Source organism: Photorhabdus tasmaniensis, assembly GCF_011189505.1.
In the GTDB taxonomy this organism is placed as follows: Bacteria; Pseudomonadota; Gammaproteobacteria; order Enterobacterales; family Enterobacteriaceae; genus Photorhabdus; species Photorhabdus tasmaniensis.
Genome location: NZ_PUJU01000009.1, coordinates 57,672 through 115,342 on the forward strand (window position 1 = coordinate 57,672; position 57,671 = coordinate 115,342).

The window sequence follows — 57,671 nt, forward strand, 5'->3', positions numbered from 1 at the left end:
CTGGCTGAGGATGCCGTACTAAACAAAATTGTGGATGACCGTTTAAAAGATGCTGAATTTGTCAGTGTGAATCTAGATGATCTATAGTCTGCAATTTGAAAAGCGGGCCTTAAAAGAGTGGAAGAAGCTAGGTCATCCCGTCAAGGAGCAGCTAAAGAAAAAACTGGTTGAACGCTTAGAAAACCCTCATGTGCCGTCAGCAAGATTAAGTGGACGCGCTAACCGATATAAAATTAAATTGCGGTCTTCTGGCTACCGTTTGGTTTATGAAGTGAATGACAATAAGATTATCTTGCTGGTAATTGCTATTGGTAAATGAGCCGGAGATGTGGTTTATACCCTTGCCAATGAACGGTAAAAGACACAACATGTGCCCGCGTTGCATATCAACGCCGGGAAGTCTTCCTCATATGGAACCCGCTACGGTTAGAATAATAGGCAGCAGAACTTGCTGCCTGTTTATTTCAGTGGCGGCAATATCAGACATAAAGAGAAAATATCTGTTCCCAAGGTAGGTAGTAAATATTGGCAATCACCATCAATACCATGGAGAGATAGGTTGCTACCATGCCGGAACGCCGCCAGCGGAACTCTCGGTGGTGCAGACCATAATAATGTAACAACCTGCCGGTGAGCAGGATCAAACCACAGACATGTATCATCCAGACATTTGAGCCATTCATTTCCATCATCACCAGTAATAACATGGCGATAGGAATATATTCCACGGCATTGCCATGAACCCGAATAGCAGTTTGTAATTCGTAGAAACCGCCATCTCCATATGAAACACGATATTGTGTTCTTAATTTAACCACATCAAAAGACAGCTTAATCAATAATAGTGCGCCCAACACAACATAAAGCGAGCTAACCATTTTTAACTCCATTGCCTAACCGAAATTGGCCAATTAAGTAATGATAAACCTCAAAAATAAAACTGTCGCTATAAATAAACAGCAATTGAAAATAAATTGTCTGATTAAAGGCAATAGTATAATCAAGAGGATTGCCTGCTCTTATCTCTGAACAGAATTTCTATTATAATGATGGCCTTTTTTGACAGTTCTGAACTTTTCTGAACCTTTTCATGTTCAAAAAAGTTCAGAAATGAAGCCAAAATTTCCGCAGCAAAAGCACAACAGCCGAGTAAAAGGATATTGTATGCGTACTGATTATTGTGGGCAGTTGAATCTGACCCATGAAGGCCAGAAAGTGACTCTTTGTGGTTGGGTAAACCGCCGCCGTGATCTGGGTGGCCTGATTTTTATTGATATGCGTGATCGTGAAGGTATCGTTCAGGTGTTTTTCGACCCGGATCAGCAAGCCGCGTTTTCTCTGGCTTCTGAGCTGCGTAATGAATTCTGTATTCAAATCACCGGTTCTGTACGCGCGCGTCCTGACAGTCAAATCAATAAAGATATGGCTACCGGTGAAATCGAGGTTTTTGCGGAAAGCCTGAATATTATCAATCGTTCCGAACCTCTGCCTTTGGATAGCAACCAGACGAACAGTGAAGAGCAGCGGCTGAAATATCGCTATCTTGATCTGCGCCGTCCTGAAATGGCAAATCGCCTGAAAACACGCGCCAAGATTACCAGCTTTGTCCGCCGTTTTATGGATAGTCAGGATTTCCTGGATATTGAAACGCCGATGCTGACTAAAGCGACACCAGAAGGCGCTCGTGATTATTTAGTACCGAGCCGTGTTCATAAAGGCAAATTTTATGCGTTGCCTCAGTCCCCGCAGTTATTTAAGCAATTGCTGATGATGTCTGGCTTTGATCGTTATTATCAGATTGTCAAATGCTTCCGTGATGAAGATTTGCGTGCAGACCGCCAGCCGGAATTTACTCAGATCGACGTGGAAACTTCCTTTATGACTGCTGAGCAGGTAAGGGGGATGATGGAACAAATGATCCGCGAATTGTGGCTTGAAATTAAAGGTGTTGATCTCGGGCATTTCCCGGTCATGACTTTTGCTGAGGCCATGCGCCGTTTCGGTTCTGATAAACCCGATTTGCGTAACCCACTGGAATTGGTCGATGTTGCTGACCTGGTCAAAAATGTGGAGTTCAGCGTTTTTGCTGAACCGGCGAATGACAGTAAAGGCCGCGTAGCTGTTATCCGCGTTCCGGCTGGGGCTGAACTGAGCCGTAAACAAATTGATGAATATGGCAAATTTGTTGGCATTTACGGCGCTAAAGGGTTGGCGTGGATGAAAGTCAATGATCGTGGTGCAGGTCTGGAAGGGGTACAAAGCCCGGTGGCGAAGTTCCTGAATGCCGAAGTGATTGAAGGTCTGCTTTCCCGTACCGATGCGCAGGATGGTGATATTCTGTTCTTCGGTGCCGGCAGTACAAAGGTGGTCACTGATGCCTTGGGAGCACTGCGCCTAAAATTGGGCCGCGATTTGAATTTGACGCAACTGGATAGCTGGCAACCGCTGTGGGTTATCGATTTCCCAATGTTCGAAGATGATGACCAAGGCGGCCTGAGTGCAATGCACCATCCGTTTACTTCACCGCGTGATATGTCAGCGGAAGCGTTGGTGCAAAACCCGCTTTCAGCCATTGCCAATGCTTACGATATGGTGATTAATGGTTATGAAGTGGGTGGTGGTTCAGTGCGTATTCACCGTAACGACATGCAACAAGCGGTGTTCCGTATTCTGGGGATTAATGAGCAGGAACAGCAGGAAAAATTTGGTTTCTTGCTGGATGCGCTAAAGTTTGGGACTCCACCCCATGCAGGCCTGGCATTCGGTCTTGACCGTCTGGTGATGTTGCTGACCGGGACTGACAATATCCGTGATGTTATCGCGTTCCCTAAAACCACCGCTGCCGCTTGTCTGATGACTGAGGCACCAAGTTATACAAATCTGGCCGCGCTTGACGATCTGGCAATCTCGGTTGTGGCCCGGAAAGAGAGTGAATAATGGCTTATAAGCGCCCTGAATCTGTTCTGGTTGTTATTTATGCGTTTTCCAGCGGACGGGTGCTGATGCTACAGCGGCGGGACGATCCTGATTTCTGGCAATCTGTGACAGGTAGCCTTGACGGGGATGAAACGCCGCGTGAGACAGCATTGCGTGAAGTGCAAGAAGAAGTCGGTATTGATATCATCGGTGAAAATCTTGAATTGATAGATTGCCGGCGCGCGCTTTATTATGAAATTTTTACCCACTTGCGCCATCGATATGCACCGGGAGTCACCCGTAATAAAGAGAACTGGTTCTGTCTGGCATTGCCTGAAGAGCGAGAATTCTTGTTGACTGAACACCAGGCTTACCGGTGGCTGGAGGCGGATAAAGCGGCAAAGCTCACCAAGTCATGGAGCAATCGGCAGGCAATTGAAGAGTTTGTGATTAATTAAGCTTATTAGATGTTTTATCGGAGAATCTTATGGCAGGTCATAGTAAATGGGCCAATACCAAGCACCGCAAAGCTGCACAGGATGCGAAACGCGGTAAAGTTTTCACCAAAATTATTCGGGAACTGGTAACGGCAGCCCGTCTGGGTGGTGGTGATCCGGCAGCTAACCCACGTCTGCGGGCGGCGGTTGATAAAGCGCTGTCCAACAACATGACCCGTGATACCTTGAACCGGGCTATCGCCCGTGGTGTCGGCAACGATGACGCTGACAACATGGAAACCATCATTTATGAAGGTTATGGTCCGGGTGGGACCGCAGTGATGGTTGAGTGTCTGAGTGATAACCGTAACCGTACGGTTTCTGATGTTCGCCATGCTTTTACTAAAACCGGCGGTAATCTGGGAACGGATGGTTCTGTTGCTTATCTGTTCACCAAAAAAGGCGTGATCTCTTATGCGCCGGGATTGGATGAAGACGCGGTGATGGAAGCGGCGCTGGAAGCAGGGGCCGATGATGTGGAAACCTATGATGATGGCGCTATTGATGTTTACACCACACCAGAAACGTTTGGTGAGGTGAAAGACGCGTTGGATGCCGCCGGTTTTGTGGCCGAATCAGCAGAAGTTTCGATGATCCCTTCCACTAAAGCTGAATTGGATGCGGAAACGGCACCTAAGTTACTGCGCCTGATCGACATGTTGGAAGATTCAGACGACGTACAAGAGGTTTACCATAACGGTGAAATCTCTGATGAAGTTGCTGCTCTACTGTAATTTCAATCGGGTTGTACAGCGTAGAGAAAGTGCACTGGGGGCTCAGGGCACTTTCTCTAACGTTTTTATCCCTCCCTTATTTGAAGATGATCGTAAAGGCGAATAAACAGATATGGCGATTATCTTAGGTATCGACCCCGGTTCCCGTGTCACCGGTTATGGTGTGATCCGCCAGCAGGGGCGCCATTTGATCTACCTTGGCAGCGGTTGTATCCGGACAAAAGTTGATGATTTGCCTAACCGGTTACAGCGCATTTATGCTGGTATCCTTGAAATTATTACGCAATTCCAACCGGATGCCTTTGCTATTGAGCAGGTATTTATGGCGAAAAACCCAGATTCAGCGCTGAAATTAGGGCAAGCGCGTGGCGTGGCTATTCTGGCTGCGGTAAATCAATCTGTACCGGTTTTTGAATATGCCGCCCGGCAGGTTAAACAGACTGTTGTCGGCACCGGGGCGGCTGAAAAAAGTCAGGTTCAGCATATGGTGCGTTCTATGCTGAAATTGTCTGCCAATCCGCAATCTGATGCGGCTGATGCGTTGGCAATTGCGATAACCCATTGTCACTTTAATCAGAATCTTTTGCGTGTCGGTGATCCCAGATTAATACTGGCGCGTGGACGTTTAAAATAACGGCTGGATATGCATCCAGCTTTTTTTATGTTATAAGCATTAGCAGAATAATCAGTTTTATTGGTAGGGGGTAAACAAGTGATAGGGCGTCTCAGAGGAATTGTGCTGGAAAAACAACCACCCTTGGTTTTGCTGGAAACGAATGGCGTGGGTTATGAAGTTCATATGCCAATGACCTGTTTTTATGAATTGCCTGATACCGGGCAGGAAACTGTTCTGTTTACTCACTTCGTGGTGCGTGAAGATGCGCAATTACTTTATGGTTTTAATGATAAGCAGGAGCGGGCGCTGTTTCGTGAACTGATTAAAGTGAATGGCGTCGGCCCTAAACTGGCGCTGGCTATTCTTTCGGGTATGTCTGCGCAACAATTTGTTTCTGCGATTGAGAAAGAGGCGATTGCTTCTCTGGTTAAATTGCCCGGTGTGGGTAAAAAAACCGCTGAACGGCTGGTGGTTGAAATGAAAGATCGCTTTAAAGGGCTTAATGGCGATCTGTTCAATCAGAGCAGTGATATTAATCTGCCGGCAACCACCAAACAGACAACTTCTGATGCGGATATCGAAGCGGAAGCCGCTGCTGCGTTAGTCTCTCTGGGCTATAAGCCGCAGGAGGCCAGTCGAATGATCAGTAAAGTCGCTAAACCGGGAGCTGACTGTGAAACACTTATCCGCGAAGCACTTCGCGCCGCTCTTTAATCACAGGGGTATACCATGATTGAGGCTGACCGGCTGGTTTCTGCGGAAGTTTTGCAAGACGATGAAGTTATTGACCGTGCAATCAGGCCCAAACTGCTATCTGAATATGTCGGGCAGCCGCAAGTCTGTGAGCAGATGGAGATTTTTATTCAGGCTGCCCGACAGCGTGGTGATGCCCTTGACCATCTGCTGATTTTTGGCCCGCCCGGGTTGGGGAAAACTACGTTGGCGAATATTGTCGCTAATGAAATGGGAGTCAATCTTCGCACAACGTCTGGCCCGGTTCTGGAAAAGGCGGGGGATTTAGCAGCAATGCTGACAAACCTTGAACCGCACGATGTCTTATTTATCGACGAAATTCACCGTTTATCGCCGGTGGTGGAGGAGATCCTCTATCCGGCAATGGAAGACTATCAACTGGATATTATGATTGGCGAGGGGCCGGCAGCTCGTTCGATCAAAATTGATTTGCCGCCTTTTACCCTGATTGGTGCTACCACGCGTGCAGGCTCCCTGACTTCTCCACTGCGTGATCGTTTCGGTATTGTGCAGCGCCTTGAATTTTATAACGTAGATGATTTGCAAAGTATCGTTTCTCGCAGTGCCCGTTATATGGGGGTGGATATTACTGATGATGGTGCGCGGCAGATTGCCATGCGTTCCCGTGGAACGCCGCGTATTACCAACCGGTTATTGCGTCGGGTGCGTGATTTTGCTCAGGTGAAAGGCAATGGTGGGATTGATAGTGAAATTGCGACCAAGGCGCTGGATATGCTGAGTGTCGATTCTGCCGGTTTTGATTATCTGGATCGTAAATTATTGATTGCCATCATTGATAAATTTATGGGCGGGCCTGTGGGGGTGGATAACCTTGCCGCTGCTATTGGTGAGGAGAGGGAAACGATTGAGGATGTGTTGGAACCGTTCCTGATCCAGCAAGGTTTTATTCAACGGACTTCTCGTGGACGGATCGCCACCGATCATGCTTATCGCCATTTTGGCATGGTCAAAGATTAGGCGTAATCAGTGGGCAATCTGAGCTAATCGGGATGGGACTCCGTCAAGGGAACCCTATCCCGCGCGCGCTTCCGGGTAAATGAGTGTAGCAACTCAGTGAATCAACTTCTGGCCTTACTGAGCAGGCTGATAATAAATAGCACCGCAGCGCACAGAACAACAGAAGGCCCGGCTGGCGTGTCGTAAAAGGCGGAAAAAGCTAATCCGCCGGTGACTGCGAGCATACCAACCACAATAGCCAGAGCGGCCATTTGCTCTGGTGTGCGGGCGAAACGGCGAGCGGCAGCAGCGGGAATAATCAGCAGAGAAGTGATAATCAGAGCGCCGACAAACTTCATTGCCAGGCCAATGGTCAAGGCTGTGACCAGCATTAACAGTACTCTCAACCGCTGTGTTTTAATGCCATCTACAAAAGCCATTTCCTGGCTAACGGTCATAGAAAGCAGGGCGTTCCATTGCCAGAACAGCAGTGTGGTGACAATAGCGACACCGATTGCAATCAGCCAGATATCTTCATAAGTGACTGACAGTAAGTCACCAAACAGATAAGCCATTAAATCAACCCGCACATTGGACATTAAACTGACAACCACCAAGCCTAATGATAATGCGCTGTGAGCCATAATCCCCAATAAAGTATCAATGGCCAGTTGCGGGCGTTTCTCCAGCCAGACCAGCATGATTGCCAATATCAAAGTGACCGCGATAACCGCGTAAAACGGGCTGATATTTAGCAATAATCCGAAAGCAACGCCCAATAATGACGCATGAGCCAGAGTATCGCCAAAATAGGACATTCTGCGCCAGACAACAAATGATCCTAATGGCCCGGCCGCAATTGCCAACAATATGCCGGCTAACCAACCGGGGAGTAATAATTCAATCATCAATGGCATTCTCTGTTATTTTTCAAGATAATTTTCCCTTTCAGATCATGGTGGTGATTATGTTGATGCCGATATACTGCCAATTGCTCGGCACCATGATGACCAAACATGGCGATAAATTCAGGGTGAGTTGAAACAACTTCCGGTGTACCGGAACAGCAAATATGTTGATTAAGGCATAAAACTTCGTCTGTTTTCGCCATCACCAGATGCAAATCATGGGATACCATCAGTACCGCACAATGTAATTCGGTTCTGATTTGATTGATTAAATCATAGAGTGCTAACTGACCATTAACATCAACGCCTTGTGTCGGTTCATCAAGCACCAGTAATTGAGGTTGATTTAATAGCGCTCTGGCTAATAAAACCCGTTGGTTTTCTCCGCCGGATAATTTTTGCATCGGTTGCTGTAATAGATGAGCCGCGTTAACTCGCTCAAGCGCTGGCAATATATCGGCGGATTTCACGCCGGGTTTCAGCATCATAAAGCGTTTAACCGTCAGTGGCAGGGTAGGATCAAGATGCAACTTCTGTGGAACATAGCCGATTTTCAATCCATCGGTATGCTCAATCGTGCCGGATGACGGTTCAATAAGCCCCAAAACAACCCGGACTAATGTTGATTTACCGGCACCATTGGGACCCAGCAGCGTCAGGATATTTCCTTGTTGCAAGCCAAGAGAAATATTGTTTAATACCTGACGGCTGCCAAAGGTGACTGCAACATTTTTTAAAGTGATGAGTGTTGACATGCTAAATATATCTTGCGTGAACATTGAGATGTTATAATATAACAATTCTTGCTTCTGTCCACGAGATATTTACATTATGTTGCACAAATCATATAAACTAGCGCACAAATTTTTCTGCAAAGCCGCAATTGCCACTGCTTTAATGTCAGGAACGATACAATCAGCTAATGCTGATGTTGTGACATCAATTCGTCCGCTGGGTTTTATTGCTGCGGCAATAACTGATGGCGTTACTGATACACAGGTATTGTTGCCTGATGGCGCTTCACCGCATGATTATGCATTGAAACCGTCTGATCTTAAGAAGATTAATCAGGCAGATTTAGTTGTGTGGGTTGGCCCTGATATGGAAATCTTTTTGTCTAAACCGTTAACCAAAGTGCCACAAGATAAACAGCTAGTATTAGCCAAATTGCCGGAGATTAAACCGTTATTGTTAAAGAATGATGAAGATTTACAGGAATCAAATCATCATAACCATCAAGAGGACCATGAACATCATTCTCATGGTGAATATAATATGCACATTTGGTTGTCGCCAGAAATAGCGAAACAGGCGGCTCAGGGCATCCATGACCAATTATTAGCGCGTTATCCGCAGAAAAAAGCAGCGCTGGACGTAAACCTACGTAAATTCAACGTTCATCTTGCGCAAACTGACAAAAATATTGCTAATATTCTTAAGCTGGTGCGTGGTAAGGGGTATTTTGTTTTTCACGATGCTTATGGCTATTTCGAACAACATTATGGTTTGACGCCGTTAGGGCATTTTACGATTAACCCTGAAATACAGCCCGGTGCACAAAAATTACATCATATACGAACACAATTGGTTGAGCAGAAGGCAACCTGCATTTTTGCTGAACCGCAATTCAGGCCGACCGTTATTAATGCGGTAGCTAAGGATACGGGGGTGCGTATGGGCACTTTAGACCCGTTAGGAGGCCGCATCGTATTGGATAAGGACAGCTATATGAAATTTATAACTCAGTTGTCGGAACAATACGCGAGTTGCCTGAATTAAAGTAATAAGGAATTCGATTAGTGCAGCAGATAGTTAAAACTATCGTTCTGGTGTATAGGGAGTTACCGCGACCGCATAAGATTATGCTGGGTTCGCTGACTTTGGCGACATTGGTTGTCACGATGTGGCAGCCAATTGCTTATCATCATGAACAGGAAGAAATAAGCACCGACAGTATTGCTATCAATGTCCCGGCAAATACTGATGAGATTATTGCGGATAGCAGTGAGCAGTTACCGGATGAGGGCATTCCCGATGAAGAGACGAATTCGGAAACGACGGCTCAAACTCCGCATGAATATATTGTCTCTGACGGTGATACCCTCAGTAGCATTTTGACGCAATTTGGTATTGATGCTTCTGACGTGGCGTTACTGGCGAGTCAGCACAAAGTGTTACGGGGGCTGAACATTGGTCAGCCATTATCATGGACGGTAAATGAAGCGGGTGACTTACAAAGTCTGACTTGGGGTGTTTCTCGTCGTGAAAGCCGTATTTATACCCGTGAAGGTGATGTCTTTAAAGAAACGAAATCATTTCAGAAAGGTGAGTGGAAAAACAGTGCAATCATTGGTGTGGTTGATAGTAACTTTACCAGCAGTGCCTTAAATGCGGGTTTAACCAGCAGTGAAGCGCGTGAAGTCACCAAGGCACTGCAATGGCAAATTGATTTGCGCAGATTACATAAAGGTGATCGCTTCTCTGTATTACTTTCCCGTGAAATGTTGGATGGTCGCAGTGAACAGAGCCAATTACTGGGGGTTCGCCTGAACAGTGGTGGTAAAGATTATTATGCTATCCGTGCGGAAGATGGACGTTTTTATGATCGTGAAGGTTCCGGTCTTGAGCGCGGCTTTTTGCGTTTTCCAACAACCAAACAATTCCGGGTATCTTCTCACTTTAATCCCCGGCGTGTGAACCCGGTAACCGGGCGTGTCGCACCGCACAAAGGGGTGGATTTTGCCATGCCGGTGGGAACTCCTGTTTTGGCGGTAGGTGACGGTGAGGTTATTGTCTCCAAATATAATGGGGCGGCGGGGAACTTTATCGCTGTTCGTCATGGTCGCCAATATACCACCCGTTATATGCACCTGAGAAAACTGTTGGTGAAACCGGGGCAGAAGGTAAAACGTGGTGATCGTATCGCGTTGTCCGGCAGTACCGGTCGTTCTACGGGGCCTCATTTGCACTATGAATTTTGGATTAATCAGCAGGCGGTAAACCCATTAACGGCGAAATTACCGCGTTCTGGTGGTCTGAGTGGTAAAGATCGCACAGAATTCCTGGCAACGGTAAAAGAGGTAACCCCTCAACTTTTGCTGGATTAGCTTAATTGAACATTAATGACAGACTTTAAAGTGGATGATTGATATCATCCGCTGTCATTTTGTCTATGCCAGAAAAAGATGGGTTGATATCCACTGATATAAATCTCTGTACTAAAATGGCAGATCATCGTTTTGTTCTAAAGAGTTAGCTCATGCATAAAGAGACAGATACAGACAGTAAAGTGGGTTATGTGCCGACATTTCATAAATCCTACCTGCATCCTCGTTACTGGGGATTATGGCTGGGAGTAGGTGTATTGGCTGGGCTGACTTACTTCCCGGTTAAAATGCGTGATCCTTTATTGGCTAAAATAGGGTGGTTGGCTGGCAGGCTTGCGAAAGGGGCGCGCCGCCGAGCGAGGATCAATCTGTGCTACTGTATGCCGGAACTGACAGAGCAGCAGCGTGAGGCATTAATTGATGAGATGTTTTCTACTGCGCCTCAACCTTTTGTTATGCTGGCTGAGATTTGTTTACGTGGTACAAAATCAGCGTTAAGCCGGACACATTGGCATGGTGAAGAGATTACCCGCCAACTGAAAGCCCAGGGGAAAAACATTATTTTCATGGTTCCTCATGGTTGGGCTGTGGATATTCCGGCGATATTACTGACAGCTACTGGACAGAAAGCAGCGGCGATGTTTCATCATCAGAAGAACCCTGTAGCAGATTATCTGTGGAATAAAGTCCGGGGTCGCTTTGGTGGACGCTTACATTCCCGTGATGCCGGGATTAAACCTTTTATTGCTACGGTTCGCCAGGGTTACTGGGGATATTACCTTCCTGATCAAGATCATGGTGAGGAACACAGTGAATTTGTTGATTTCTTCGCAACATATAAGGCGACATTACCGGCCATCGGGAGGCTGATGAAGATTTGCCGTGCGGCGATTGTGCCGCTGTTTCCGGTTTATAATTACCGTACTCATCGGCTTGATATTTATATTCGCCCGCCAATGGATGATATTGAGGGCAAAGATGATACTTTTATTGCCCGCCGGATGAATGAAGAGTTGGAACAATTGGTACGGCCAAATCCTGAGCAATACACCTGGATCCTTAAATTACTTAAAACCCGGAAAAAAGGGGATATTGAGCCGTATAATAGGGAAGATCTGTGATTTTCATATATATGAAGTAATGATCACAGTTTGAACTTAACCCCTAATATTGGACATCATATCCAATGATTAGGGGTTGTTATGATGAAACATTTTACTTGCACTTGAAATATCAGGATAGCATTTACGCCGCTATGGTTTGTTTTATTATCTCCAACAAACCGCCGGTTCCACAACATGAACCATCATAGTTTGGATTGTGCTTCCTGTTGGTTACTTGATTAAGCATTAATAAAGCCAGTGCTTTCTCTCATTTTTCACTGATGGATTTATAATGGACAGGTTTTAAACTGTTATTAAAATCCATTTTTTAATCTCTGGTTTTAACTTGTATAATAAAGTTTTAACCGTTGTTTTCACTGCTTTTAATCCTTGTTTTTTATTAAGTTTAATCATCATATTATATTGTGTTTTACATTTAATCAACGTTAATCATATTCGCTTTTATCTTTTTATCTTTTTATCTTTTTATCTTTTTATCTTTTTATCTTTACTGGTTCTTTTTTCGCTGATTTATTTTAAGTTTTTTGTTAATGGTTAATGTCATTTAAAAAACTGCACTTATAGTTAAATCCGTCTTTTATATAAAAGCTTTAATCCATCTGTTTTCGTGCTTTTAAATGGTTATAACAGGGAAGGTAAATGTTAAATAAACGAAGGATAACATCGTTGATAAATACATTAAACATGATAGGGAATAAGCCGTTTTAGTTACTCTGTACCTTTTCAAAATCTGGTATTAATGGATACTTGTTTTTTATCCTCAGTTAACGGATCACCGAAAAAAAACCGCTTACCGATCGACATCTATTTAAATGGCGTTTAAATAAATGGTTTTTAATATTGTTAAATACGATTATTCTTTTCTTATTATACGGTTAACCCTGTTAAATATTTTAATATAATCTCATATTTTTGTTATTTGGCTGATCTTGTTAATCAAGTTAAAACCTGTTTTTTATGATTAAAACAGAATGACGGATAAAAAACAGCATTTTGTCAACAATCTGAGACGGTAAAAACTTTTTTACCGTCGGTTGTGTTGGATGAGTAAAGCGCGCCAGTCTTCCCGATTTAACCTGTGTCCCCCCGAAAGCCCGACGCTAAAATGTAATGAGTTTTTATTCCACTTCAAGAATACGGCAGGTGTTAGTACTGCCAATGGTTCCCATCTGGTCGCCCTGAGTCACCAGAACAAGGTCGCCGGAAATCAGATAACCTTTATCTCGCAGGCGGTTAACGGCTTCACTGGCTGCGGTGATGCCGTCAGTATGACTGCTGCAATAAACCGGTGTAACGCCACGGTAAAGGGCTGTTTGGTTCAGGGTTTTCTCATGGCGGGACATAGAGAAAATGGGCAGACCCGAACTGATGCGGGACATTATTCGTGTCGTGCGGCCTGATTCGGTCATGGCGATAATCGCTTTAACACCGTTTAGATGGTTTGCCGCGTACATGGTGGACATGGCAATCGCCTCTTCGGTACTGTCGAAAGTCGTGTCTAGCCGATGTTTGGATACACTGAGCCCGGGCATTTTTTCCGCTCCCAGACAGACCCGTGCCATCGCGGCAACGGTTTCGGCAGGGTATTGGCCCGCTGCGGTTTCAGCGGAGAGCATCACCGCGTCAGTGCCGTCAAGAACCGCATTTGCCACATCCATAACTTCTGCCCGGGTCGGCATTGGGTTGGTGATCATGGATTCCATCATTTGTGTCGCGGTAATCACTACACGATTGAGCTGGCGGGCGCGGCGGATCAGTTTTTTCTGCACACCAACCAGTTCCGGATCACCGATTTCTACGCCGAGGTCACCACGGGCAACCATCACGACATCGGCAGCCAGAATGATTTCATCAATGATTTCATCACTACTAACGGCTTCTGCACGTTCAACTTTTGCCACGATCTGGGTTTCGCAACCGGCATCCCGCGCCAGACGGCGGGCGTAATTGAGATCTTCACCGGTGCGGGGAAAAGAGACAGCCAGGTAATCAACACCGATTCTGGCGGCGGTGATAATGTCTTCTTTATCTTTTTCAGTCAGGGCATCAGCGGATAAACCCCCGCCCAGTTTGTTGATACCCTTATTGTTGGATAGCGGGCCACCCACTGTCACTTTTGTGAATACTTTCATTCCCTGAACTTCTAATACTTTCAGTTGAACACGGCCATCATCCAGCAGCAGAATATCACCCGGGACAACATCAGCAGGTAAGCCTTTGTAATCAATACCGACTTTCTCCTTATCGCCTTCGCCTTTACCAAGGTTGGCATCAAGCAGAAATTTATCTCCGATATTCAGGAAAATTTTGCCCTCTTTAAATGTTGATACGCGGATTTTAGGTCCCTGAAGATCGCCAAGGATAGCGACATGGCACCCCAGGCGGGCGGCGATCTCGCGGACTTTATTGGCACGCTGGATGTGATCTTCTGCGGTGCCGTGGGAAAAGTTGAGGCGGACTACGTTTGCACCCGCAGTAATAATCTTTTCAAGGTTATTATCGCGGTCGGTAGCCGGACCAAGTGTAGTAACAATCTTAGTTCTTCTGAGCCGTCTAGACATGCATTACTCCGTTGACCTGTTAGTATGCCCACCGCAAAGTCGCAAGCGACTATCGTAGGGCTTGTTGTAACCTGTATCAGCTTATACTGATACTGTTCGCTATATAGTGCTTGTGCAAACAGTTGTCTCTGTAGGGGAACTACAGGGGGAACGTTTTACACAATCACTATGCCCTGGCGAATCAGCTAACCCTTTTATGACGGATATTTATTGCCGCGTTTCTATCCTATCATGATTTGTTCCCGGTTTATCAATAATCTAATAGTCTTAGCGGGTTTTGGTGTTGAACGATAAAGTTGGATGAGTCAGCAGGGCAACGACTTATTTACCGCGCTCAATGAGCAATAAGTGGCTACTGGCTACGCAATCGAAAACTGAATGTGTTGAGAATCGGTTCAACAGTGATAGGGCTTTTCAGATTGGCGGAAAGTCAATTTTATCAAAACGTGAATTTCGCAGCGCCTCTTTAACTCTTTTCAAGTTATCTCTGAACTTTGCGCCACGTCGCAGGGTAAATCCGGTAGCCAGAACATCTATGACGGTTAATTGAGCAATTCTTGATACCATTGGCATGTAAATATCCGTATCTTCCGGTACATCCATAAGTATCGCCAGGGTTGCTTCGCGGGCGAGAGGGGAATCGTGAGAGGTAATGGCGATGACTGCCGCATCATTTTCACGTGCAAGCTGCGCCGCCTCAACCAGACTTTTGGTTCTGCCGGTATGGGATATCAGCACGACTACATCACCTTCGGCACTGTTAATACAGCTCATTCGTTGCATCACGATATCGTCAAAATAGATAACCGGAATGTTGAACCGGAAGAATTTATTCATCGCGTCATGAGCAACGGCGGCAGAAGCCCCTAAACCAAAAAATGAAATTTTCCGCGCCTGAGTCAGTAAATCGACAGCCCGGTTAACGGCTGCGATATCCAAATTGTTTTTTACCGTGTCCAGCGTCGCCATGACCGATTCAAAGATCTTATTGGTATAAGCACTGACTGTATCGCTCTCTTCAACATTACGGTTTACATAAGGCGTGCCATTGGCAAGGCTTTGGGCCAGATGGAGTTTGAAGTCAGGAAAACCTTTGGTATCCAGACGACGGCAAAAACGGTTAACCGTGGGTTCACTGACTTCCGCCATTTTTGCCAGCGTTGCGATACTGGAATGAATGGCCGTTTGTGGTGCCGCCAGGATTATCTGCGCCACTTTTTTTTCTGACTTACTCAAGTATTCAATACTGTTTTGAACTCGTTCCAGTGTATTCATAAAACGCAGCGACCTGTGGTTTTAGCGATTTCATTCAGAGGCGAAATCTATGTAAGTTTTATGAAAATATACTACTAGTAATAAATTGAAGCTGGCAGCGGGAAGTCACAATAATCCAATATTTTTCATAAAAGTATGACAAGTGTCTAACTTTCATATTGGTAATTATATTTCATGGAAGTTGGAGAATTACATAAAACTATCACTATTTTAGCCGCAGTGGTATATGCCGCTGATATGAAGGCGGGGGTTATTTGTTATAGCTGTTTACGCGATATAGCCAAAAGGGTACATTACCGGTTAAGGCTGTAACAAAATTACAATATTCCGCAATGAGGAGATACATATGGCGGTTACTTCTACGGCTCAGGCTTGTGATTTAGTTATTTTTGGCGCTAAAGGGGATTTGGCTCGCCGGAAATTATTACCTTCCCTTTATCAGCTTGAAAAAGCGGGGTATATCCACCCGGAAACCCGGATTATCGGTGTTGGCCGGGCGGATTGGGATAAAAAAGCGTATACCCAGGTTGTTGAAGAAGCTCTGAATACATTTTTGCCGGAAAAACCAGATCCAGAATTATGGAAGGCATTGAGCGCGCGTCTGAATTTCTGCAATCTGGATGTTAACCAACAGGAAGATTTCACCCGACTGAAAAAAATTCTTAAGCAAGATAACCGGCCTGCAATCCACTATTTTGCCATGCCACCGAGTACTTTTGGTGCTGTTTGCCACGGATTGGGGTTGGCGGGGCTGAATAAAGAGCCAAACCGGGTTGTCATGGAAAAGCCTTTAGGTACCGATCTTGACTCATCCAGGGCCATCAATGATGAAGTTGCCAAGTATTTTAATGAGTGTCAGGTCTATCGTATTGACCATTATCTGGGTAAAGAAACCGTATTGAATTTGCTGGCGCTGCGTTTTGCCAATTCATTGTTTGTGAATAATTGGGATAACCGGACGATTGATCATGTGCAAATTACGGTAGCAGAAGAAGTCGGTATTGAAGGCCGTTGGGGGTATTTTGACCAAGCCGGGCAGATGCGCGATATGATTCAGAATCATCTGTTGCAAATCCTGACGATGATTGCCATGTCTCCTCCGGCAGATCTGACAACGGACCATATCCGTGATGAAAAAGTGAAAGTATTGCGTTCTTTGCGCCGTATTGATCACACCAACGTGCGGGAGAAAACGGTACGTGGTCAATATACTGCTGGTTTTGTTCAGGGGAATAAGGTGCCGGGTTATCTGGAGGAAGAGGGAGCGAACCAATCCAGCAGGACGGAAACTTTTGTCTCTATCCGGGTCGATATTGATGATTGGCGCTGGGCTGGGGTGCCTTTCTATCTGAGAACCGGCAAACGTTTGCCAACCAAATGTTCTGAAGTGGTGGTTTATTTCAAAAAACCAGCGTTGAACCTGTTCTCTGAATCCTATCAGCAACTGCCGCAGAACAAACTGACGATTCGCCTGCAACCGGATGAAGGTATTGATATTGAAGTGCTGAACAAAGCGCCGGGGCTTGAGCATAAACATCGTTTGCAAACAACCAAGCTGGATCTGAGTTTTTCTGAAACGTTCAACCATATTCCGCTGGCGGATGCTTATGAGAGATTGTTGCTGGAAGCAATGCGCGGTATTCAGGCGCTGTTTGTGCGTCGTGATGAGGTAGAAGAAGCCTGGAAGTGGGTTGATTCCATTATGAATGCATGGGCTGCGGATAATGATGCGCCTAAGCCTTATCAGGCGGGAACATGGGGGCCAGTTGCTTCTGTTGCCATGATCACCCGTGATGGCCGCTCGTGGAATGAGTTTGAATAACGGGTAATAAGCGTGGGATTGTAAGAGTCTTTAATATTGAGGCCCAAGCTGCGTTGTGAGCGGCTTGGGTTGGTGTCATCAAGATATCGGATATCCCAATTTCTTCGCTTATTTGTGTCTTTAGTCAAGAAAAGAATAAAATTGAGCAATTGCTTTCTATTTTTCTATATGGTAGAAGTAATAGGCTAACTTACACTATAACTATGAGGGTTCTTAATATATCGCGCGGAATATCAGTGCGATGAAAGAATGAAATATCATGAACAGCGCCAAAAGCGTCCGGTTTCAAAGATCCACCCACATGCTTTTCCTTTCTGCCATTTTATCCAGTGAGCACTACTGGTGCGGTGCATTATAGCGTCTTACTCCTGTTAACCGGTTTTCAGCCGGTATTTCTATTTCGTCAAAACGTCAGGTTATTTATTTCTCATCTTATTTGCAGATGAGTTCAGCGTTTTTATGGCTTGCGTCTTGACGTGCGTATTTGCGTGTTCAGGAGAAAGAAAATGATTTACTGGTTATTCCTTGCAATGGCAATCGTCACCGAAGTTATCGGTACTTTGTCGATGAAACATGCCAGCGTTTCAGGTGGGATGGGGGGCATGGCAGTGATGTATGTCATGATCGCTATATCTTATATTTTGCTGGCAATGGCCGTGAAGAAAGTTGCGTTGGGTGTTGCGTATGCGTTGTGGGAAGGGATTGGTATCCTGTTTATTACTGTTTTTAGTGTGATGTGGTTTGATGAATCACTGTCGTTGATGAAAGTAGGCGGTCTGGCTCTGCTGGTGACAGGGATTATGCTGATTAAATCCGGGACTAAAAAAGCGGCAGTTAAGAAATCGGCTGAGGTTGTGAAACAGATGGCAGATAAAGCTGTCATCAATGCCGCCGTAACTAAAAACAGTAAAATTAAGGAGGCATAACATGTTGCAACAATTTGAATGGTGGCATGTTGCGTTCCTGTTTCTTGCGGTGGTGTTGGAAATTTTAGCGAATATTTTATTGAAACTGTCTGAGGGTTTCAGACGTCATTGGATGGGTATTTTTTCACTGGTTGCGGTTCTTGGGGCGTTCAGTGCGCTTGCCCAGGCAGTGAAGGGAATCGAGCTTTCTATCGCTTATGCTCTGTGGGGTGCTTTCGGCATTATTGCAACGATTGCTGCCGGTTGGGTTATGTTTAATCAACGTCTAAATTGTAAGGGGTGGGGCGGTATTGTTTTGTTGTTGCTCGGGATGGTGATGATTAAGATGGCATAGCCGTAAGCGTGGATTAGATTTTAAGTGGTTAATGATAATAAAATGATAGCTTCAGGTAACATTTGATTCTTGCGGGTTAACTGAAGCTTTTTAGTATCTTGGTAATTCTTTGAATGCTTTCAAAATTCTATAGAAAATGGATTTAAAAACTGTCTATGCCAGAGCAATTTTTTATCTATTTCACTCAATTCGGCTTCTTCACAGACATTATCCCAATTATCTTGGATTATTGATATTTGTCTATTGAAGATTTCTTTTGCTTTTTCCTCTGATATATTAAAATTATGTGCAGTTTCTAAACAAGTTCGTAATTGACTTAGATTTTTATTATCAATTATTAGCATCGCTTGAGATGCTTCATTACCAGCTCTACCCTGAGGACATATGTCATAAGCAGGGGTTAAACTTAAATTTTTGCCATCCCAAAATGCGGAATGATTCCGAGCGTGATCATCCGTATTACCACACAATATATTAAAAACTAATCGTGAAAATAGCTCCTCTAATGTCTTTTGGGGATTAGTGAAACTATATCGTATAATCTCGGCTAGTTTTTCATAACTAGCATATCTAGCCATCATATCATCTAAGCCAAATAGAGTTAGAGCAGAGACCATTGATTTTCGTAACCAACCGTTTTGAGTATGTTCTCGGTCAAATCGCTTAATGAGTAGTACATCTTTATTTGCAGATGTTGTTAATTGTACTGAGGCAACATTAATGCCGGATAGTTCAGCGAGTCTCATAGCAATAAACTCTGTTTTAACCACACTGTAAAGATCACCGCTTGAGGAAAATTTAGCAACATATTTGCTGTCTTTATCCTCAATGAGTGCTTTAGGACGTGCTCCACCAATTGAACTGCCATGAAAAAGTGCTTGGTCTAATTCTGGTGTTAGTAGTAGACCATTTTCAACTCGTTCTGCTGATTGAATAAGTTCTTCCAGACTGACATTCTTTATAGATCGTGGAGTATATTCGGATGGAGACAATTGAAAATCTAAAGCGCCTATACGGTCAGATCCAGATTCAAGAAGGTACGTTATTTCATTTAATGTAGCAGTTTCTGTATCCGCTCCTTTTAACCCTAATATTTTGTTGATGATAACTCTACGACCCCACGCATCAGGAGATGCGTCGCGGATACAGCCAGGCATTGTTAGATCACTTAATGGGGCTATGATACCTGATTTTAATGGTAATTCCGGTTCATAAATTGAGATAGGTAGCGGCTGGCTATTTAATCTTTTAAGGTAACTTTTACCATAGTTAAATGAAATGTGGCCATTAAATTCTTCTAGGCGGCCAGCTACTATTGGCTCAGTTTGCTCTGGTAACCATATCCAAACATAAACTTCTTTGTTGTTAGAAGTCATCGTATACCACTCTCTTTTCTTCTTGAATGCGTTGTGGTAGCAAAGCCAGCTTATCTCTTGTTTGTTCTATACGTACTGAGATAGGAAATTTATCCCTTTCAAACAAGTTGATGCCTACAAGGTTAGCTAGCTCAAATGCGAGTCCTATGGAACAGCCCATATCTCCTTTTTCAATTTTTTGCAGTGTAGTTCTGGATATACCTGCGCGTTCTGCCAAATTCTTTTCTGACCACTGATGTTGTTTTCTGCCTAGCTTGATTTGCTCTCCGAGTAGTATGGCCGCTTCTTGGGAGAATTTAGAATAGGCTCTATGTTTTGACATACTCCCTCCTTTTGACTTTTATTCTGGTCTTTAGTGCTCTTAATGAACAGTATAGTGGTCATTAAGATGTTTTGTCAAAATACAGATGCAATACTGAATGACCATTATCATGGTCATTAAAAGTGCAAGATATAGGAGGAAAATTCAATGGATATTCTTAAGAGCTTCTATGTGATCAACTTATAAAAGCAGCGATAGAAAATATCCCGGCTTGAATGTTAAATGCTTGCGATAATTTTTATCTCGACTTTGTATTTTGGATTCATTAGCTTAGCTGCAACTGTGCAGCGTACAGGCGCACTTCCTGCCACAACCCATGCATCCCAGGCGGCGTTCATGCCAGCAAATTCGTCTCCATCAGCCAGAAAAATAGTGGCATCGATAATTTTGCTTTTATCAGAACCGAGGCGTTGTAGCATGATATCAATCGCGGCCAGTGTATCAGCTGTCTGCTCAGTGATGTCACCATCCAGATTCTCCGGTACGCTGGTGTAATAAATGGTCTTATTGTAAACCACAGCTTCGGACCAGCGATCCTGTGGATCAATACGCTCAATTGTCATGGATACTCCTTAAGTTAACTGCCATGTGCCTGATTTTGGGTGGTGATCAGAACACAGTATTGGCATAATCTCCATCCATTCTATTGAAAGAGACAGTTTGTGTCAGACGATTTTGCGAAAAACGGTTCCCTTGCCAAAGCAATAAAAGGTTTCAAACCCCGCGATGCTCAAAGAGAAATGGCAACTGCTATTGAGTGTGCGATTAAAAACCATCAACAATTGGTGGTAGAAGCAGGCACAGGAACAGGTAAGACATTTGCCTATCTGGCCCCCGCATTGCGTTCTGGGCAAAAAGTGATTATTTCTACAGGTTCTAAGGCATTGCAGGATCAGCTTTATAATCGTGATTTGCCGACTGTTGCTGAGGCAATTAATTTCACCGGCAAACTGGCACTGTTAAAAGGGCGTTCAAATTATCTTTGCCTGGAACGGCTGGAACAGCAGTCGTTTGGTGGAGGACAGCTGGAAGCAGACATTCTGTCAGATATCGTCCGGTTGAGAAGCTGGTCTTCACAAACTGAGGAGGGTGATATCAGCACCTGTCATCAGATAGCGGAAGACAGCCAGGTCTGGCCGTTGGTCACCAGTACTAATGACAATTGTCTTGGCAGTGATTGTCCGCGCTATCAGGAGTGCTTTGTTCTGAAAGCGCGTCGCCGGGCAATGGAGGCGGATGTTATTGTCGTCAACCATCATCTGTTTATGGCGGATATGGTGGTGAAAGAGACCGGATTCGGTGAACTTATTCCACAAACGGAAGTGAAGATATTTGATGAGGCGCATCAGATCCCCGATATTGCCAGTCAGTATTTTGGTCAGCAGTTAAGTAGCCGCCAACTGATGGATCTCGCCAGAGACATTATTATGGCGTACCGCACGGAAGTACGGGATCAAGCTCAATTACAGAAGAGTGCGGATCGTCTGAGTCAAAGTACACAGGATTTCCGGCTGGCATTGGGGGAGAATGGTTATCGGGGAAATTTGCGGGAGCTGTTGCAACATTCGCAGGTGCAACGGGCGCTGGTATTGCTTGATGACGCACTTGAGCTCTGTTATGACGTGATGAAATTGTCGCTGGGGCGTTCAGTTATGCTGGATGCGGCCTTTGAACGGGCGACAATTTACCGTAACCGTCTTAAACGCCTGAAAGATGTGACTATCCCCGGTTACAGTTATTGGTTTGAAAGTTATGGTCGCCATTTTCTTCTGGCGTTAACACCTCTGTCTGTCTCTGACAAATTCAGCGAAATTATTAATGATCAATCAGGTTGCTGGGTTTTCACGTCAGCGACATTATCCGTCAACGAACAGCTTTCACATTTCACCGAACGGCTTGGGCTAAAAGAAGCGAAAACTTTACTGTTACCAAGTCCATTTGATTATCAAAGTCAGACGCTGCTTTGTGTTCCTCGTCATCTGCCGTCACCGAATCAGCCTGGTGGTGCAAAATGGCTGGCGAGAATGCTTAAGCCGCTGATTGAAACTAATAAGGGTCGCTGTTTCTTTTTATGTACGTCACACCAGATGATGCGCAGTTTGGCAGAAGAGTTCCGGGCCAGCATGACGTTACCGGTTTTGGTTCAGGGTGAAACCAGTAAAGGTCAGTTACTTTCTCAATTTGTTTCTGCCGGGAACGCGTTATTAGTGGCAACCAGCAGTTTTTGGGAAGGTGTGGATGTGCGGGGGGATGCGCTTTCCTGTGTCATTATCGATAAGCTGCCTTTTACCGCGCCGGATGATCCGCTGTTAAAAGCCCGTATTGAAGATTGTCAGCTTAAAGGCGGTGATGCATTTAATGAAGTTCAGTTGCCAGATGCGGTTATTAGCCTGAAACAGGGGGTCGGGCGGCTTATTCGTGATGTTGATGATTATGGTGTGGTCGTAATTTGTGATAACCGCTTGGTGATGCGTCCTTATGGCGAAGTGTTTCTTAACAGTTTGCCGCCTTCACCACGAACCCGCGATTTAACAAAAGCTGTCGCTTTTCTGCAAGCTCGGCAATCTTTGAAGAGTTCTGGTAGGAAAGATTAATAATATCATCCCAGTGGGCACGTATCTGTTTGATATTCAACCTGTCATTGCTTATCAGCGGCTTAAGCGCATCATAGGTGTTATCGCCCTTTGGAATGAATAATTTGGTGTCACCAAGGTCACGGATGCGAGAGTATGAAATTGTGTGGGGCACTACATTGGTGTTTGTGCTGCTATAGCTAATGTAGAACCATCAATTGTATCCGGCTAGCTGATTAATTCTGATGCTGGGATACCAACGTTCAAATTGTGCCTTTAGCTTGCCATTTAGAACGGGCCGTCCGAGGGAAGCACTTAAATGATTACCCCATGTTTTTTTATGCTCTCGACATCAGCAAGGTGATCTACACTACTAACGCCATCGAATCTCTGAACAGTGTGATCCGGCATGCCATCAAAAAGCACAAAGTGTTCCCATCAGACGACTCGGTGAAAAGGTGGTGTGGCTGGTCATCCCCTTGCCTTTGCAGCGATCACCAATGCTGCCTGAGTCATCGCCGCCACTGTGAACACTACCTGACTAACGACCACCAAACCCCTTCCTGTTTACGCCCGAATCCTTACCGTCCTCCAATAACGTTGAAGTAACCTTGGAGAATTGCCATTCTAACAAAAACTCCGTTCTCAGCCTGAGAAAAATAAGCACAATGTACTGAATTATCTAACTCATAAGGAAGCTCATAACCTCGCGGAAGAGGATGCATAATGATGGCGCGGGGATGTAAGTATGAAAGTAGATCAGGCGTGAGCATCAAATTGGAATCGGGTAAATGATCTGCTGTTTCTTTATAACCTGCCATATAAATAACATCCGCACTACACAACCCCTCTTTTATGTTATGGAGATATTCGTAGGTGACACCAGCTTGACGAAGGTACGCTTCGTCTTCTGGTAAAAGCTTACAATTTTCTTCAATGCAAAGTAATAATTTTATATTGTGAAACAGGGCTATACAAAAGAGAAGGGAGCGCGCTGATCGGGAAGAGGGGTGACAGCATAATAATAAAGTTAATGATTTATGAAGAGTGAAAGATTGATGAATGGTAAAAATATCAAGCAAAGCTTGCGTTGGATGCTCTGCATTTAATCCTTCACCATTTCCTGCATTTATAACTGGAAGGCGGCTTTTTATACAATAGTTATACACAGGCTCAACTTTGGCATGGCGCATAACGGCAATATCAGCATACGCATTGATCATTTGTGCAGTATCCGTAAATTTTTCATTCCAGCTTGAGCCAGAACGGCTTGACTCACCATCAGAAAAACCTATAATTTTTGCGCCAAGACGGTTGGCTGCACTTTCAAAACTGAGGCGAGTTCTTGTACTGGCCTGAAAAAAAAGTGAAGCAACAAGGATATCTTCATTCCTTTTTTTTATTTTTTTATCAGGTTTTGATACTTTAAAATTCTGAGCCAAATCTATAATATTCATTATAGTGTCTAAGTCTAATGATTTAATAGAGAGAAGGTTATCCTTTAGAAAAAAATTTTGCACTGATATCATAACTCACCTCCGGACTTTCATATTAATGATAGATATAAAAAGAACGATAATGAAAAGACCACCAAGCTTTTTAAACTTATTTATAAGGATAAGAGATAAAAAATAAAATTATTTATGCTCAATTAATTTTTTTAAATAATCATTATTATCCCAATGAATAGGAGCAACTTTATTAAATGCCTCTCGTGCCAAGTCGGTATAATTTTTTGCTTCTGATATATCAATTCCTCTTTTTGTTATAAATGATTAAATTATGCATATATTTAAAGTGTTAATAATATTGTTAGTTATTTTTCAATAATGTAACTTAACGTCGCTATTAGCGGTGTCGTCATCAATTTTACATTTATGGCAAAAATTACGGTATGGCCTGTGAGGGCGGGATAAGTTTCCCGAATAATCCGTACCAGGTGGTGATTGATGACTTTGCCTTTGATGCTGGCGATCGTTTACCTATGAATACAACTTCTTTGAAAACTGGCTTCATGATATACGTATCGAAGCCATCCATGAAAGATTAAACTCAACGTCTCCATTTTGCCTGCGTGGTCATGGAATACTAGGTGTGACCCTTTCGGATGAAATTGATAAGACCACGTAGCAGCATGGCGGGGCGCTGTACTGCGGGTTATCCGGCATCGCTGGATTTACCGGTGCGACAATGTAATTCAATGCTGGCGCGTATATTTGCTAATTTCGCTTTCTAGCGCTTTATTGACAAAGGCATTTATTGTCATACCTTTTTCATTGGCAAGTTCCGCAATATGTCTATACGTTTCAGGGATAACCCTGACGTTAAACCCCCCTTTAAACGGAACATCCGGTTTTTTGTTTAGTTCCCGACAATCCTGTAAATATAAATCGACAGATTTTTTAAACTCTTCTTCCAGCTCTTTAATTGTTGTGGCCTGATAAGTCACTAAATCACGGATATAAGCCAGTTTTCCAAATAAAAAGTTATCTTCCACATCAAATCCAATCGTGCCTCCCTTTATATGATTTTCAGGATGGGGGCGATGCACCTTCCCCCATTAACGTACTTCCTTTTGTAACTGATTATAGTATCAAAACCCAGCGAGTCAAATCTTCAATGAGAGGGTATTGTTTAAGTATATCTTCGTATTTTAAGTATGTTCCATATTGAGACAGTAGAATCCCGTTAGGAAGCGATGGAACACAGGCAAATTTACTTCTCTTCTATCTGATAACTCATAAAGACACAGCTACCCTGTGTGTACATGTGGCAAGGAGTAATAGTCTTATGTTGCCAACTGGGTAAAACAAGCCAGGCTATGATAATATTGCGCCTTATTTCGAATCCTATTTCTTGCCGAGGTTAAGGCATGTCCACACGAATTCTAGCTATTGATACTGCAACGGAAGCCTGCTCAGTTGCTCTTTGGAATGATGGTGCTGTTTTGGCACAGTTTGAAATTTCTCCACGGGAACACACGCAACGTATTTTACCTATGGTTCAGTCTGTGCTGGCAGAAGCGGAGGTCAGTTTACAACAACTCAATGCCTTGGCTTTTGGCCGTGGGCCAGGCAGTTTTACTGGTGTACGTATTGGTGTTGGTATTGCTCAGGGGTTGGCTCTGGGTGCTGAACTGCCGGTGATTGGGGTTTCAACGCTTAATATGATGGCTCAAGGTGTTTTTCGCCTGACAGGAGCAACTCAAGTATTAACCGCTATTGATGCCCGGATGGGAGAAATTTACTGGGGGCAATATGTCCGCGATCAGGAAGGTAAATGGCAGGGAAGTGAAACAGAAGCTGTAGTGAGACCGGAACAGGCAAAGGCGATCATGGATTCATTTCATGGGGAGTGGGTCATTGCCGGAACCGGCTGGCAAACTTATCCTCAGTTGATGGAAAGTCACTTAACGTTGACTGACAGTGATATTACATTACCTCATGCTGAAGATATGTTACCTCTGGCTGTACAGATGTGGCAAAACGGTGAGGTGACAGCCGTAGAACATGCTGAACCAGTCTATTTGCGGAATGAAGTTACTTGGAAAAAATTACCGGGTCGTTAAGCATTAGTTGATGCAACTTGTAGTAAAAGAAAGCATCAAATAAACATAATTATTGGGCCAATTTTTAGGAGAAGGTGGTTATGTTAAGAGTAATAAACTGCCGGGCTGGTTTTAAAGCGGTAATCTTGTTAAGTGCTGTCATGCTTACAGGTTGTATCACTATTCCTGATTCGGTAAAGGGAACGTCACCAATGCCAGTTCAAGATCTGCTTTCTGTTAAGAATACGCCTGAGCTGTTCATCGGCCAGGAAGGGCGATTTGGCGGCAAAGTGCTTGATGTGGTGAATGAGAATCACTGTACTCGCCTGGAAATATCGTCATTACCATTAGCATCCGATGCCAGTCCTGGATTGCATGAGCCTTCCATCGGCCGTATTTATGCTTATGTTAATAATTTCCTTGATCCCAATGACTTTAAAGGAAATTACGTTACTGTCGTTGGCCCGATCATGGGGGTGGCGAAGGGTAAAATTGGCAAAGCGGATTACGACTATGTTGTGATTAATGTCACAGGTTATCAGCGTTGGCGGATTGCTCAGAGGGTATTAATGCCTTCTGGTCCAGGGCCGTGGAACTATTATGGTTATCCCTATTATTCTGGTTGGGGATGGGATGGGTATTATTCCGGTCTAGCGCCTGTTGAGACTATTTTGATTGAGTAAGGTTATTTCAATACTAAGAGCGGTTGTTAATGTGTAACTTGTGACGCTGTAACTTCATTTCTTATCGGAGCCGCCATATTTATGTGGCGGTGATTCAGGTCGCTATTTCTTTTTCTTTGGTTCTATCGTTAATTTCATTGCAATCCTTGCTCTAAACCCGCAGTAACTTCCTCGGCCAGAATTTTCAGTCATTCATCAGGAGTATCATCCAATTCTAGTAAGACAAAACCAAATTTGTCATATAATCTGCGGCTTGGTATAAAATCACGGAAAGTGGTGAGGCGTTGTTCCTCAATTTTTGATTCAATTTCATACAGGAGCAGAGTTTTATCACAAAGTGCTTTTGGCAGTAATTCATCTGGAAAAAGAGAAGCAGCTTGTAGTTCTATGTTGCTAATGACCGTACTATCTTCATGGTTTGCCATTCTGACCATCATGTTTTTTATAGTTATATTTTATTATCCTTAGTGTTTTAATAATGTATTGGAATAGATGAAAGCAATAAATGCTATTTCAAAAATGTTATCTTAAGCAAAAAGTAGATAGGTCAATGTATAATCAATAGCGACTGATCTAAATATTAACTACAGAAATAATATACTGATTATTAAAAATAATTTACAGACGATACAATTCTCTTTGCTTTTTGCATAAAGGATTAACATGAAATTAGTGATGTGTATCCCAACCTGAACAATGTTTCTTTTTTACACTGGTACGCTGAGTTAATAATTTGTTAAAACAAAGCGTGCGTTATTTTTATTAGGCGAGTGATAACATAGCAATTGAAATTTCAGGAGTACTACCTTGGAGAAAGTCTGGCTAAAACATTATCCGGCGGATGTCCCTGCGGAAATTGACCCGGATCGTTATGCATCATTGGTTGAGATGTTTGAAAATGCCGTAGCGCACTATGCAGATCAACCTGCATTCATCAATATGGGTGAGATTATGACCTTCCGTAAGTTGGAGGAGCGTAGTCGGGCATTTGCAGCGTATTTGCAAAATGGTTTGGGATTAGGCAAAGGAGATCGTGTCGCACTGATGATGCCGAACCTATTGCAATATCCCGTTGCACTGTTTGGTGTTCTACGTGCAGGTATGATTGCCGTAAACGTAAACCCGCTGTATACACCACGAGAGCTTGAACATCAGCTTAATGACAGCGGCACTTCAGCTATTGTGATTGTGTCCAATTTTGCCCATACCCTGGAAAAGATCGTTTTTAATACTAAAGTCAAGCATGTTATTTTGACGCGCATGGGCGACCAGCTATCCCGTCCTAAAGGTACGTTGGTTGATTTTGCCGTGAAATATGTCAAACGGCTGGTACCGAAATATAACCTGCCTGATGCCATCTCATTCCGTAGTGTGATACACAAAGGCTATCGCATGCAATATGTTAAACCGGATATTAACGGTGGTGATTTGGCCTTTCTGCAATATACCGGCGGTACTACCGGCGTAGCTAAGGGTGCTATGTTGACGCACCGTAATATGCTGGCAAATCTTGAACAGTCAAAAGCCGTTTATTCACCATTACTGCATTCTGGTCAGGAATTGATAGTCACTGCGTTGCCTCTCTATCACATATTTGCATTATTGGTAAACTGTTTGCTGCTTGTTTACTTGGGAGGATGCAATCTTCTGATCACTAACCCGCGTGATATTGCCGGTACAGCCAAAGAGTTGAGCCGTTACCCGTTCACTTCTGTCACTGGGGTGAATACGTTGTTTAACGCTTGGTTGAATAATGAAGAATTTAGGAAGCTTGATTTTTCCTCATTACGTCTCGTTGTGGGTGGTGGTATGCCAGTACAGAAGGCGGTTGCGGAGAAATGGGCAGAAGTCACAGGAAGGCCGCTGCTTGAAGGCTATGGCTTGACAGAGTGTTCACCATTGGTTTCCTGTAATCCTTATAACTCGAAACATTACACTGGTAGTATTGGTTTCCCGGTATCTTCAACTGAAATCAAACTTGTAGATGATGACGGTAATGAGGTGACAATAGGTCAGCAGGGAGAACTGTGGGTCCGTGGGCCACAGGTTATGGTTGGTTACTGGAATCGTCCTGATGCGACAGAAGAAGTGCTGAAAGATGGTTGGGTTGCCACGGGTGATATTGCTAATGTTAATGAACAAGGTTTTATTCATATCGTAGACCGTAAAAAGGATATGATTTTGGTTTCTGGGTTCAATGTGTATCCTAATGAAGTTGAAGATGTTGTATCAACTCACCCGAAAGTGCTAGAGTCAGCAGCAATCGGCGTATCAAGCGAAAGTTCCGGTGAAACTGTCAAAGTGTTTGTGGTTCGAAGAGATCCCAGTTTGACCGAGGATGAGCTTAAAACGCATTGCCGTCGTTATCTGACAGGGTATAAAGTACCTAAGATCATTGAGTTCCGGGATGAATTACCTAAATCTAATGTAGGTAAAATTCTTCGCAGAGAACTGCGCGATGAAGAGGAAAAGATTAGGAATGCAGCTATAGCCTAACCCTCTTCATAATACTTATAAGCACGACAACGCCGGTTTCAGCCGGCGTTGTCGTGCTTATTACCATGAATGGCTAAGAGAACTATGTTTTGAATTATCAGTTGATCACCACAGATGCTCAGTTGCAACAAGTCTGCGAAAGAGCAAAAGAATACTCAAAAGTAGCATTGGATACTGAATTTGTACGCACACGGACGTATTACCCACAATTAGGTTTGATACAACTGTATGATGGCGAACAACTGTCTCTGATAGATCCACTTAATATCACTAACTGGCAACCTTTTCGTGAATTGATTACTCATCCTCAGATATTGAAGCTGTTACATGCTGGCAGTGAGGATTTGGAAGTCTTTCTGAATGCTTTTCAATGCTTGCCGGAACCCATGATTGATACTCAGGTCTTGGCTGCGTTTATCGGACACCCTCTATCATGTGGTTTTGCCGCGCTGGTGGCTGAATATATCCATGTTGAGTTGGATAAAAGCGAATCTCGCACTGACTGGCTTGCCCGCCCGTTAAGTGAAAAGCAGTGTGAATATGCAGCGGCGGATGTGTATTATCTGCTGCCTTTGGCTGATATTCTGATGACCGCGACGGAGCAGGCTGGCTATATGAAGGCCGCGATGGGTGAGTGTGAGCTTATCAGCCGACGCCGAAAAGAGATATTGACACCGGAATGTGCTTATAAACAGATAGGCAATATTTGCCAATTACGTCCTCAGCAGCTTGCGTGTTTGAAAAAACTGGCAGCATGGCGTTTGAATCAGGCCAGAGAGCGTGATTTAGCTGTGAACTTTGTTATTCGTGAAGAAAACTTGTGGCAGGTGGCGCGTTACATGCCAACCTCTTTGGCAGAATTAGATGCGCTGGGGTTAAGTGGACAGGAGATTCGTTGTCATGGACGTCGCCTGTTGGCAATGGTTGCTGAAAGTGGAAATATCCCAGAAAGTGAATGCCCTCCGCTGGTGACAAACCTGATTGATCAACCTGGTTATCGTAAAGCGTTTAAGGATATTAAGGCGCTGATTAATCAGGTAAGTGAACAGCATCGGTTTAGTTCTGAATTGCTGGCATCTCGTCGTCAGATTAATCAGTTACTCAGTGTTCATTGGAAATTGAAGCAATTAAATGGCAAACCTGAATTGTTGAGTGGATGGCGGGGAGAATTGCTGGCTGGACCAGTTGCAGAGATTCTGGCGAACTATCCTGATTAACTAATATCAGATAGAACGACTGCTTTAGTCTGATGTCAGACTAAAGCGCGAGAGAATGGGGCTCCCATTGAGGGTTACCCCATCTCAGACAGTCACATAATGAACTTGGTCACTTTGATGGTGATTAATGATAAAATAGCACGGTTTACCCACGTTATTTTTGAGCTTCTTCTGTCTCAGGTAGTGTTATATTAAGCTCCAGCACAGAAATATCATCGCCTTTCTGCTCAAATTGTACAGAGAGCATCTCAGGATCTACCTGTATATACTTGCAGATTACTGCCAGGATATCCCGTTTCATGTCAGGCAGGTAAGCCGGTTCAGAATCACCACGGCGACGCTCTGCCACGATGATTTGCAGGCGTTCTTTAGCGATATTTGCTGTCGTTTTTTTTCTCGACAGAAAGAAATCTAGCAAGGCCATGTTTTATCCCCCAAATAGGCGCTTTAAGAAGCCTTTCTTCTCTTCTTCAATAAAACGGAAAGGACGTTCTTCCCCCAATAAACGCTCAACAGTATCTGTATACGCTTTTCCTGCATCAGATTCCGTATCCAGAATAACGGGTTCCCCTTGGTTGGATGAACGCAGTACAGATTGATCTTCAGGAATAACACCAAGTAAAGGAATGCATAATATCTCCAGAACATCTTCCATACTGAGCATATCACCACGGCTTACCCGGCCTGGGTTATAGCGTGTTAGTAGCAGATGTTCTTTAATGGGATCTTCACCGCGTTCAGCACGTCGCGATTTAGAAGCCAGAATACCCAGAATACGATCTGAATCACGTACAGAAGAGACTTCAGGATTGGTTGTGATAATCGCTTCATCAGCAAAGTAGAGCGCTATCAACGCACCACTTTCAATCCCTGCCGGGGAATCACAGATAATAAAATCAAAACCTTGTTTATCCAGATCGACCAAAACTTTCTCAACACCTTCGGGTGTGAGCGCGTCTTTATCGCGAGTTTGCGATGCCGGCAAGATGTAAAGATTTTCGGTACGTTTATCTTTGATTAATGCCTGATTAAGCGAGACGTCACCTTGGATAACGTTCACGAAGTCATAAACTACGCGGCGTTCACATCCCATAATCAGATCAAGGTTACGCAGACCGATATCAAAATCGATAACAACGGTTTTTTTACCTCTTTGGGCAATGCCGGTAGCAATGGCCGCGCTTGAAGTGGTTTTGCCAACGCCACCTTTACCTGATGTAACAACAATAATGCGTGCCATGAAGCGATTCCTTATTAAAAGGGCTAGATTAAAGGTTCAATAGTTAATTCATTATTTACCAGGCTAAGTTTTGCGGCTTTTCCTGCTAATTCAGTCGGGATTTTATCGCCGAGCCAATATTGCCCGGCTATAGAGATGAGTTCAGCGTTTAAATGGGTGCAAAAAACCAAACATTCCTGATCACCAGATGCGCCAGCTAATGCCCGGCCACGCATCATGCCATAGATATGAATATTGCCGTCTGCAATCAATTCGGCACCGGCACTGACATTACTGGTGACAATAAGATCACTGCCTTGCGCATAAATTCTTTGCCCTGAACGAACAGGTAAATTAATTATGCGGTTTTTTTTTACAATAGGTTCTGTTGGTTTATTTTCCTGTGCCGAAGCTTTTTGTTTTTTGCCTTCATTCAGCAATGGTAAGCCGGCTTTTATTACCGCCCTGCGTTGCTGCTCATCACGGCAACCGCTAATTCCGACAACCCGGAATCCCGCTGAATCAATAGCGTGATGCAGCGCTTTCAGATCAGCGCCTGTCGGCAGAGCGGAGATATTAATGACAACAGGCGCATTTTTCAGGAAATCCGGTGCTTGTTCCACTTTTTCCTGTAGGGCCTGTAGGATAATTTCCGGTTGGTCATTGTGTAAATGAACAACTGAAAGCGTAAAATTACTGCCTTTTAGCTCAATTGGCGACTGTGACATCTATCCTGACTCAGATTCAGCAAATTTGAGATCCCCCAGAACAACATCTGGGATACGATATTTCGAAATACAATAAGCATGTTATAATTACTAAATTATTCAAGCAAGTCGTGGCCTTAATTTAAAAGAGTTTATTATAATGATTTGTGTGATCTACAGAAGCCCGAAACGGGAGCAAACATATCTTTATGTTGAAAAAAGAGATAATTTTTCTCGTGTTCCTGAAGAGTTGCTAAGAAGTTTTGGTCAGCCTCAATACGCAATGATGATCTCCCTGGCAGACAGAAAGAAACTGGCGGGTGCTGATATAGAAAAAGTAAAAATATCGTTAATTGAACAGGGTTTTTACCTGCAAATCCCACCCCCGGCCGAAAATTTAATGAATGCACATCTGGAACAGATGAAAGAATAAGAAAAATCCGAAGATTTGGTGAGTGAAATTAACCGTTATTGCAGTTTTATTAACCACTGCAATATTAACGGGTAAGGTGTTTTTTCCCCTTTATGTTGAGTTATGGCTGATAGGATGGTGCATAAATGCTATAATCAGGGGTATGCCTGATAAACCAGAGTGAGGAATGAGTATGTATCAGCACAGAGACTGGCAGGGCGCATTACTGGATCTTCCAGTTAATAAAGTTGTTTGCGTTGGCAGTAATTACGCTAACCATGTTAAAGAAATGGGTTTTCAGCCAACGGAAGAGCCACTCGTTTTTATTAAACCGGAAACTGCACTGTGTGATATACATCAACCGATTGCAATTCCAAAAGATTTTGGTGTTGTTCATCATGAAGTTGAACTGGCTATATTGATTGGTACACAGCTGAAACAAGCAAATCAAGAGCGTGTTGGCATTGCGATCGCCGGTTTTGCTGTCGCATTGGATCTTACCTTGCGTGATTTGCAGTCCAAATTCAAGAAAGCAGGTCAGCCGTGGGAAAAAAGTAAAGCGTTTGATGGTTCTTGTCCGATATCCGGGTTCATTCGGATGAGCAGTTTTGGCGATCCACAAAATGCTCGGCTCTCATTGACCGTCAATGATGAACTACGGCAGAACGGTAATACCAATGACATGTTGACACCCATCATTCCTCTGATCAGTCATATGTCTCACTTTTTCACTTTGCGGCCAGGAGATGTGATTCTTACCGGGACACCGGAAGGCGTCGGAGCACTGGAATCCGGTGATGTATTAAAGATTACTTTGAATGATAATGTACTCACTACCAGGGTGATTTGAATATAAGGAATAGCAGAAGTTATGTCTCAACCTTTCTGGCAGGTAAAAACCCTGGATCAGATGACGGACAAAGAATGGGAGTCATTATGTGATGGCTGTGGACAATGCTGTCTGCATAAATTAATGGATGATGATACCGATGAAATTTATTTTACTAACGTTGCCTGTAATCAACTCAATATAAAAACCTGTCAATGCAAAAATTACGAAGACCGTTTCAGATATGAGCCGGACTGTATCAAACTGACCCGCTACAATTTGCCAACATTTGAATGGTTGCCAATGACTTGTGCATATCGTTTGCTTGCAGAGGGGAAGACATTGTTACCCTGGCATCCATTGATTAGTAGGTCTAAATCAGCAATGCATAGCGAAAGGATCTCTGTCAGGCATATCGCTGTACGGGAAATTGATGTCGTGGAATGGGAAGACCATATTATTAATAAGCCTGAGTAATGATTTAACTGACTGTAACTCAATAAATTATTTTTCTATTACGCTTAGATTGTGGGGAATGTCTTCCCCAAAATGGGATTTGGTCCTAAAACTAAGTTATCCAGTACATGTCGCCACTAAAAATGAACTAAAGGTTGATTGTATATAATTGCATCTATACTATTACCTAAAGGTAATTAAACCTGTGGTTTATTAGAGGAGGCATAAAATATGCCAAGACATTCGGAAAACATAGAAAAAATTACCAATGATTTCAGCCACCTGAATGAACCGGAGCTCAATCGTACCCTGTATGATGTTTTTGATTCCTCTGGTACTGATATTGTGAATGACGTGGATGAACTCATTCTTCCACCAGGCTACCGATTGGTCAGAGTTGATAGCCGGTTAGATTTGGATATAGATGAGCCCCATTTTGAATTGTCGCTGCTCAGTGACGACGCTAAGGAAGTTGTTTATTACAACAAAGTTATTGTGATGAATGATTTAGTGCTTAACTGCCGTCCTGCGTCGCAGACGCTTGTGTGGAGAACAAAGAAACCAAAACATAAAGCGGCGTTAAGTGATTTGGCAGCTAAAATCTTTTTCCACTATCTGATTAGAACGCATGATGTTGCTGCCTCAAACGTCAATCAAATAATAGACGATATCTCTTTTTGGCAAGCTCGAATGTATGAAGCATTACAGTTTGGGCTTTATGTTTACGGTTATGATGTTATGACTTGTGAACTGAGAAATATCTTAACTGAGGATGATGTTGGTAAAGAGCAGAGTTGGTTGTGGGGCGATGCAGAATATTATATGGATAGGTTAGCCATTATTTCCAAGATTAAGCTTCCTAATAAATAGTGAATTAATAGAGAACAATTCTAACTTCTTATGGGTTTTTCCACACACGCCGCTTAATTGCGGCTTTTTTGGTTAAATTGATGACATACCGCTGTAGAACAGTTCAGATGGCGAGGTTGGAGAGCATAAAAAACCGTGGGGCACTCTATTAAATCGGCGATCAATGAAGTTATCGCTAAACGGGTGGTGAAAAAATCAGCAGATGCAATGGAGCCAGCAAGGTGCGCATGACTTACTCCAGACACGCACTGCGGTACTGAATGAGGATTTAAAAACCCAATTTGAGTACTGGTATCCGGGTATAAAATTAGGTGACAAAACGGATCATTATTGGACAGAGGCAGTTGCTGCATAAGTGCCCCACAGATTTTTATGCTTTCAGGCGCTTGGGGGCGTGTAGCTGAAGATAATCGGCGTTTTATCAATGGGGTGTTTTGGGTTTTACGGACGGGGGCGCCTTGGCGAGACCTACACACTGATTATGGTGACTGGAAAAATACCCACCGCCGTTTTTGCCGCTGGAGAGATAAAGGTATATGGGAAAAACTGCTCGAGCAATTGGTGAATGATCCCGATTTCGAGTGGTTAATGATTGATGCCAGCTATATTAAGGTTCATCCCGATGCGGCAGGCGCTAAAGGAGGTAATCAAGATATGGGGCTCACAAAAGGGGGCTCAATACCAAGATACATTTGGCCGTGGATGCGCATGGTATGCCAGTCAGAATTGTTATTACAAGTGGTACCACAGCGGATTGTTCACAAGCTGAGACTTTAATTGAAGGACTCGACGCAGAACATCTCTTGGCGGATAGGGGCTATGATAGCAACGCAATAGTAGAAAAAGCGGAACAACAAGGTTTTCAAGTCCAGATCCCCAGCCGGAAAAATCGGAAAGTCGCCAGAGAATATGATTGTGAACTCTACCGACTCCGCCATTTGGTTGAAAATGCGTTCCTTCATCTTAAACGCTGGCGTGGTATAGCTACTCGCTATGCAAAAAATAGCGCGTCTTTTCTTGCTGCCGTGCAAATCCGTTGCCTTGTTCTTTGGCTAAATATTTCATGACGACGACATCTAGTACTTTTCTTTTTCTATTCTTTTGCCTATAATGGTTATTCGAGCCATTTTAGACGAAAGGTGATTTATGGAAGTTATTCCCGCACAACTCGCTAAGAACCAGTTTGGTGATCTGCTTATGAAAGTTCAGCGTGAACCCGTGGTGATTAGTAAGCATGGTAAGCGTGTGGCCGTGGTTATCTCTTCTGAAGAGTATGATCAGTTTTCACAGCTTAAGTTACAGAGTTTAAAAGCCATTTTGGCTGAATCTATTGCACAGGCTGATCGTGGCGAATTGTATAGTATTGATGATGTGTTTGCACCGCTGACGATTGACGAACTTGAGGGTAAGGCTTAGGAATGAGCGTTCAGTTTACCAAGAAGGCCAGAGAGCATATTCGTGCAATAAAACGTTATTCTGTACGCCGATGGGGGGTTAGTGTCGCGGAAGCTTACGTCAATTCGTTGCGTGTGACTATAACTGACATTCTTGATCGTCAGCCATCTCCCGGTCTGGATCGTAGTGAGGACCTTTATTCTGGTGTGCGGAGCTTTCCTGTTGAGAGCCATATTATCTACTATCGAGACGTACCATCTGGTATAGAGGTGTTGGCAGTATTACACCAGACACAAGATCCACATAATCACCTGTAATAATGGCATTTATGGCAAAAATTGAATATGAAGATGGGTGCGAATTAGTTTCCTTAAAGGTGATAAGTAAGCTTGATTTGAACCGAAATAATAAACGGTATTTTCAAAAAATCTGCTCAGATTTAGAAGCTCATAACAGTCGTGGCATAACCTCTACAAACAAATTACTTCGTAAATGCTTTGAGTTTTTTAGCAAAAAAAGTTTCGGTAATTCAGGAGCTGAAATCGCACAATTTATTGCTAATTTCTCATCAAGCATGGTTTTTACAAAAATAATTGTTCAAGATGATCTTAATGCATATAAAGTTTTCGAGACTTTAAATGCGAGAGGTGTTCAATTATCAACTCCAGATCTATTAAAAAACTATTTATTTTCCATAGTAACTAAGGATGAAAAAATTGGAGATGAGGAACTTGATGATTTAGATAAGCAATTTTCGTCCATGAGAAAAGTAGTAACAACACCAGAAGAAGCATATAAATATATAAAATCACTGATTGATTTTTCACCTATTTATGCTTCCCTGATTAATCCGAATGACGCATGGTGGGCTGACCAAGATGTAAAATATAAAGAAGCATTACATTTCTTGAGTGGTATTAGACTATTCAACATAAAACAACCGTTGACGATATTGCTTGCGGCGTTTAATAAGTTTTCTCTAGAAGAATTTGTCAACCTTGCGCGCTATTTGTATGTTTTATCTATTCGATATAATATCATTTGTCATTTATCACCTAGTGAGCAAGAGTCTGTTTATAATCAAATTGCAATAAAGATCTCCAATGAAGAATATAAAAGAGCCAGCCATGTAAAGAATGGCGATGAATTTAAACGTTTGTATCCTGATGATAACACTTTCTTTAATGCTTTCGAATTTCATCGAATGCCAAGTAGGCAAACAGCAAAAAAAATTAGATTTCTTTTGGCTGAAATCGAGCGATCTCTAGGTAATAATTGCGAATATGAAAAGACGACATTAGAGCATATTTGCCCCTATAATCCCGAGAGAGATTGGGTTGATTCTTTTGGAGAGGGAGTCAATGATGTGAAGGATAGACTTGGGAATATGATTTTAATGGATAAAGATAACCTAAAAAGAGTTCCTTTTGACCGTAAGAAAGAAGAGTATAGAAAGTCTAATTACAAATTAGCTTTAAAGATAACGGAATATGAAGACTGGAATTTAGATACAGTTAATGACTTTCAAAAATGGATGTCTGAAAAAGCAGTAAATGCCTGGAAAGTTAGTTAGTAAGTGTACAGCACCAACCATATGTGACCTGCCAACCGTTGACCAACACTCGGCAATGTTAGTAATGCCTCCATCAACTGTGAGAACAATTGCGAACTTCCGCTGTTCGCTCAAAGCCGACTGTCAGATTTGATTGTGCGCTGCCAGAGAAAACTGTCAGGTCAAGTTTGAGCTAATAGGAAAGCATAAAAATCTGTGGGGCACTTATGCAGCAACTGCCTCTGTCCAATAATGATCCGTTTTGTCACCTAATTTTATACCCGGATACCAGTGCTCAAATTGGGTTTTTAAATCCTCATTCAGTACCGCAGTGCGTGTCTGGAGTAAGTCATGCGCACCTTGCTGGCTCCATTGCATCTGCTGATTTTTTCACCACCCGTTTAGCGATAACTTCATTGATCGCCGATTTAATAGAGTGCCCCACGGTTTTTTATGCTCTCCAGGTTAATCCAACCGTAGGTTTATTGTTGAGATATTTATATCTGGAGGTACCGGAAAGCGCTTTCCGGTACCTGAAACTAACTAACTTTCTGATTACTGAACATAATCTTTCAGTTTATAAACCAGTTTATTGCTATGGTTGGACAGGACCAGTTTTTGATCTTTTAGCGTGACTTTGACGCCATCGGCTAATACTTTACCAATCAGATAATCCCATTTGTTCAACTTATCATCAGCGCAAAGCATTTGAGTGCTGGCCAGGTTTTTAACGGTCAGTACGCCATTTTTCAGTTTGCCTTGACCCATAAAGAGATTACACATGGAACCAGAGATGTGCATTTTTTCACCGAACTCAATGGATGGTACGCGACCATCTTGATTTTTCGCACTTTCGCCATTAACACTCACCAGAACAAATTTGTGATGTTGTAAATCATCGATCGACACGTTTTCTACCGCTGATGCTTGGAATGTGGCTAACAATAAAGTCGCAGTTGCCAAAGGTAGTATTTTTTTCATATTTATCTCCTAATATATTATTTTAAGGGTGCTGATTAACAATATTCGGGCAATTTTTCCCGTTGATTAATTGCTGGATATTTCTCAGCGTAGTTTCACTGATACTGGTCAAGGCTTCTTCTGTCAGAAATGCCTGATGACCGGTAAACAGCACGTTATGACATGAAGATAAGCGACGAAAAATATCATCCTGAATCACGTCATTAGATTTGTCTTCAAAGAAGAGGTCGCGTTCATTTTCATAAACGTCCATACCTAGAGCGCCAATTTTTTGCTGTTTTAATGCGTTAATAGCGGCTGCGGAATCAATCAGAGCACCACGGCTGGTATTGACGATCATGACGCCGTTTTTCATTTTGCTGAAAGCAAGTTCATTCAGCAGATGATAGTTTTCTGATGTCAGCGGGCAATGAAGGGATATCACATCAGATTGCGCATACAGTGTATCCAGGCTGACATATTCAGCCCCGAGATCCAAAACAGCTTGATTAGGGTATGGATCACAGGCTAACAGGCGCATGCCAAACCCTTTAAGAATACGTAGCGTTGCAATACCAATCTTACCTGTTCCAATAATTCCCGCTGTACGGTTGTGCATATTGAAACCAATTAAGCCATCAAGAGAGAAATTGGCGTCACGGGTGCGTTGATAAGCCCGGTGAATACGGCGGTTTAAGCACAGGATTAACCCAATAGTATGTTCAGCAACAGCTTCTGGAGAGTAAGCCGGAACCCGTACAACCTGAATGCCCAATTCTTTAGCGGCGTCCAAATCGACATTATTAAAACCTGCACAACGTAGTGCGAGGATTTTTATATTCATCTCAGCCAATTCTTCAAGCACTTCACGATCAGCATTATCGTTAACGAAAATACAAACAGCATCTGCACCGATGGCATTTTTGGCGGTTTTTGAGCTAAGAGGAAAATCGAAAAACTCAAAATCATAATTAAACCCAAGCTTTTGATTAACCAGCTCCAGATGTTTATGGTCATACTGTTTGGTACTGTAAACGACTAATTTCATGGAATTATCTCCGTCATAATTTAAGTAGCTAATAAATTGTTTAGGGCTTAAATTATTGCTGACGTAAAGGTTTAAATAAACCAATAAATTAAATAACGCTATAAGGGTATTGCTTGTTGCTTCCCTATATATTCGGTAAAATTACCTTAATAATCAATGTCTTAGTTTGAGGTGTATCTGCTAAATTATGGAATAACAATAGAAGTAACCGATCTAAGGTTTAATAAGGAGAGGCCATGATTTGATAATCAAAGTGTTAAAAATATTCGTTATGGTTGAAGAAATAAAAGCGCACCGGGAGGTGCGCAAAATGCAGCAATATAATATATAGGTAATGTATGAATAGAGTGTAATTATCAGGCAGTCATCTTTTCCAGAACTTCACGGGCAGTTTGTTGCGCTTGATTTGCGGCATCAGGGCTTAATCCTACACCTTCAACAAACACAAATTCTACATCAGTAAGACCAATGAATCCGAGGAACAGGCGCAAATAAGGCACTAACAGATCACTGGGCCCATCTTTATGAATTCCCCCACGGCTGGTTAGGATAATGGCGCGTTTGCTTTTTATCAGACCCTCAGGACCATTCTCTGTATAACGGAAAGTGACGCCGGCACGAGCTATTAAGTCAAAATAGTTTTTCAGTTGGGTTGGAATGTGAAAATTGTACATAGGTGCAGTCATAACAATGACGTCATGATCCTGCAATTCCGCAATAAGTTCATCAGATAACGCTAATACCTCTTTCTGACGGGCTGTCATTTCATTATCTTTTGGACGTAATGCATGAACCAGTTCGTTATCCAGAACAGGAATAGGTTGTGCAGCCAGGTCACGTATTGTGATGCTATCGTCAGCATGGTTGGCTTGCCATTTTTCAATAAAGAAATCGGCCATTTGGTTAGTGTGTGAATGCTGCGCCATAATGCTGGATTTCAGAACCAGAACTTTACTCATTTTTATTCCTTAAATTAACTTTTGTTCGTTCACTTGTTAATCGCGATACAGTTATTCTATGAGTTATTATCTTCTGGTAATAGATCAATATTTAGAGATCAGAATTCAAATTTATTGAATAACATTTATCCGTGCTGATGATAACAGCAGGAATAGTAGCCGAAATTATTGCCAATAAATAGGATATGTTACTATGTCATCAGCAAAAACTGGCTAACCAGCAAAGTAATAAGTCACTAAGGACTAAGATAAGGTGAAAGAGACTCAAAAAATCATTAATCGTCAGGCCGTTTGTCCAACAATCAAATATCCAGAAAACCTGCCTGTCAGCCAGAAGAAAGATGATATCTACAACGCTATTCGTGATCATCAGGTTGTGATTATTGCTGGCGAAACCGGCTCGGGTAAAACAACGCAGATCCCCAAAATTTGCCTCGAATTAGGCAGGGGAATAAAAGGATTGATTGGTCATACCCAACCCCGTCGGCTGGCTGCTCGCGCAGTCGCCAATCGCCTGGCGGAAGAATTGGAAACCTCAGTGGGTTCAGCTGTAGGCTATAAAGTCCGTTTCAGTGATCATGTAAGCGATAACACGCTGGTCAAGCTGATGACAGATGGTATTTTGCTGGCGGAACTGCAAAATGACAGGCTGCTTAAACAGTATGACACGCTCATTATTGATGAAGCACATGAACGTAGCCTGAATATTGATTTTATTCTGGGCTACTTGCGTCAGCTATTGCCAAAACGTCCTGATCTGAAAGTGATCATCACTTCGGCGACTATCGATCCTGAACGTTTTTCCCGTCATTTTCATCATGCACCTATTATTGAAGTTTCAGGCCGAACTTATCCGGTAGAGGTGCGTTATCGGCCTGTAATAGCCGAAGACAGTGATGGAGAGCGGGATCAGCTTGAGGCCATTATTGATGCTGTTGATGAACTGGGCCGTGAAGGGCCTGGTGATATTCTGGTCTTTATGAGTGGTGAGCGGGAAATTCGTGATACAGCCGATGCTTTGAATAAATTGAATTTGCGTCATACCGAAGTATTGCCGCTGTTTGCGCGTCTTTCTAACAGTGATCAGAACCGGATTTTCCAGTCGCATGCTGGCCGCAGAATTGTGCTGGCAACTAACGTGGCAGAAACTTCTTTGACTGTACCGGGAATTAAATATGTGATTGATACCGGATATGCACGTATCAGTCGTTACAGTTATCGGACCAAAGTCCAGCGATTGCCGATTGAGCCAATATCCCAGGCATCGGCTAATCAGCGGAAAGGGCGCTGCGGACGTGTATCTGACGGGATTTGTATTCGTCTGTATTCGGAAGATGATTTCCTTTCACGGCCAGAGTTTACTGATCCCGAAATTTTGCGGACTAACTTGGCATCGGTCATTTTGCAAATGACATCAATTGGTCTTGGGGATATTAGCGCATTTCCATTTGTGCAACCACCTGATAAACGTAATATTCAGGATGGTGTCCGGCTTTTGGAAGAGCTTGAGGCGATTGACCAGAACGCAACGGAGAAAGGTAATTACCGTCTGACATTAATAGGGCGGCAACTTGCTCAACTTCCGGTTGATCCCCGGTTGGCGCGTATGGTACTGGAAGCCCGTCATCACGGTTGTGTGCGTGAAGTGATGGTAATTACTTCTGCGCTGTCTATTCAGGATCCAAGAGAGAGGCCACTGGAGAAACAACAGGCTTCTGATGAGAAACATCGTCGGTTTGCCGACAAAGATTCTGACTTTATTGCATTCCTGAAATTATGGGATTTTCTGAAAGAACAGCAAAAAGAACTTTCTTCTTCGCAATTCCGCAAGCTTTGCCGTCAGGATTATCTTAACTATCTGAGAGTCAGAGAATGGCAGGACATATATACCCAGCTACGACAAGTTGTAAAAGAAGTCGGTCTGCCGGTAAATAGTCAGGATGCAGATTATCGCAGTATTCATGTTTCGTTACTCTCTGGGCTGTTATCGCATATCGGCCAAAAAGATACAGATAAACAGGAATATACCGGTGCGCGCAATGCACGTTTTTCTATTTTTCCTGGCTCTGGTTTATTCAAAAAGCCACCTAAATGGGCAATGGTTGCGGAACTGGTTGAAACCAATCGCTTGTGGGGGCGTATTGCTGCGCGGATAGAACCTGAATGGATTGAACCGTTAGCCACACATCTGGTGAAGCACCATTATAGCGAACCGCATTGGCAAAAATCGCAGGGTGCGACAATGGCTAAGGAGAAAGTCACTTTATATGGATTGCCAATTGTGGCGAGTCGTTTGATTAGTTACAGTAAAATTGATCCAATGCTTTGCCGTGAACTGTTTATCCGCCATGCGCTGGTGGAAGGCGACTGGCAAACCCGGCATGCATTTTTCCGGGCGAATCTAAAATTACGTGAGGAAATTGAGGAGCTGGAACATAAATCCCGCCGTCGTGACATTTTGGTGGATGATGAAATCCTGTTCAGTTTCTATGATCAACGTATACCTCAGAGTGTGGTTTCTACGCGGCATTTCGATCGCTGGTGGTTGAAGACGAATAGAGCGCAACCAGATTTGCTCAACTTTGAAAAAAATATGTTGATCAAAGGCGATGCGGATAAAATCAGCGCGTTGGATTACCCTAATTATTGGTATCAAGATGCACTGAAATTACGGCTTAGTTATCAGTTTGAGCCAGGCACAGAAGCCGATGGTGTGACGGTTCATATTCCACTGCCGGTGCTGAATCAGGTCAAAGATGAAGGATTTGATTGGCAGATCCCGGGTATTCGCTATGATCTTGTTGTCGCTCTGATTAAATCATTGCCGAAACCGGTGCGCCGTAATTTTGTGCCGGCACCAAACTATGCTCAGGCATTTATGGAGCGGGTACCTCAACCCCAATCGACCTTGTTGGATAGTTTTGAGAGAGAATTACGGCGTATGACTGGTGTGACAGTGTCACGCGATGATTGGCAGTTAGAACAAGTGCCCGATCATCTCAAAATGACATTCCGGGTGGTAGGAGAGAAGAACCGGACTATCGCTGAAGGCAAAGATTTAGCAGCGCTGAAAGTACGATTGAAAGAGAAAGTTCAGGAGACGCTTTCAGCTGTTGCCGATGACGGTATTGAACAGAGTGGGCTGCATATTTGGAGCTTCGGTGAATTACCGGAACGATATGAGCAAAAACGTGGAGGTTACTCCGTTAAAGCATTTCCAGCGTTGGTGGATGAAAAAGAGAGCATCGGTATCAGATTGTTTGAAACCGAACTGGAACAGCGGACTGCCATGTGGGAAGGCACACGTCGTCTGTTACTGCTAAATATCCCTTCACCCATTAAATATTTACATGAGAAATTGCCGAACAAATCCAAATTGGGGCTTTATTTTAATCCTTATGGCAAGGTATTGGATTTAATTGACGATTGTATTTCTTGTGGCATTGATAAATTGATCGCGGCGAATGGTGGGCCGGCTTGGAATGAACAGACTTTTATTCAACTACAGAATAAGGTTCGGGCTGAGTTGAATGATACCGTTGTGGAAATTGCCAGGCAGGTAGAACAGATACTCACCACGGTTTTTGCTATTAATAAGCGTCTTAAGGGTAGAGTTGATATTTCGCTGGCTCTGGCGTTATCTGATATCAAAGCGCAGCTTTCTGGTTTGGTTTTCAGAGGATTTGTCACCGCAAATAGTTGGAAACGTTTGCCGGATGTTTTGCGTTATTTGCACGGTATTGACCGCCGCCTTGAAAAATTGGCGATTGATCCACACAGGGATCGGACGCAAATGGGGCGTGTTGAGAATGTTCAGCAGCAGTGGCAGCAATGGTTGGTGAAATTATCACTGCAACAGAAACAGTCACCTGAGGTACAAGAAATTCGTTGGATGATTGAAGAACTGCGGATCAGCTTGTTTGCTCAACAACTGGGTACGTTATATCCGGTCTCTGATAAACGCATTTTGCAAAATATGGAACAGATTGTTTCTTAATAGTGCAAGGCCACCTCTTTTAGCGGTGGCTTTTTACTAAAACGTATGACCTAGTTGGCAGGCACCTTCCGTATGTTTGGCTTTGTTAGCTCTAATGAAAGCATTAACCATGTCAGTTTTGCTTTCGCGGTTACGATCATAGTCAGCTTGCGTTGTCGTTTTCTTGGTCGCTATAGCACGTCTTAACAACATAAGCGCCGCCTTGAATTCTTTGTGTTACAGAATAATCTCTGACAATTGTTTCAACAGTTCCGGCAGTGCTGTCTGAACGGTTTCCCACACCACATCAAGATTGATGTCAAAATAGCCGTGGGCGATGCGGTTACGCATGCCGCGCATGCTGCGCCACGGCACTTCGGGGTTCGCTCGCGTGAATTCGGGATAGCCGTCCATCACTTTCGTGGCCGCTTCACCGATGATGATGAGGCTCATGATAACGGCTTGCTGAGTACACTTGTCCTCAAGGAAATCGGCTTTACTCAAGCCATCCACGAAGTTGCACGCATCCGTTGCAGCTTGTCGCATATGTTCGAGGTAGTCGGGGAGGCGGTTCCCACTCATATCGGCTGTGCCTCTGCGAGCACCTTGGCCCGGAATTTAGGTGGCAAGTCGGCAGGGGTCAACAGATCGACGTGTATGCCGAGCAATGATTCGAGTTCGATTTGCAGGCCACCCAGGTCGAACAGTGTTGCACCAGGCAACGCATCGACTAGCAGATCGAGGTCGCTGCCGTCCCGGTCGGTTCCATGGAGTACTGAGCCAAAGATGCGAGGGTTCGCTGCGCGAAAGCGACTCGCTGCTTCTCGCACAGCATTTCGTTTGAGATCAAGAATAACGGATGGTTTCATAGGGCCTTTTCCTTAATTGAAGCTCAACTCGTTGTAAAGATACTCTTCTGAGAATGCCATTTCAAGTACGCCAGTAGTTGATATCGATGATGATAAATATTATGTGCTTACTCCGGCTATTACATTCCTTTACTCCAGTAAAATAAAGAAAAAAGATTTTATATGTCATGTTGTAATTTCACGAGTGGAAATTATTTCAGCAATTGATGCTATTATTACTAACGCATAGTGTATTATTTAGTGAGCGTAATTCGTTGAAATTTACGTTAATCAATACTTACTCTCAATTATATTAAAAATTTATAAGATAGAAACAAAATAATTAAACAACGACGCATCAGCTAAGAAATAAATTTCTATAGCTGAATGCAGATTAATTTGTCACTGATAAGTTAGAGTTATTGTTGCGGTTACATTGGCCTGTCCGGGGGTAATATTGCGATCTGTCTGGAAATAGCGGGCGCGTAGCGGAATAGAATATTTCCCACCTGAATAGCTGTTGCCGATATTTATTTGTGAGTGGATCATTACGGGTTGATTGTTGTAAAGAATTTGCATGCCTACACCGGAAGCGGTTGTACGGTTGTTATCTTGATCAAGTGCCCAAACATAATTTGAACTGTTTTGTGCTTTCTTTCCATCAAGCATTAACTGAATCTGCACATCATCATCACAATCTAAAATAACCTCGAAATCTTTTTCTCCCGCAGTGCTGTTAACACCAGAAAAATCGCTTTTTTTGATATCGCCCATAGGAACAGTAATATTGGTATCTTTCAGTGAACAGCTTTTGGTAATAATCCGGGTATTACCTAAACGGTAGGTATGAACGATGCGATCATTTACCCGTGCTTGAATTAATTGATCACTTTTGACAAAACCGGAACCTGTTGTCGGTGCTATTTTTATCAACTGAATAGTCAAATAACCCCATGTATTACCGCAATACCAATGGCCTGAATGGTCACAACTAACAGGATCATTGGTCATTCGGGGTAACCAGTCCAGACCATAGCCAGGACCCCAGGTATTTATTCTGATACCCACACCGGGAACACCGGATTCGTAAATAGCATCTTTGTTGTAATCTGCACTTTTATAGGCTGTATATCCCCATGATGTATTTATTATTGTATCGCAATAGAAAATATTGCCTTTATTGTCTAATTCATCTGCACGATATTCATAAATGGTTGTGCCAATAGGTTTATCCCTTGGAACATATAAGGTTCCAAAAGACAGGTTAGTGATTTCTGGTTTAAATCCTTTATCAAATTGACAATTAGCGGCAAAACTATAAGGGATAATTGCCAGACCAGAAAATAAGATGACGGAAACTAATAAACATTTAAACCTATTGTAAGTACTGAGCATAGTATTTTCCTGAAAATCGTTATTTGCAGTGTGCTTCTATGGTATAAATGCCAGATAAAGGTTTTTTTTCTGGCAGTGTGTAATGAGCTACACATTCCTGAATATCCTTATAACCCCATTTAACCAGTAACTGTCCGCTATTGGGTAAACCAGTGAGATAAACTTGTCCTTCATGACTGACCATAGCACTGTTTGCTTCATCAATCTCATGCTGTTTTTTTAACGTAACAATAGCACCAAAAGGAATAGGATTTTCTTGATAATAAAGATTTATCAGCACCCTGTGGCCTATTCGGGTTTTGAAATTAGCCAGGACCAATGCCCCTTGAGTGGGAATAACGGTTTGGGCATTCGCGTCAATATCGATATTATCGGCTAATGAGTGGGTATCCAGCGCAATTCGGTTTTTCCGATAACTGCTGACATAAGGAATAACGGCATAACCATTCCGGTCAGTGGTAACACCTACATTATTCTGGATCTTTATTCCTTGAGCACCATCAGCCCGGATTAATGCCAGTGTATCCCCTAAATGTTGTGAAAGAGTAATGCCGTATGGATGGGCAACAATTCCTCCTTGAAGACCATAATTCAGCTGGCGGGAGTGATTATCATAGCTATAGCCGGCACTAAGCTGACCATAAGATCCTTTATATTCTGTGTGTATATGGCCGCCAGCGCCAGTACCGTGATTAGCATAATTCTGTTGTAAACTATAAATTAAATTATTATCTTCCAGTGCCGTACCACTTAAACCCACTTGGTGGGAAATATCCTTGTTTTTATTAGTATTAAAATTGTAACTGGTCCAGCTGTTTTTTAGCCAGCGATCTAATGGAATCTGTATGCTGAATGAGAAAAGCTGTTCATTTTTATTCGTATCGGGGAGTTGGTTATAGGTATAATTTAAACTGTAATTAATATTGCTATAATTGATGCTATAGCCTGCGTTGATATTCCGTTCATAACCATGTTGCTGCCAGTAGTCTTGCTGAAAAGCGGATAGATATAAACTACCAAAATCCCCAAAAGACTGATTAATATGCAATTGCAATTTGCTTTTTTTATTGGTGTGAGAACGCCAGTTACTTTTATTGGAATTATCTATATCATTGGCTTCTTTAAAGTCATAAAAGCCACGTGTCGAATAGCGATAACCTGCCAGAGTAAAATTAGTTCCTGTTAATGAAAGATCTTTTGCATATTGAAAGCGGTAAGATTGCCCCTTGGTATTAATATTTGATGGCAAATTGGTATTTGCATGTGTTACGTCAAAAGAGAGAGAGCCTAATATACCAAAATTATAACCTGATCCCAGGGCAACCGATTGATACTCTTTTGAAAAAATAGCCCCTCCATAGGTGGTGATATTATTGGAAAGGCCGTAGACCAGTGCCCCTTGGGCAAAATTGGGTTCTCGCCCACGATGATTTGATGATTGATATTGGCCCAGAGTGATTGAATATTGAATACCGCCTTCCCGTAACATGATAGGTATTGTGGAAAAAGATTGGATAGAGCGATGTTCCTGACCATCGGCTTCTTTAATAATCACTTCCAGGTTTCCACTTGTTGTGGTTGGGAAAAGGTCATTAATGACAAATGGACCCGGTGAAACATAAGTTTGATAAATAATATAGCCGCTTTGTCTGATTGTGACCTGTGCATTACTTTGTGCAATTCCGCGGATAGTAGGGGCAAAACCTTTTAAGCTGTCTGGTAACATATTATCGTCAGAAGCTAATTGTAAGCCACGAAATTGGACGCCATCAAAAATATAGGAGGATGTAAAGCTGTCACCCAGTGTTAATTGTCCTTTTAGTGAGTGAATGTCCCGTTGTAAATAGGTATTAATACTTTTCCAACTCTTATCGCGGCTGGTATAGGTGGAATAATTGCGCAGACGCCATGCTTGCCAATTAGCGCCGGTTCGAAGATTCAGATAGTTGGTTTGTGTAGAACCCGACGGATTATCTTGCCAGGTGTTTGAACCACTATAATTATAGTTAATCAATAATGAAGTTAATCCTTGTTGCCATAATTCAGGTGAAACATAACCTCTTGCTTGATTATTTAACGCTGCTTGTGGAATACTGATATCCAGCCTTTGTTGACCAAAATTAAAGGCAGTACTTGCTGATGGAATATATTGACCTAAATCAGACAGCTCTGTTTCTGGTGGTAAACTGATTAATTCTGAGAATGTATCAACTCTTACCCCCATATCCTGTAATTGCTGAATAGTTAGTTTAGGAAGCAATTTATTATTTGCCATAATAAAGTCTACATTTCTGGTCTCTATTTTATCTTTATTAAGATAAATATCTACCCAGTAGATTCCTGGGGGGTGATCATCTTGAGTGAAGATAGAGAGATCAATATTTTCAGGTGAACCAAAATCAGCCCCCATTTCTAAAGCATGAATATTGAAATAATCTTCAGAATAAACTTTAGCAGAGTAAAACAGTACTCCAATTGTCATAAAAAACGGTAATAAGATCCATGAATGTTCAATATCATATGATTTCTTATTAGTTTTATGCTGTGAGTACTTTCCCATAATTAACTTTCTAGCATAGAATAAATTAATGTGATTATTTTGTTAAATAGTGGTTTTTTCTTCGGCAGTTACGCCACCAAAATCATTAATAACTTTCCAGCTTATCTGTTTTATGTTTTTTACCGGCAGAGCCCAGCTCTGTTGACTAAAGGGCTTAATCATTCCCGCAGGTTTTATTTCATGTTGGTCTATTTTAATGTGAGAGAATGAGATAAAATAAGGGGTAGGATTTTCTGCAACCAATAAGTTATTTTCCGTTCTGAATTTGAGTTCTTTGTATGCGGTACTTGATTTTTCTGCCAAACGTGCAGGACGGTAAAGCAATTTAAATTTGGACTTAACTGTAATTTGTAATTGATTTTTATCTGATCTCACTGAAGTAGGAATAGATTTCACATTCAACCAAAAAAGTGACTCCCGATCTTCCGGCAGATGACTCTCTGTTTTTACAATCCGCAGAATATTTTCTTGGCCTGCTGTGAGCTTAAATATCGGGGGAGTCACGATAAAAGGGGTCTTCATGTTATCGTTTTCATCTTGGATCCAAGACTGTATCAGATAAGGTGCATCTTTTTCCGGGTTATTTATAGAAATGGATGCTTCCTTTTTATCGCTCATGTAAATAACGCGGGTTCCACCAATAACGACACCTGCGATAGCAAAATTTATGCTGATAATATATAGAAATATTGTAGTTAATAGGCGTTGGAACGGCACGGTAACCTCTTCGTTTTATCGTATTTTTATACGTTATTCTGTTGGATTTATGGGCGTCCATGCACCATATTTCTTTATTAGAAACAAAACATGAAGGCCGTTTTGTTCTAAGTTTGTGTTGTCTTAGTTATAAACGACAGTAAAGTTAGCGACTGCATCCCCAGAGCCTGGGCTAACTGTTTGAGCTGTAGCAATATACTTTGCGATAAACTTCAATTCTGCGGTTTTTTGATCAGTAAAAGTTTGGAGTTTGGATGCTTTTGCTAAAGGGATCAGTGTTGAATTATCTTCTTCATAGATACCAATAGCAACACCATCGGCGACTGATTGGCCTTTATCATTGGATAAAGCCAGAAGATTGTTATTTTTGCTATCTAACTGCCCATCAAATTTAACTTGTGCATGAGTATATTCTGGTGGGCAATCACTCATCTTAATACTAAACGGTGTTGCAGCAGCGGTACTATCTACACCACTAAATGCATTTGAGCTAATTGTCCCCATATTCACGTTTTGATTTGCAGAATCGGTATCGATTTTACACGCATTAGAGATGATATTACCTGTAAAATTGATCTTTCCATCTGCTGCATTTGCTACAGAGATAAATACAGAAGATGCAAGTAAGGATGAAATAATCAGTTTAGTGTTCATTGTAAATAGATCCTAACCCTGGCGGGTATTACGGCAGGGAAACAGAAACATTGATTGAACCGAGACTGTATAAATGTCAATACAGCATGTAAGTATCTAAAGCTCTTATCCGATAGCTTCTTATTTAGGATAAAGTGTGGGTGATAATAGCGATTAATTCGGAAGAATCCAAAGAATGACTCAGTAATATGCTATATTTGAGATTTTAATCTATAATTAATGACTAGGCAGGATTTTTTTTAAAGTTTATTGTAATTTATCATATGGAATAAAATATTATCCTGGCGGATAAGAATATTTATTAATTAATAATTGGTTGTAAAATGAACTGTGATATAAATCACAATTCATATATCGCACTGAAAAATTTATTCTTTATTTTCTGTTTTATTATCTTGATGTGATTATTTCATATTGTTATTTTTTCGTTTTTGGGAATGTATATACATGATAGATTAAGTTATCCAGATCAAGTGACTTTATAGCCCATCATATTTATATTTCTGTTTTATTGCTGATATGGGCTTTGAACGGCAATATATCTCGAACGTATTCTTTTCAGTACAAGATCGTTTTTCCGATCACATTGAATACCTCGTCAACACAGTAAACGGAGGAAAAATGAAACAGTTCGTCTTTGTATCGGGCTTATTGGCCATCGTACTCGCATTCGTGCAGCCCGTCTCGGCCATGGAAGTAGAGCAGAAAATCGTCACTAATGGTGCGGCATCAATCGAATATTCGGTGCGAGGGGAGGGACCGCTGATTGTGATGATCGCCTCAACCGGTCGGGGAACGGCGGAATTCGCACCGCTCGCGGATCGACTGGCGATGCGCGGCTATCGCGTTGCTCTGCTTGAGCCCCGCGGGATCTCGGGGTCAACCGGTCCGATGGAGAACGTGACTTTCCACGACTTTGCCGATGATTTTGCGGCGGTGATTGCAGCGGAAGGCAGCAAGGCAATTGTGGTGGGTCATGCTTATGGTCACTGGATCGCCAAGACAATCGCCTCGGATTATCCTGAAATGACGCGGGGCATAGTGCTTCTGGCAGGGGCCGCGAAATCTTGGCCTCCGGAGCTTTCTGATGCAATCACTGTGATTAATGATCCGAAATCTACCCGCGAGGAGCGACTGGCGCGGCTTCGGCTTGCCTTCTTCGCGGAAGGTAATGATCCGACGCCTTGGCTTGAGGGTTGGCATTCCGATGTCGTAAAAAGCCAGTCTGCGGCGCGTGAGCTGACTAATCGTGAGGATTGGTGGGCTGGCGGGACGGCGCCGATCCTTGATCTGCAAGCAGGGTCCGACCCGTTCCGGCCTGAATCGTCGCGGATGGAGGCAAAGGACGAGTTTGGTGACCGCGTTACTGTGGCTGTGATCAAAGGGGCCAGCCATGCGCTGCCTGCGGTGAAACCTATTGAGACAGCAGATGCGATTGCGGATTGGGGCGATAAACTGAATAACTAAGAGAGTAATCTTGTCTCTGTCAGGGCATTCGAACTGTGCTTGTTTCGGCGCGAATTTTCCAGACAGGGACGGTTCTGATGACCGGCTTTGGTAAATATAAAATTAGTTACAACATACTTTTTAATACAACATCTAAAAAATATGCCAGAACAGTGCAAAAATAAAACAAATTGCTATATGAAAACACGAATGGCTACTACAGCGTAGTAATAGCCTAAATTCGACGGGATTACTTGATTAATAGCCAGGTTGCAGGGATTGTGATTATTAGTAACGCGGCAATAGCTAATTTTTCAGCTAGATAAAGATTGTGTTTCTGTGGATTTTGACGGCGAGCATACAGGAAAACAATAACACCCGGTGCATAGAGAACAACAGACAATAACAAATTCATTAAACCGGATGCATAAAGCAGCCATAGGCCATAAATACAAGCCCCAATAGCAATCAGTAATAATCCCTTGTTGCTACGATCAAAAGCGACCTTCAACAGAAATGCGCCAACAAGGAAGTAGGGCAGTAAAATCATCTCTGATGCAATTGCCAGTAATGAATTGTAGTTGCTTCCGCTCAACCAAATCAGAACGAGGGAAAGTTGTATTGCGCCATTAGTCAACCACAATGAGGATGATGGCGCGTTATTGCCGTTTTGCAGACCAAAAATTTTCGGGAAAGAGCCATGTTGGGAAGCGATAAATGGAACTTCCGCCGCCATGATCGTCCAGCTTAGATAAGCACCGCAAACGGAGATAATTAATCCGGTGGCAATAATGATTTCCCCTGCCGAACCAATAAGTCCTACCATCAGGTTTGCCATCGATGGATTGCGTATTTCGGCTAATTCAGGCCGTGGTACTAACCCAAGGGAGAGCAGGGTAACTAATATGTATATTCCTAATGCGGCGATGACGGCCAGCATAGTCGCAATACCAACGTCTTTACGTTTTTTTGCCCTGGCTGAAACTACAACGGCGCCTTCAATACCAATGAAAACCCAAAGGGTAATTAGCATCGTGTCTTTCACTTGTTGCCAAACAGGAACACCCAAGTCGATACCTGTAAAGTCAAGATCAAAGATCTCCATTTTAAACGCGATTGCGGCAAGAATAATGAAAGCACCTAAAGGCAGCAATTTTGCCATTGTTGCCAGTTTGTTGATTCCAGCTGCGGTTTGAACGCCACGGAGTACCAACCAATGTACTAACCAGAGTAAAATAGATTCTCCCAATAGGGATTGCCAAGTATTGCCGTCACCAAAGATGATGATACCTTCTTTGTCAGTAAAAAAACTTAGGGCGGCAAAAACGATAACCAGATAAGAAACATTGGCAACGACCGCGCATAACCAATATCCCCAGGCAGAACAGAAGCCTATGAGTTCACCAAAGCCTTCTTTGGCATAAGTGAAAATGCCTCCATCAAGATCCGGACGCAGGCGAGAGAGAAATAGCAGGGCGGTCGCCAGAAACAGGATACCGACACTGGTTATTCCCCAACCGATCATCAATGCTGCCGGGCTGGCGATTTCAGCCATATTTTGCGGTAAGCTGAAAACACCCGCGCCAACCATAGAACTGAGTACCAGAGCAGTAAGAGCTGTAAGGCCGAGTTTTTTTTCCAAAGATATGTTCCTAATATGACACAAACTGCATTGTTAGCCAGTTCATTACCCCGATCACAAAAATGAATTGGGCATTGGGTTTTTGTCGCTTCCAAGCTGTATAGAACGGAAAAACAGACTGGTTAAACCTAGAAATAGAGGGGGATTCTACGGAGGGTATGGGCTGGATGCAATGGTTTTCTATGCAGATAACTATAAAATTTATGCACTGTTAGAGTGATGGTTAAGACGCCTGTTATACGATTTATTTTTATAAATTTATATGGGGTATTTTTATAATGCTGCTTATTATGCTAAGAGGAATAAATGATGAATATAAAACACCGTGATGCTATTACTAATTAAGTAATTTTCATTTTAATTTATTTAGTCAACCTGAAAATTTAGTGAAAATAATTGTAAAAGGTAAATGTTTTTCTTTAATCTTTGTTTTCCTATGTAATATTATTACCATGTGACAATAATCATTTGTTTACATATCAGGTTGTTAAATTAATATTTTTAGTATGCATATTTATAGTTTCATGAATGTTTTATTAAATTAAAATCTCCACCGATATTTAATTAATTGATTGATTTTATATGGTTTTTTTGTGTTTTTTAATTGTTTTTGTTAATTTTAGATTGGGGTTAATATATTTTTATCAACTATTTTCACCAGTGACAAATTAATTTTCGTTAATGTGACACAATACTGCTCTTATATAAAAATAAAAAAATCATGTTGACAACGACCATTTTGATTTATATTGTTTGTGAAAATATTAACCTGTTATCTATTAACTCATTTTCTTGTATATGTTTTTAGTTTTCAGGAATGATTATATGTACATATGCAAAAAAAATTGGATAGTTAGGAGATAATTGTTATTCGAATTATTATCTTTTAGGCGCCTGCTAATGGCTTGGTATTAAATATTCATAAAGGTTAGAACATATGAAGCGTGTTCTGGTGATATCGTATTCCCAAAGCGGCCAATTGATCGAGGTGGTAAAAAGTTTAATCACACCTTTGCATGAGTCTGACGAGATATACATTCGTGAAGTGGTTCTGAAACCTATTCCAGAGTATCCATTTCCCTGGTCATTTTCTAAATTTGTTGATGCTTTTCCGGAAACGGTGCAGTTACATCCACCTGAATTAGTTTCTTTGCATCTGGAGGATGAAGCACCTTTTGACCTGGTCATATTAGGCTATCAAGTTTGGTATTTGTCACCATCCCCTCCAATAACCGCATTTCTCAAGAGTAAAGAAGGAAAACGATTACTCAATGGTCGGCCCGTGGTAACGGTTATTGCTTGTCGAAATATGTGGTTGATGGCCCAGGAAACCGTCAAAAAGCTTTTACATGAAAATGGGGCACACTTGCGCGATAACGTGGTTTTTATTGATAAAGCAAACTTTTTTGCCACATTGTTTACAACCCCATTGTGGTTAATGACAGGAAAAAAACAGCCAATTGCTAGTTTACCGCCGGCTGGAGTATCGGAAGAAGATATTCGGGGAGCTAAACGTTTCGGAGATGCGTTAGTGACAGCGCTTAAAGCAGATAAAGAGAAAGTTGACGCCCCGATGTTGAAAGGTTTAGGAGCCGTATTTGTCGATCAATCTTTTATTTTCGGTGAACAGGCTATACATCGGGGATTTAGATTGTGGTCTGGATTTATTTATCGTGTAGGTAAACGGGGGAAATGGGTAAGGCGTTCTCTATTAACCATGTTTGTGATCTATTTGATACTAATGGCACTGGTTGTCGTACCTATTTCAGTGGTTATTCGCCGTTTGCTGAACGTATTACTGAAAAAACGCCTCAATGAGTTACAAAAATACTATGAACAACCATCTGGTTCTGCCCGCTATGATGATAAAGGAGATAAATAAGTAAATGAGTAATAACGTTTATATCACTAAAGTTTCCGCCTTTATGCCGGGAAACCCCATAGATAATGAAACAATGGAATCTGTTCTTGGTTTTGTTGGTGATCGTCCATCAAGATCTCGTCATATCGTGCTCCGCAACAATGGTATTAAATATCGCCATTACGCGCTGGATCCGGAAACAGGAGAGACAACTTATTCATGTGCTCAACTGGCGGCTGAAGCAGTAAAAGGTTTGGTAGATGAACACTTTTCTTTAGATGATATGCAAAGCTTGGCAGCAAGCAGTGGTGTTCCTGATCAGATTATACCGGGTCATGGTGTAATGGTTCATGGCGAACTCAAAAATAAACCTTGCGAAGTTATCTCAACTGCGGGTGCTTGTGCTGCGGGTATGACAGCGATGAAATATGCTTATTTGTCTGTTCTCTCGGGAACAACAAGTAATGCGGTTTCAACCACCTCGGAGACTCCTTCAACAGTACTGCATGCCCGCAACTTCCAGAGTGAAAACGAAGCCCGGGTTGCAGAACTGGAACGACGTCCTGAAATCGCTTTTGAAAAAGATTTTCTGCGTTGGATGCTTTCTGATGGTGCTGGCGCTGCTTTACTTGAAAATAAACCTCGACCTGATGGTGTTTCATTACGAATTGATTGGATAGATATTTACTCTTTTGCTAATGAGCAAGAGACATGCATGTACTCGGGTGGAGAGAAATTAGCCGATGGCAGCTTGAAAAGCTGGACACAAATGAGTCAAGCTGATTGGCTGACATATTCTGTTTTCTGTATTAAGCAGGATGTCAGATATTTAAATGAGAGGGTCGTTAAATTTACACTTAGCGAACCACTGAGACGAATAGTTGCCGCTCGTAATTTATCACCAGACTCTATTGATTGGTTCTTGCCGCATTATTCATCTGAATATTTCCGCATGAAATTTGCCGAGGGTCTTGAAGACATTAATTTTGGTATTGAGCAAGAGCGTTGGTTTACTAACTTAACTGTGAAAGGAAATACCGGATCGGCTTCTGTCTATATCATGCTGGATGAGCTCATGAAGTCGGATAAATTGAAAAAAGATCAGCGTATTTTATGTTTTATCCCTGAAAGTGCCAGATTCACAGGGGCATTCATGCACCTGACTGTTGTGTAAATATTCAACTTAATTAATGAAAAAGGGGGAGACGACAAGTTTCCCCGAATATGAGTACATTAGGAAGATAATAGCGTGGAAAATTTAGAGAATCATGTCAAAAATGTTGTTGCAGAACAACTTGGAATACCTGAAACCCAGATTCTTACCACACAGACATTCGAGGAATTGGGTGCCGATTCGTTAGATAGTGTCGAGTTGATTATGGCTCTGGAAGAACGTTTCGAGATAACGATTGACGATACAG

Annotated in this window: 56 protein-coding genes and 7 pseudogenes (2 of these 63 cut by a window edge); 36 read left to right on the plus strand and 27 right to left on the minus strand. The window is 42.7% G+C overall.

Going from position 1 to position 57,671, the window contains the following annotated elements; genetic code table 11:
- Together C5471_RS05860 and C5471_RS05865 are read left to right on the plus strand one after the other, a co-directional pair.
- Nucleotides 1-87, plus strand: partial view of a type II toxin-antitoxin system Phd/YefM family antitoxin gene (locus C5471_RS05860; RefSeq protein WP_133813157.1) — the 3' portion only. It extends 165 nt beyond the left edge of the window; 87 of the gene's 252 nt are visible here — the last part of the coding sequence; its start codon lies beyond the left edge, outside the window; its stop codon occupies nt 85-87.
- Entirely contained in the window at nt 77-319 is a 243-nt protein-coding gene (locus C5471_RS05865) for a type II toxin-antitoxin system RelE family toxin (RefSeq protein ID WP_133813156.1), read from the plus strand. Before C5471_RS05860 ends, C5471_RS05865 begins: the two co-directional genes overlap by 11 nt.
- Before the next feature lie 160 nt (nt 320-479).
- Here C5471_RS05865 and C5471_RS05870 read toward each other — a convergent pair whose 3' ends face one another.
- Entirely contained in the window at nt 480-878 is a 399-nt protein-coding gene (locus C5471_RS05870) for an MAPEG family protein (protein ID WP_133813155.1), read from the minus strand.
- Between the two features lie 286 nt (nt 879-1,164).
- Here C5471_RS05870 and aspS point away from each other — a divergent pair, with 286 nt between their 5' ends.
- The 6 genes from aspS to ruvB all read left to right on the plus strand — a co-directional run bounded on the left by aspS (nt 1,165) and on the right by ruvB (nt 6,494).
- Nucleotides 1,165-2,937, plus strand: coding sequence for an aspartate--tRNA ligase (gene aspS, locus C5471_RS05875; RefSeq protein WP_133813154.1), 1,773 nt, complete (start codon nt 1,165-1,167; stop codon nt 2,935-2,937).
- Complete coding sequence (gene nudB / locus C5471_RS05880; protein ID WP_133813153.1) at nt 2,937-3,374, plus strand: dihydroneopterin triphosphate diphosphatase; 438 nt, start codon at nt 2,937-2,939, stop codon at nt 3,372-3,374. Before aspS ends, nudB begins: the two co-directional genes overlap by 1 nt.
- A 29-nt stretch (nt 3,375-3,403) precedes the next feature.
- Nucleotides 3,404-4,147, plus strand: coding sequence for a YebC/PmpR family DNA-binding transcriptional regulator (locus C5471_RS05885; protein ID WP_133813152.1), 744 nt, complete (start codon nt 3,404-3,406; stop codon nt 4,145-4,147).
- Between the two features lie 112 nt (nt 4,148-4,259).
- Nucleotides 4,260-4,781 (plus strand): crossover junction endodeoxyribonuclease RuvC, encoded by a 522-nt coding sequence (gene ruvC, locus C5471_RS05890; RefSeq protein WP_133813151.1) that lies wholly within the window; start codon nt 4,260-4,262, stop codon nt 4,779-4,781.
- Between the two features lie 78 nt (nt 4,782-4,859).
- Nucleotides 4,860-5,477: a Holliday junction branch migration protein RuvA gene (gene ruvA, locus C5471_RS05895; RefSeq protein ID WP_133813150.1), complete on the plus strand. Its 618-nt coding sequence runs from the start codon at nt 4,860-4,862 to the stop codon at nt 5,475-5,477.
- Between the two features lie 15 nt (nt 5,478-5,492).
- Complete coding sequence (gene ruvB, locus C5471_RS05900) at nt 5,493-6,494, plus strand: Holliday junction branch migration DNA helicase RuvB (RefSeq protein WP_133813149.1); 1,002 nt, start codon at nt 5,493-5,495, stop codon at nt 6,492-6,494.
- A gap of 101 nt (nt 6,495-6,595) precedes the next feature.
- On the opposite strand, the gene znuB is transcribed toward ruvB, so the two are convergent.
- Together znuB and znuC are read right to left on the minus strand one after the other, a co-directional pair.
- Complete coding sequence (gene znuB / locus C5471_RS05905) at nt 6,596-7,381, minus strand: zinc ABC transporter permease subunit ZnuB (protein ID WP_133813148.1); 786 nt, start codon at nt 7,379-7,381, stop codon at nt 6,596-6,598.
- Nucleotides 7,381-8,136, minus strand: coding sequence for a zinc ABC transporter ATP-binding protein ZnuC (gene znuC / locus C5471_RS05910; RefSeq protein WP_133813147.1), 756 nt, complete (start codon nt 8,134-8,136; stop codon nt 7,381-7,383). Before znuC ends, znuB begins: the two co-directional genes overlap by 1 nt.
- Nucleotides 8,137-8,212: 76 nt before the next feature.
- Between znuC and znuA the strand changes: the two genes are divergently transcribed.
- From znuA to lpxM, 3 genes are all read left to right on the plus strand, one after another.
- Nucleotides 8,213-9,160, plus strand: coding sequence for a zinc ABC transporter substrate-binding protein ZnuA (gene znuA, locus C5471_RS05915; RefSeq protein WP_133813146.1), 948 nt, complete (start codon nt 8,213-8,215; stop codon nt 9,158-9,160).
- A 20-nt stretch (nt 9,161-9,180) separates the two neighbouring features.
- A complete protein-coding gene (mepM, locus tag C5471_RS05920; protein ID WP_133813145.1) occupies nt 9,181-10,488 on the plus strand; it encodes a murein DD-endopeptidase MepM in 1,308 nt (435 codons plus the stop codon).
- Nucleotides 10,489-10,640: 152 nt separating this feature from the next.
- Nucleotides 10,641-11,609: a lauroyl-Kdo(2)-lipid IV(A) myristoyltransferase gene (gene lpxM / locus C5471_RS05925; RefSeq protein ID WP_133813144.1), complete on the plus strand. Its 969-nt coding sequence runs from the start codon at nt 10,641-10,643 to the stop codon at nt 11,607-11,609.
- Between the two features lie 1,121 nt (nt 11,610-12,730).
- Here lpxM and pyk read toward each other — a convergent pair.
- Together pyk and C5471_RS05935 are read right to left on the minus strand one after the other, a co-directional pair.
- Nucleotides 12,731-14,173 carry a pyruvate kinase gene (gene pyk / locus C5471_RS05930; protein ID WP_133813143.1) on the minus strand — a complete coding sequence of 481 codons (1,443 nt, stop codon included), beginning with the start codon at nt 14,171-14,173 and terminating at the stop codon, nt 12,731-12,733.
- Nucleotides 14,174-14,587: 414 nt separating this feature from the next.
- Nucleotides 14,588-15,448: a MurR/RpiR family transcriptional regulator gene (locus C5471_RS05935; protein WP_133813142.1), complete on the minus strand. Its 861-nt coding sequence runs from the start codon at nt 15,446-15,448 to the stop codon at nt 14,588-14,590.
- Nucleotides 15,449-15,794: 346 nt separating this feature from the next.
- Between C5471_RS05935 and zwf the strand changes: the two genes are divergently transcribed.
- From zwf to mdtI, 3 genes are all read left to right on the plus strand, one after another.
- Nucleotides 15,795-17,270 (plus strand): glucose-6-phosphate dehydrogenase, encoded by a 1,476-nt coding sequence (gene zwf / locus C5471_RS05940; protein ID WP_133813141.1) that lies wholly within the window; start codon nt 15,795-15,797, stop codon nt 17,268-17,270.
- Between the two features lie 506 nt (nt 17,271-17,776).
- Nucleotides 17,777-18,196 carry a multidrug/spermidine efflux SMR transporter subunit MdtJ gene (gene mdtJ / locus C5471_RS05945; protein WP_133813140.1) on the plus strand — a complete coding sequence of 140 codons (420 nt, stop codon included), beginning with the start codon at nt 17,777-17,779 and terminating at the stop codon, nt 18,194-18,196.
- Nucleotide 18,197: 1 nt separating this feature from the next.
- On the plus strand, nt 18,198-18,530 hold the full coding sequence (gene mdtI / locus C5471_RS05950) for a multidrug/spermidine efflux SMR transporter subunit MdtI (protein ID WP_133813139.1): 333 nt from the start codon (nt 18,198-18,200) through the stop codon (nt 18,528-18,530).
- A 119-nt stretch (nt 18,531-18,649) separates the two neighbouring features.
- On the opposite strand, the gene C5471_RS05955 is transcribed toward mdtI, so the two are convergent.
- The 3 genes from C5471_RS05955 to C5471_RS05965 all read right to left on the minus strand — a co-directional run bounded on the left by C5471_RS05955 (nt 18,650) and on the right by C5471_RS05965 (nt 20,791).
- Nucleotides 18,650-19,906 carry a type II toxin-antitoxin system HipA family toxin gene (locus C5471_RS05955; RefSeq protein WP_133813138.1) on the minus strand — a complete coding sequence of 419 codons (1,257 nt, stop codon included), beginning with the start codon at nt 19,904-19,906 and terminating at the stop codon, nt 18,650-18,652.
- Complete coding sequence (locus C5471_RS05960) at nt 19,896-20,228, minus strand: helix-turn-helix transcriptional regulator (RefSeq protein WP_133813137.1); 333 nt, start codon at nt 20,226-20,228, stop codon at nt 19,896-19,898. Before C5471_RS05960 ends, C5471_RS05955 begins: the two co-directional genes overlap by 11 nt.
- Before the next feature lie 218 nt (nt 20,229-20,446).
- The gene (locus C5471_RS05965) at nt 20,447-20,791 is read right to left on the minus strand and encodes a RidA family protein (RefSeq protein ID WP_133813136.1); all 345 of its coding nucleotides are present in this window, start codon (nt 20,789-20,791) and stop codon (nt 20,447-20,449) included.
- Between the two features lie 99 nt (nt 20,792-20,890).
- Here C5471_RS05965 and yoaA point away from each other — a divergent pair, with 99 nt between their 5' ends.
- Nucleotides 20,891-22,822: a DNA repair helicase YoaA gene (gene yoaA, locus C5471_RS05970; protein WP_133813135.1), complete on the plus strand. Its 1,932-nt coding sequence runs from the start codon at nt 20,891-20,893 to the stop codon at nt 22,820-22,822.
- Here the strand turns inward: yoaA and C5471_RS25255 are convergent.
- A pseudogene (locus C5471_RS25255) lies at nt 22,812-22,952 on the minus strand (Tn3 family transposase); the annotation flags it as partial. The gene yoaA and the pseudogene C5471_RS25255 overlap by 11 nt on opposite strands.
- 188 nt (nt 22,953-23,140) lie before the next feature.
- Between C5471_RS25255 and C5471_RS05980 the strand changes: the two are divergent.
- A pseudogene (locus C5471_RS05980) lies at nt 23,141-23,260 on the plus strand (transposase); the annotation flags it as partial.
- A gap of 122 nt (nt 23,261-23,382) precedes the next feature.
- Here C5471_RS05980 and C5471_RS05985 read toward each other — a convergent pair.
- The gene (locus C5471_RS05985) at nt 23,383-24,330 is read right to left on the minus strand and encodes an aspartate/ornithine carbamoyltransferase family protein (protein ID WP_133813134.1); all 948 of its coding nucleotides are present in this window, start codon (nt 24,328-24,330) and stop codon (nt 23,383-23,385) included.
- A 496-nt stretch (nt 24,331-24,826) separates the two neighbouring features.
- Here C5471_RS05985 and C5471_RS24225 point away from each other — a divergent pair, with 496 nt between their 5' ends.
- Nucleotides 24,827-24,931, plus strand: a complete 105-nt coding sequence (locus tag C5471_RS24225; protein WP_339959216.1) for a hypothetical protein — start codon at nt 24,827-24,829, stop codon at nt 24,929-24,931.
- 67 nt (nt 24,932-24,998) lie between these two features.
- On the opposite strand, the gene C5471_RS05995 is transcribed toward C5471_RS24225, so the two are convergent.
- On the minus strand, nt 24,999-25,298 hold the full coding sequence (locus tag C5471_RS05995; protein WP_339959212.1) for a type II toxin-antitoxin system HicB family antitoxin: 300 nt from the start codon (nt 25,296-25,298) through the stop codon (nt 24,999-25,001).
- Nucleotides 25,299-25,673: 375 nt separating this feature from the next.
- Here C5471_RS05995 and tsaB point away from each other — a divergent pair, with 375 nt between their 5' ends.
- Together tsaB and C5471_RS06005 are read left to right on the plus strand one after the other, a co-directional pair.
- Nucleotides 25,674-26,369 carry a tRNA (adenosine(37)-N6)-threonylcarbamoyltransferase complex dimerization subunit type 1 TsaB gene (gene tsaB, locus C5471_RS06000; protein ID WP_133813132.1) on the plus strand — a complete coding sequence of 232 codons (696 nt, stop codon included), beginning with the start codon at nt 25,674-25,676 and terminating at the stop codon, nt 26,367-26,369.
- 80 nt (nt 26,370-26,449) lie between these two features.
- Nucleotides 26,450-27,031: a Slp family lipoprotein gene (locus C5471_RS06005; protein WP_133813131.1), complete on the plus strand. Its 582-nt coding sequence runs from the start codon at nt 26,450-26,452 to the stop codon at nt 27,029-27,031.
- 188 nt (nt 27,032-27,219) lie between these two features.
- Here the strand turns inward: C5471_RS06005 and C5471_RS06010 are convergent, their stop codons facing one another.
- Nucleotides 27,220-27,456 carry a hypothetical protein gene (locus C5471_RS06010; RefSeq protein ID WP_133813130.1) on the minus strand — a complete coding sequence of 79 codons (237 nt, stop codon included), beginning with the start codon at nt 27,454-27,456 and terminating at the stop codon, nt 27,220-27,222.
- 382 nt (nt 27,457-27,838) lie between these two features.
- Between C5471_RS06010 and fadD the strand changes: the two genes are divergently transcribed.
- Both fadD and rnd read left to right on the plus strand, forming a co-directional pair.
- Nucleotides 27,839-29,527, plus strand: coding sequence for a long-chain-fatty-acid--CoA ligase FadD (gene fadD / locus C5471_RS06015; protein WP_133813129.1), 1,689 nt, complete (start codon nt 27,839-27,841; stop codon nt 29,525-29,527).
- Between the two features lie 89 nt (nt 29,528-29,616).
- Entirely contained in the window at nt 29,617-30,744 is a 1,128-nt protein-coding gene (gene rnd / locus C5471_RS06020) for a ribonuclease D (RefSeq protein ID WP_133813128.1), read from the plus strand.
- 154 nt (nt 30,745-30,898) lie between these two features.
- Here the strand turns inward: rnd and minE are convergent, their stop codons facing one another.
- From minE to minC, 3 genes are read right to left on the minus strand one after another with little or no spacing between them, the layout of a single operon-like run.
- Complete coding sequence (gene minE / locus C5471_RS06025) at nt 30,899-31,168, minus strand: cell division topological specificity factor MinE (RefSeq protein ID WP_023045613.1); 270 nt, start codon at nt 31,166-31,168, stop codon at nt 30,899-30,901.
- A gap of 3 nt (nt 31,169-31,171) precedes the next feature.
- Nucleotides 31,172-31,984 (minus strand): septum site-determining protein MinD, encoded by an 813-nt coding sequence (gene minD, locus C5471_RS06030; RefSeq protein WP_133813127.1) that lies wholly within the window; start codon nt 31,982-31,984, stop codon nt 31,172-31,174.
- 23 nt (nt 31,985-32,007) lie between these two features.
- The gene (gene minC, locus C5471_RS06035; RefSeq protein ID WP_166295714.1) at nt 32,008-32,691 is read right to left on the minus strand and encodes a septum site-determining protein MinC; all 684 of its coding nucleotides are present in this window, start codon (nt 32,689-32,691) and stop codon (nt 32,008-32,010) included.
- Nucleotides 32,692-32,830: 139 nt separating this feature from the next.
- Between minC and C5471_RS06040 the strand changes: the two genes are divergently transcribed.
- The 9 genes and pseudogenes from C5471_RS06040 (at nt 32,831) to C5471_RS06080 (ending at nt 38,205) form a co-directional block, all read left to right on the plus strand.
- Complete coding sequence (locus C5471_RS06040; RefSeq protein WP_133813126.1) at nt 32,831-33,103, plus strand: YcgL domain-containing protein; 273 nt, start codon at nt 32,831-32,833, stop codon at nt 33,101-33,103.
- A 172-nt stretch (nt 33,104-33,275) separates the two neighbouring features.
- Nucleotides 33,276-33,932: a fumarylacetoacetate hydrolase family protein gene (locus tag C5471_RS06045; protein WP_133813125.1), complete on the plus strand. Its 657-nt coding sequence runs from the start codon at nt 33,276-33,278 to the stop codon at nt 33,930-33,932.
- 21 nt (nt 33,933-33,953) lie between these two features.
- Entirely contained in the window at nt 33,954-34,388 is a 435-nt protein-coding gene (locus tag C5471_RS06050; protein WP_133813124.1) for a YcgN family cysteine cluster protein, read from the plus strand.
- Nucleotides 34,389-34,598: 210 nt separating this feature from the next.
- A complete protein-coding gene (locus tag C5471_RS06055) occupies nt 34,599-35,237 on the plus strand; it encodes a hypothetical protein (RefSeq protein ID WP_133813123.1) in 639 nt (212 codons plus the stop codon).
- Nucleotides 35,238-35,384: 147 nt separating this feature from the next.
- A pseudogene (locus C5471_RS06060) lies at nt 35,385-35,592 on the plus strand (ISKra4 family transposase); the annotation flags it as partial.
- 23 nt (nt 35,593-35,615) lie between these two features.
- Nucleotides 35,616-36,304: pseudogene (locus C5471_RS06065) on the plus strand (IS5 family transposase); the annotation flags it as partial.
- 79 nt (nt 36,305-36,383) lie between these two features.
- Nucleotides 36,384-36,653 (plus strand): type II toxin-antitoxin system Phd/YefM family antitoxin, encoded by a 270-nt coding sequence (locus tag C5471_RS06070; protein ID WP_133813122.1) that lies wholly within the window; start codon nt 36,384-36,386, stop codon nt 36,651-36,653.
- 2 nt (nt 36,654-36,655) lie between these two features.
- Nucleotides 36,656-36,949, plus strand: coding sequence for a type II toxin-antitoxin system RelE/ParE family toxin (locus tag C5471_RS06075; RefSeq protein WP_133813121.1), 294 nt, complete (start codon nt 36,656-36,658; stop codon nt 36,947-36,949).
- Between the two features lie 11 nt (nt 36,950-36,960).
- Complete coding sequence (locus C5471_RS06080; protein WP_242688593.1) at nt 36,961-38,205, plus strand: DUF262 domain-containing protein; 1,245 nt, start codon at nt 36,961-36,963, stop codon at nt 38,203-38,205.
- 204 nt (nt 38,206-38,409) lie between these two features.
- Here the strand turns inward: C5471_RS06080 and C5471_RS06085 are convergent.
- The 4 genes and pseudogenes from C5471_RS06085 to C5471_RS06100 all read right to left on the minus strand — a co-directional run.
- Nucleotides 38,410-38,617, minus strand: a pseudogene (locus C5471_RS06085) (ISKra4 family transposase); the annotation flags it as partial.
- A gap of 122 nt (nt 38,618-38,739) precedes the next feature.
- Complete coding sequence (gene hslJ / locus C5471_RS06090) at nt 38,740-39,165, minus strand: heat shock protein HslJ (protein ID WP_133813120.1); 426 nt, start codon at nt 39,163-39,165, stop codon at nt 38,740-38,742.
- A 22-nt stretch (nt 39,166-39,187) separates the two neighbouring features.
- Entirely contained in the window at nt 39,188-40,192 is a 1,005-nt protein-coding gene (locus C5471_RS06095) for a 2-hydroxyacid dehydrogenase (protein WP_133813119.1), read from the minus strand.
- A gap of 356 nt (nt 40,193-40,548) precedes the next feature.
- Nucleotides 40,549-41,151, minus strand: a complete 603-nt coding sequence (locus tag C5471_RS06100; RefSeq protein ID WP_133813118.1) for an FMN-dependent NADH-azoreductase — start codon at nt 41,149-41,151, stop codon at nt 40,549-40,551.
- Nucleotides 41,152-41,416: 265 nt separating this feature from the next.
- On the opposite strand from C5471_RS06100, the pseudogene hrpA reads away from it, so the two are divergent.
- Nucleotides 41,417-45,148: pseudogene (gene hrpA, locus C5471_RS06105) on the plus strand (ATP-dependent RNA helicase HrpA); the annotation flags it as partial.
- 36 nt (nt 45,149-45,184) lie between these two features.
- Here the strand turns inward: hrpA and C5471_RS06110 are convergent.
- Genes C5471_RS06110 through C5471_RS06120 form a run of 3 tightly spaced genes read right to left on the minus strand, consistent with a single transcriptional unit; the run spans nt 45,185 to nt 45,996 of the window.
- Nucleotides 45,185-45,340: a hypothetical protein gene (locus C5471_RS06110; RefSeq protein WP_166295717.1), complete on the minus strand. Its 156-nt coding sequence runs from the start codon at nt 45,338-45,340 to the stop codon at nt 45,185-45,187.
- 24 nt (nt 45,341-45,364) lie between these two features.
- On the minus strand, nt 45,365-45,709 hold the full coding sequence (locus C5471_RS06115; RefSeq protein ID WP_133813116.1) for a HepT-like ribonuclease domain-containing protein: 345 nt from the start codon (nt 45,707-45,709) through the stop codon (nt 45,365-45,367).
- Complete coding sequence (locus C5471_RS06120) at nt 45,706-45,996, minus strand: nucleotidyltransferase family protein (protein WP_133813115.1); 291 nt, start codon at nt 45,994-45,996, stop codon at nt 45,706-45,708. The genes C5471_RS06115 and C5471_RS06120 overlap by 4 nt, the downstream gene beginning before the upstream one ends.
- A gap of 58 nt (nt 45,997-46,054) precedes the next feature.
- Here C5471_RS06120 and C5471_RS24230 point away from each other — a divergent pair, with 58 nt between their 5' ends.
- A complete protein-coding gene (locus C5471_RS24230; protein ID WP_133814214.1) occupies nt 46,055-46,225 on the plus strand; it encodes a CcdB family protein in 171 nt (56 codons plus the stop codon).
- A gap of 152 nt (nt 46,226-46,377) precedes the next feature.
- On the opposite strand, the gene C5471_RS06130 is transcribed toward C5471_RS24230, so the two are convergent.
- The 4 genes from C5471_RS06130 to C5471_RS06145 all read right to left on the minus strand — a co-directional run bounded on the left by C5471_RS06130 (nt 46,378) and on the right by C5471_RS06145 (nt 51,301).
- A complete protein-coding gene (locus C5471_RS06130; protein ID WP_133813114.1) occupies nt 46,378-47,370 on the minus strand; it encodes a fimbrial protein in 993 nt (330 codons plus the stop codon).
- Nucleotides 47,371-47,389: 19 nt separating this feature from the next.
- Nucleotides 47,390-49,930, minus strand: a complete 2,541-nt coding sequence (locus C5471_RS06135) for a fimbria/pilus outer membrane usher protein (protein ID WP_133813113.1) — start codon at nt 49,928-49,930, stop codon at nt 47,390-47,392.
- 42 nt (nt 49,931-49,972) lie between these two features.
- A complete protein-coding gene (locus C5471_RS25045; protein WP_133813112.1) occupies nt 49,973-50,647 on the minus strand; it encodes a fimbria/pilus periplasmic chaperone in 675 nt (224 codons plus the stop codon).
- A 123-nt stretch (nt 50,648-50,770) separates the two neighbouring features.
- Nucleotides 50,771-51,301, minus strand: a complete 531-nt coding sequence (locus C5471_RS06145) for a fimbrial protein (protein WP_133813111.1) — start codon at nt 51,299-51,301, stop codon at nt 50,771-50,773.
- Between the two features lie 519 nt (nt 51,302-51,820).
- On the opposite strand from C5471_RS06145, the gene C5471_RS06150 reads away from it, so the two are divergent.
- A complete protein-coding gene (locus C5471_RS06150; protein ID WP_242688596.1) occupies nt 51,821-52,768 on the plus strand; it encodes an alpha/beta fold hydrolase in 948 nt (315 codons plus the stop codon).
- Between the two features lie 229 nt (nt 52,769-52,997).
- Here the strand turns inward: C5471_RS06150 and C5471_RS06155 are convergent, their stop codons facing one another.
- Nucleotides 52,998-54,389: an amino acid permease gene (locus C5471_RS06155; RefSeq protein WP_133813110.1), complete on the minus strand. Its 1,392-nt coding sequence runs from the start codon at nt 54,387-54,389 to the stop codon at nt 52,998-53,000.
- A 937-nt stretch (nt 54,390-55,326) separates the two neighbouring features.
- On the opposite strand from C5471_RS06155, the pseudogene stlC reads away from it, so the two are divergent.
- From stlC to stlE, 3 genes and pseudogenes are all read left to right on the plus strand, one after another.
- Nucleotides 55,327-56,275, plus strand: a pseudogene (gene stlC / locus C5471_RS06160) (stilbene biosynthesis aromatase StlC).
- Nucleotides 56,276-57,424: a beta-ketosynthase StlD gene (stlD, locus tag C5471_RS06165; protein WP_133813108.1), complete on the plus strand. Its 1,149-nt coding sequence runs from the start codon at nt 56,276-56,278 to the stop codon at nt 57,422-57,424.
- A 75-nt stretch (nt 57,425-57,499) separates the two neighbouring features.
- On the plus strand, nt 57,500-57,671 hold the 5' portion of the coding sequence (gene stlE, locus C5471_RS06170; RefSeq protein ID WP_036847409.1) for a stilbene biosynthesis acyl carrier protein StlE. 71 nt of this gene lie beyond the right edge of the window; 172 of the gene's 243 nt are visible here — the first part of the coding sequence; the start codon lies at nt 57,500-57,502; its stop codon lies off the right edge, out of view.

What these genes read in the sequence shown, in the direction of transcription:
- stlD (WP_133813108.1), top strand. Translation starts at nt 56,276, where the DNA reads ATGAGTAATAACGTTTATATCACTAAAGTTTCCGCCTTTATGCCGGGA.
- C5471_RS05965 (WP_133813136.1), bottom strand. Translation starts at nt 20,791, where the DNA reads ATGACAATTGAGCGTATTGATCCACAGGATCGCTGGTCCGAAGCTGTG.
- mdtI (WP_133813139.1), top strand. Translation starts at nt 18,198, where the DNA reads ATGTTGCAACAATTTGAATGGTGGCATGTTGCGTTCCTGTTTCTTGCG.
- C5471_RS05870 (WP_133813155.1), bottom strand. Translation starts at nt 878, where the DNA reads ATGGTTAGCTCGCTTTATGTTGTGTTGGGCGCACTATTATTGATTAAG.
- minD (WP_133813127.1), bottom strand. Translation starts at nt 31,984, where the DNA reads ATGGCACGCATTATTGTTGTTACATCAGGTAAAGGTGGCGTTGGCAAA.
- mdtJ (WP_133813140.1), top strand. Translation starts at nt 17,777, where the DNA reads ATGATTTACTGGTTATTCCTTGCAATGGCAATCGTCACCGAAGTTATC.
- ruvB (WP_133813149.1), top strand. Translation starts at nt 5,493, where the DNA reads ATGATTGAGGCTGACCGGCTGGTTTCTGCGGAAGTTTTGCAAGACGAT.
- C5471_RS06115 (WP_133813116.1), bottom strand. Translation starts at nt 45,709, where the DNA reads ATGAGTGGGAACCGCCTCCCCGACTACCTCGAACATATGCGACAAGCT.
- C5471_RS06050 (WP_133813124.1), top strand. Translation starts at nt 33,954, where the DNA reads ATGTCTCAACCTTTCTGGCAGGTAAAAACCCTGGATCAGATGACGGAC.
- minE (WP_023045613.1), bottom strand. Translation starts at nt 31,168, where the DNA reads ATGGCCTTGCTAGATTTCTTTCTGTCGAGAAAAAAAACGACAGCAAAT.
- ruvC (WP_133813151.1), top strand. Translation starts at nt 4,260, where the DNA reads ATGGCGATTATCTTAGGTATCGACCCCGGTTCCCGTGTCACCGGTTAT.
- zwf (WP_133813141.1), top strand. Translation starts at nt 15,795, where the DNA reads ATGGCGGTTACTTCTACGGCTCAGGCTTGTGATTTAGTTATTTTTGGC.
- C5471_RS06145 (WP_133813111.1), bottom strand. Translation starts at nt 51,301, where the DNA reads ATGAACACTAAACTGATTATTTCATCCTTACTTGCATCTTCTGTATTT.
- znuB (WP_133813148.1), bottom strand. Translation starts at nt 7,381, where the DNA reads ATGATTGAATTATTACTCCCCGGTTGGTTAGCCGGCATATTGTTGGCA.
- C5471_RS06100 (WP_133813118.1), bottom strand. Translation starts at nt 41,151, where the DNA reads ATGAGTAAAGTTCTGGTTCTGAAATCCAGCATTATGGCGCAGCATTCA.
- C5471_RS05865 (WP_133813156.1), top strand. Translation starts at nt 77, where the DNA reads ATGATCTATAGTCTGCAATTTGAAAAGCGGGCCTTAAAAGAGTGGAAG.
- C5471_RS06055 (WP_133813123.1), top strand. Translation starts at nt 34,599, where the DNA reads ATGCCAAGACATTCGGAAAACATAGAAAAAATTACCAATGATTTCAGC.
- C5471_RS05885 (WP_133813152.1), top strand. Translation starts at nt 3,404, where the DNA reads ATGGCAGGTCATAGTAAATGGGCCAATACCAAGCACCGCAAAGCTGCA.
- C5471_RS06070 (WP_133813122.1), top strand. Translation starts at nt 36,384, where the DNA reads ATGGAAGTTATTCCCGCACAACTCGCTAAGAACCAGTTTGGTGATCTG.
- tsaB (WP_133813132.1), top strand. Translation starts at nt 25,674, where the DNA reads ATGTCCACACGAATTCTAGCTATTGATACTGCAACGGAAGCCTGCTCA.
- aspS (WP_133813154.1), top strand. Translation starts at nt 1,165, where the DNA reads ATGCGTACTGATTATTGTGGGCAGTTGAATCTGACCCATGAAGGCCAG.
- lpxM (WP_133813144.1), top strand. Translation starts at nt 10,641, where the DNA reads ATGCATAAAGAGACAGATACAGACAGTAAAGTGGGTTATGTGCCGACA.
- C5471_RS05960 (WP_133813137.1), bottom strand. Translation starts at nt 20,228, where the DNA reads ATGTCAAAACATAGAGCCTATTCTAAATTCTCCCAAGAAGCGGCCATA.
- znuC (WP_133813147.1), bottom strand. Translation starts at nt 8,136, where the DNA reads ATGTCAACACTCATCACTTTAAAAAATGTTGCAGTCACCTTTGGCAGC.
- C5471_RS06040 (WP_133813126.1), top strand. Translation starts at nt 32,831, where the DNA reads ATGATTTGTGTGATCTACAGAAGCCCGAAACGGGAGCAAACATATCTT.
- C5471_RS06005 (WP_133813131.1), top strand. Translation starts at nt 26,450, where the DNA reads ATGTTAAGAGTAATAAACTGCCGGGCTGGTTTTAAAGCGGTAATCTTG.
- C5471_RS06130 (WP_133813114.1), bottom strand. Translation starts at nt 47,370, where the DNA reads ATGCTCAGTACTTACAATAGGTTTAAATGTTTATTAGTTTCCGTCATC.
- C5471_RS05955 (WP_133813138.1), bottom strand. Translation starts at nt 19,906, where the DNA reads ATGACTTCTAACAACAAAGAAGTTTATGTTTGGATATGGTTACCAGAG.
- minC (WP_166295714.1), bottom strand. Translation starts at nt 32,691, where the DNA reads ATGTCACAGTCGCCAATTGAGCTAAAAGGCAGTAATTTTACGCTTTCA.
- C5471_RS05935 (WP_133813142.1), bottom strand. Translation starts at nt 15,448, where the DNA reads ATGAATACACTGGAACGAGTTCAAAACAGTATTGAATACTTGAGTAAG.
- C5471_RS05985 (WP_133813134.1), bottom strand. Translation starts at nt 24,330, where the DNA reads ATGATATCAGTGCAAAATTTTTTTCTAAAGGATAACCTTCTCTCTATT.
- C5471_RS06110 (WP_166295717.1), bottom strand. Translation starts at nt 45,340, where the DNA reads ATGTTGTTAAGACGTGCTATAGCGACCAAGAAAACGACAACGCAAGCT.
- C5471_RS06095 (WP_133813119.1), bottom strand. Translation starts at nt 40,192, where the DNA reads ATGAAATTAGTCGTTTACAGTACCAAACAGTATGACCATAAACATCTG.
- C5471_RS06150 (WP_242688596.1), top strand. Translation starts at nt 51,821, where the DNA reads ATGGGCTTTGAACGGCAATATATCTCGAACGTATTCTTTTCAGTACAA.
- C5471_RS06075 (WP_133813121.1), top strand. Translation starts at nt 36,656, where the DNA reads ATGAGCGTTCAGTTTACCAAGAAGGCCAGAGAGCATATTCGTGCAATA.
- C5471_RS06120 (WP_133813115.1), bottom strand. Translation starts at nt 45,996, where the DNA reads ATGAAACCATCCGTTATTCTTGATCTCAAACGAAATGCTGTGCGAGAA.
- pyk (WP_133813143.1), bottom strand. Translation starts at nt 14,173, where the DNA reads ATGTCTAGACGGCTCAGAAGAACTAAGATTGTTACTACACTTGGTCCG.
- C5471_RS06135 (WP_133813113.1), bottom strand. Translation starts at nt 49,930, where the DNA reads ATGGGAAAGTACTCACAGCATAAAACTAATAAGAAATCATATGATATT.
- hslJ (WP_133813120.1), bottom strand. Translation starts at nt 39,165, where the DNA reads ATGAAAAAAATACTACCTTTGGCAACTGCGACTTTATTGTTAGCCACA.
- nudB (WP_133813153.1), top strand. Translation starts at nt 2,937, where the DNA reads ATGGCTTATAAGCGCCCTGAATCTGTTCTGGTTGTTATTTATGCGTTT.
- znuA (WP_133813146.1), top strand. Translation starts at nt 8,213, where the DNA reads ATGTTGCACAAATCATATAAACTAGCGCACAAATTTTTCTGCAAAGCC.
- C5471_RS06045 (WP_133813125.1), top strand. Translation starts at nt 33,276, where the DNA reads ATGTATCAGCACAGAGACTGGCAGGGCGCATTACTGGATCTTCCAGTT.
- C5471_RS06010 (WP_133813130.1), bottom strand. Translation starts at nt 27,456, where the DNA reads ATGGCAAACCATGAAGATAGTACGGTCATTAGCAACATAGAACTACAA.
- C5471_RS06080 (WP_242688593.1), top strand. Translation starts at nt 36,961, where the DNA reads ATGGCAAAAATTGAATATGAAGATGGGTGCGAATTAGTTTCCTTAAAG.